At 74.1% G+C, this 54,831-nt stretch carries 59 protein-coding genes (2 of these 59 running past the window's edge); 27 read left to right on the plus strand and 32 right to left on the minus strand.

Translation table 11 applies throughout. From position 1 onward, the window contains the following. Positions 1-680, minus strand: the 5' portion of a protein-coding gene (locus ABT006_RS03570) for a deoxyribonuclease IV (protein WP_350702489.1). 112 nt of this gene lie to the left of the window's left edge; only the first 680 of its 792 coding nucleotides appear in the window; the start codon lies at positions 678-680; the stop codon falls past the left edge of the window. A 636-nt stretch (positions 681-1,316) separates the two neighbouring features. On the opposite strand from ABT006_RS03570, the gene rpsF reads away from it, so the two are divergent. From rpsF to dnaB, 5 genes are all read left to right on the plus strand, one after another. Then, on the plus strand, positions 1,317-1,607 hold the full coding sequence (gene rpsF / locus ABT006_RS03575) for a 30S ribosomal protein S6 (protein WP_076468436.1): 291 nt from the start codon (positions 1,317-1,319) through the stop codon (positions 1,605-1,607). A gap of 79 nt (positions 1,608-1,686) precedes the next feature. Continuing rightward, positions 1,687-2,214 (plus strand): single-stranded DNA-binding protein, encoded by a 528-nt coding sequence (locus tag ABT006_RS03580; RefSeq protein WP_176731587.1) that lies wholly within the window; start codon positions 1,687-1,689, stop codon positions 2,212-2,214. 41 nt (positions 2,215-2,255) lie between these two features. Next, positions 2,256-2,495 carry a 30S ribosomal protein S18 gene (gene rpsR, locus ABT006_RS03585; protein ID WP_007073789.1) on the plus strand — a complete coding sequence of 80 codons (240 nt, stop codon included), beginning with the start codon at positions 2,256-2,258 and terminating at the stop codon, positions 2,493-2,495. A gap of 14 nt (positions 2,496-2,509) precedes the next feature. Next, complete coding sequence (rplI, locus tag ABT006_RS03590; protein ID WP_350702491.1) at positions 2,510-2,956, plus strand: 50S ribosomal protein L9; 447 nt, start codon at positions 2,510-2,512, stop codon at positions 2,954-2,956. A 1,111-nt stretch (positions 2,957-4,067) separates the two neighbouring features. Next, entirely contained in the window at positions 4,068-6,908 is a 2,841-nt protein-coding gene (dnaB, locus tag ABT006_RS03595) for a replicative DNA helicase (RefSeq protein ID WP_350702493.1), read from the plus strand. A 15-nt stretch (positions 6,909-6,923) separates the two neighbouring features. On the opposite strand, the gene ABT006_RS03600 is transcribed toward dnaB, so the two are convergent. The 5 genes from ABT006_RS03600 to ABT006_RS03620 form a co-directional block, all read right to left on the minus strand. Then, positions 6,924-7,604 carry a maleylpyruvate isomerase N-terminal domain-containing protein gene (locus tag ABT006_RS03600; protein ID WP_350702495.1) on the minus strand — a complete coding sequence of 227 codons (681 nt, stop codon included), beginning with the start codon at positions 7,602-7,604 and terminating at the stop codon, positions 6,924-6,926. Positions 7,605-7,713: 109 nt separating this feature from the next. Further along, entirely contained in the window at positions 7,714-8,136 is a 423-nt protein-coding gene (locus tag ABT006_RS03605; RefSeq protein WP_350702497.1) for a TFIIB-type zinc ribbon-containing protein, read from the minus strand. A gap of 22 nt (positions 8,137-8,158) precedes the next feature. Continuing rightward, positions 8,159-8,794: a phosphoribosyltransferase gene (locus ABT006_RS03610; protein ID WP_350702499.1), complete on the minus strand. Its 636-nt coding sequence runs from the start codon at positions 8,792-8,794 to the stop codon at positions 8,159-8,161. Positions 8,795-8,803: 9 nt separating this feature from the next. Then, positions 8,804-10,105: a glycosyltransferase family 87 protein gene (locus tag ABT006_RS03615; protein ID WP_350702501.1), complete on the minus strand. Its 1,302-nt coding sequence runs from the start codon at positions 10,103-10,105 to the stop codon at positions 8,804-8,806. 71 nt (positions 10,106-10,176) lie between these two features. Next, on the minus strand, positions 10,177-12,693 hold the full coding sequence (locus ABT006_RS03620) for a putative bifunctional diguanylate cyclase/phosphodiesterase (protein ID WP_350702503.1): 2,517 nt from the start codon (positions 12,691-12,693) through the stop codon (positions 10,177-10,179). Positions 12,694-13,555: 862 nt separating this feature from the next. Here ABT006_RS03620 and moaC point away from each other — a divergent pair. From moaC to ABT006_RS03640, 4 genes are all read left to right on the plus strand, one after another. Next, positions 13,556-14,047, plus strand: coding sequence for a cyclic pyranopterin monophosphate synthase MoaC (moaC, locus tag ABT006_RS03625; RefSeq protein ID WP_350702505.1), 492 nt, complete (start codon positions 13,556-13,558; stop codon positions 14,045-14,047). Continuing rightward, a complete protein-coding gene (locus tag ABT006_RS03630; protein ID WP_350702506.1) occupies positions 14,044-14,514 on the plus strand; it encodes a MogA/MoaB family molybdenum cofactor biosynthesis protein in 471 nt (156 codons plus the stop codon). The genes moaC and ABT006_RS03630 overlap by 4 nt, the downstream gene beginning before the upstream one ends. Positions 14,515-14,612: 98 nt before the next feature. Then, entirely contained in the window at positions 14,613-15,872 is a 1,260-nt protein-coding gene (locus ABT006_RS03635; protein ID WP_350702508.1) for a molybdopterin molybdotransferase MoeA, read from the plus strand. Beyond that, a complete protein-coding gene (locus ABT006_RS03640; protein ID WP_350702509.1) occupies positions 15,869-16,333 on the plus strand; it encodes a molybdenum cofactor biosynthesis protein MoaE in 465 nt (154 codons plus the stop codon). Before ABT006_RS03635 ends, ABT006_RS03640 begins: the two co-directional genes overlap by 4 nt. A gap of 15 nt (positions 16,334-16,348) precedes the next feature. Here ABT006_RS03640 and ABT006_RS03645 read toward each other — a convergent pair whose 3' ends face one another. Then, on the minus strand, positions 16,349-17,791 hold the full coding sequence (locus tag ABT006_RS03645; RefSeq protein ID WP_350702510.1) for a glycosyltransferase 87 family protein: 1,443 nt from the start codon (positions 17,789-17,791) through the stop codon (positions 16,349-16,351). A gap of 215 nt (positions 17,792-18,006) precedes the next feature. Continuing rightward, positions 18,007-18,552 carry a DoxX family protein gene (locus ABT006_RS03650; RefSeq protein WP_350702512.1) on the minus strand — a complete coding sequence of 182 codons (546 nt, stop codon included), beginning with the start codon at positions 18,550-18,552 and terminating at the stop codon, positions 18,007-18,009. 168 nt (positions 18,553-18,720) lie between these two features. On the opposite strand from ABT006_RS03650, the gene ABT006_RS03655 reads away from it, so the two are divergent. Continuing rightward, positions 18,721-19,266: a GNAT family N-acetyltransferase gene (locus ABT006_RS03655; RefSeq protein WP_350702514.1), complete on the plus strand. Its 546-nt coding sequence runs from the start codon at positions 18,721-18,723 to the stop codon at positions 19,264-19,266. A gap of 20 nt (positions 19,267-19,286) precedes the next feature. On the opposite strand, the gene ABT006_RS03660 is transcribed toward ABT006_RS03655, so the two are convergent. The 3 genes from ABT006_RS03660 to ABT006_RS03670 all read right to left on the minus strand — a co-directional run bounded on the left by ABT006_RS03660 (position 19,287) and on the right by ABT006_RS03670 (position 22,234). Beyond that, positions 19,287-20,528 (minus strand): ATP-binding protein, encoded by a 1,242-nt coding sequence (locus tag ABT006_RS03660; protein WP_350702516.1) that lies wholly within the window; start codon positions 20,526-20,528, stop codon positions 19,287-19,289. 150 nt (positions 20,529-20,678) lie between these two features. Then, positions 20,679-21,110 carry an LppU/SCO3897 family protein gene (locus tag ABT006_RS03665; RefSeq protein ID WP_350702723.1) on the minus strand — a complete coding sequence of 144 codons (432 nt, stop codon included), beginning with the start codon at positions 21,108-21,110 and terminating at the stop codon, positions 20,679-20,681. A 575-nt stretch (positions 21,111-21,685) separates the two neighbouring features. Next, positions 21,686-22,234, minus strand: a complete 549-nt coding sequence (locus ABT006_RS03670; protein WP_466023072.1) for an LppU/SCO3897 family protein — start codon at positions 22,232-22,234, stop codon at positions 21,686-21,688. Between the two features lie 296 nt (positions 22,235-22,530). Between ABT006_RS03670 and ABT006_RS03675 the strand changes: the two genes are divergently transcribed. Beyond that, positions 22,531-23,559, plus strand: a complete 1,029-nt coding sequence (locus tag ABT006_RS03675) for an EamA family transporter (RefSeq protein WP_350702517.1) — start codon at positions 22,531-22,533, stop codon at positions 23,557-23,559. 10 nt (positions 23,560-23,569) lie between these two features. Beyond that, on the plus strand, positions 23,570-24,205 hold the full coding sequence (locus tag ABT006_RS03680) for a prepilin peptidase (protein ID WP_350702519.1): 636 nt from the start codon (positions 23,570-23,572) through the stop codon (positions 24,203-24,205). Positions 24,206-24,218: 13 nt separating this feature from the next. Here the strand turns inward: ABT006_RS03680 and ABT006_RS03685 are convergent, their stop codons facing one another. After that, the gene (locus ABT006_RS03685; protein WP_350702521.1) at positions 24,219-27,413 is read right to left on the minus strand and encodes a UvrD-helicase domain-containing protein; all 3,195 of its coding nucleotides are present in this window, start codon (positions 27,411-27,413) and stop codon (positions 24,219-24,221) included. Between the two features lie 146 nt (positions 27,414-27,559). Between ABT006_RS03685 and ABT006_RS03690 the strand changes: the two genes are divergently transcribed. Both ABT006_RS03690 and ABT006_RS03695 read left to right on the plus strand, forming a co-directional pair. Beyond that, complete coding sequence (locus ABT006_RS03690) at positions 27,560-28,084, plus strand: SigE family RNA polymerase sigma factor (RefSeq protein WP_350702522.1); 525 nt, start codon at positions 27,560-27,562, stop codon at positions 28,082-28,084. A 23-nt stretch (positions 28,085-28,107) separates the two neighbouring features. Continuing rightward, positions 28,108-28,989 carry a hypothetical protein gene (locus tag ABT006_RS03695; RefSeq protein WP_350702524.1) on the plus strand — a complete coding sequence of 294 codons (882 nt, stop codon included), beginning with the start codon at positions 28,108-28,110 and terminating at the stop codon, positions 28,987-28,989. Between the two features lie 50 nt (positions 28,990-29,039). Here the strand turns inward: ABT006_RS03695 and ABT006_RS03700 are convergent, their stop codons facing one another. From ABT006_RS03700 to ABT006_RS03715, 4 genes are read right to left on the minus strand one after another with little or no spacing between them, the layout of a single operon-like run. After that, positions 29,040-30,284 (minus strand): metallophosphoesterase, encoded by a 1,245-nt coding sequence (locus ABT006_RS03700; RefSeq protein ID WP_350702526.1) that lies wholly within the window; start codon positions 30,282-30,284, stop codon positions 29,040-29,042. Positions 30,285-30,297: 13 nt separating this feature from the next. After that, positions 30,298-30,612 (minus strand): MoaD/ThiS family protein, encoded by a 315-nt coding sequence (locus tag ABT006_RS03705; RefSeq protein ID WP_350702528.1) that lies wholly within the window; start codon positions 30,610-30,612, stop codon positions 30,298-30,300. Positions 30,613-30,614: 2 nt separating this feature from the next. Continuing rightward, positions 30,615-31,628 carry a GTP 3',8-cyclase MoaA gene (moaA, locus tag ABT006_RS03710; RefSeq protein ID WP_350702530.1) on the minus strand — a complete coding sequence of 338 codons (1,014 nt, stop codon included), beginning with the start codon at positions 31,626-31,628 and terminating at the stop codon, positions 30,615-30,617. Beyond that, on the minus strand, positions 31,625-32,539 hold the full coding sequence (locus ABT006_RS03715) for a fructosamine kinase family protein (protein ID WP_350702531.1): 915 nt from the start codon (positions 32,537-32,539) through the stop codon (positions 31,625-31,627). The genes moaA and ABT006_RS03715 overlap by 4 nt, the downstream gene beginning before the upstream one ends. A gap of 150 nt (positions 32,540-32,689) precedes the next feature. On the opposite strand from ABT006_RS03715, the gene ABT006_RS03720 reads away from it, so the two are divergent. Next, on the plus strand, positions 32,690-33,730 hold the full coding sequence (locus ABT006_RS03720; RefSeq protein ID WP_350702533.1) for a DUF4192 domain-containing protein: 1,041 nt from the start codon (positions 32,690-32,692) through the stop codon (positions 33,728-33,730). Between the two features lie 35 nt (positions 33,731-33,765). On the opposite strand, the gene ABT006_RS03725 is transcribed toward ABT006_RS03720, so the two are convergent. The 3 genes from ABT006_RS03725 to ABT006_RS03735 form a co-directional block, all read right to left on the minus strand. Next, on the minus strand, positions 33,766-34,641 hold the full coding sequence (locus tag ABT006_RS03725) for an alpha/beta hydrolase family protein (RefSeq protein ID WP_350702534.1): 876 nt from the start codon (positions 34,639-34,641) through the stop codon (positions 33,766-33,768). Between the two features lie 194 nt (positions 34,642-34,835). Further along, positions 34,836-35,030, minus strand: a complete 195-nt coding sequence (locus ABT006_RS03730) for a DUF397 domain-containing protein (protein WP_350702536.1) — start codon at positions 35,028-35,030, stop codon at positions 34,836-34,838. Beyond that, complete coding sequence (locus ABT006_RS03735) at positions 35,018-35,764, minus strand: Scr1 family TA system antitoxin-like transcriptional regulator (protein ID WP_350702538.1); 747 nt, start codon at positions 35,762-35,764, stop codon at positions 35,018-35,020. The genes ABT006_RS03730 and ABT006_RS03735 overlap by 13 nt, the downstream gene beginning before the upstream one ends. 208 nt (positions 35,765-35,972) lie before the next feature. Here ABT006_RS03735 and ABT006_RS03740 point away from each other — a divergent pair, with 208 nt between their 5' ends. The 3 genes from ABT006_RS03740 (at position 35,973) to ABT006_RS03750 (ending at position 37,382) form a co-directional block, all read left to right on the plus strand. Further along, positions 35,973-36,245, plus strand: a complete 273-nt coding sequence (locus ABT006_RS03740; protein WP_350702540.1) for a hypothetical protein — start codon at positions 35,973-35,975, stop codon at positions 36,243-36,245. 4 nt (positions 36,246-36,249) lie between these two features. Further along, entirely contained in the window at positions 36,250-36,501 is a 252-nt protein-coding gene (locus ABT006_RS03745) for a flavin reductase (protein ID WP_350702541.1), read from the plus strand. A gap of 170 nt (positions 36,502-36,671) precedes the next feature. After that, positions 36,672-37,382: a GAP family protein gene (locus ABT006_RS03750; protein ID WP_350702543.1), complete on the plus strand. Its 711-nt coding sequence runs from the start codon at positions 36,672-36,674 to the stop codon at positions 37,380-37,382. Here ABT006_RS03750 and fdhD read toward each other — a convergent pair. Beyond that, positions 37,372-38,226, minus strand: coding sequence for a formate dehydrogenase accessory sulfurtransferase FdhD (gene fdhD / locus ABT006_RS03755; RefSeq protein WP_350702545.1), 855 nt, complete (start codon positions 38,224-38,226; stop codon positions 37,372-37,374). The genes ABT006_RS03750 and fdhD overlap by 11 nt on opposite strands. Positions 38,227-38,277: 51 nt before the next feature. Between fdhD and mobA the strand changes: the two genes are divergently transcribed. From mobA to ABT006_RS03770, 3 genes are all read left to right on the plus strand, one after another. Beyond that, on the plus strand, positions 38,278-38,931 hold the full coding sequence (mobA, locus tag ABT006_RS03760; RefSeq protein WP_350702547.1) for a molybdenum cofactor guanylyltransferase: 654 nt from the start codon (positions 38,278-38,280) through the stop codon (positions 38,929-38,931). Beyond that, a complete protein-coding gene (locus tag ABT006_RS03765; protein WP_350702548.1) occupies positions 38,928-39,194 on the plus strand; it encodes a DUF6457 domain-containing protein in 267 nt (88 codons plus the stop codon). Before mobA ends, ABT006_RS03765 begins: the two co-directional genes overlap by 4 nt. A gap of 79 nt (positions 39,195-39,273) precedes the next feature. Next, complete coding sequence (locus ABT006_RS03770) at positions 39,274-40,380, plus strand: T3SS (YopN, CesT) and YbjN peptide-binding chaperone 1 (protein WP_350702550.1); 1,107 nt, start codon at positions 39,274-39,276, stop codon at positions 40,378-40,380. 76 nt (positions 40,381-40,456) lie between these two features. On the opposite strand, the gene ABT006_RS03775 is transcribed toward ABT006_RS03770, so the two are convergent. Continuing rightward, positions 40,457-42,316, minus strand: a complete 1,860-nt coding sequence (locus tag ABT006_RS03775) for a beta-propeller domain-containing protein (RefSeq protein ID WP_350702551.1) — start codon at positions 42,314-42,316, stop codon at positions 40,457-40,459. A 93-nt stretch (positions 42,317-42,409) separates the two neighbouring features. Continuing rightward, positions 42,410-42,868 carry an Lrp/AsnC family transcriptional regulator gene (locus ABT006_RS03780; protein WP_350702553.1) on the minus strand — a complete coding sequence of 153 codons (459 nt, stop codon included), beginning with the start codon at positions 42,866-42,868 and terminating at the stop codon, positions 42,410-42,412. Between the two features lie 59 nt (positions 42,869-42,927). Between ABT006_RS03780 and ddaH the strand changes: the two genes are divergently transcribed. Continuing rightward, positions 42,928-43,761 carry a dimethylargininase gene (gene ddaH / locus ABT006_RS03785; RefSeq protein WP_350702555.1) on the plus strand — a complete coding sequence of 278 codons (834 nt, stop codon included), beginning with the start codon at positions 42,928-42,930 and terminating at the stop codon, positions 43,759-43,761. Between the two features lie 90 nt (positions 43,762-43,851). Here the strand turns inward: ddaH and ABT006_RS03790 are convergent, their stop codons facing one another. Together ABT006_RS03790 and ABT006_RS03795 are read right to left on the minus strand one after the other, a co-directional pair. After that, complete coding sequence (locus ABT006_RS03790) at positions 43,852-45,048, minus strand: ABC transporter substrate-binding protein (RefSeq protein ID WP_350702557.1); 1,197 nt, start codon at positions 45,046-45,048, stop codon at positions 43,852-43,854. A gap of 79 nt (positions 45,049-45,127) precedes the next feature. Then, the gene (locus ABT006_RS03795) at positions 45,128-45,925 is read right to left on the minus strand and encodes an alpha/beta hydrolase family protein (RefSeq protein WP_350702559.1); all 798 of its coding nucleotides are present in this window, start codon (positions 45,923-45,925) and stop codon (positions 45,128-45,130) included. An 83-nt stretch (positions 45,926-46,008) separates the two neighbouring features. On the opposite strand from ABT006_RS03795, the gene ABT006_RS03800 reads away from it, so the two are divergent. Continuing rightward, positions 46,009-46,611, plus strand: coding sequence for a bacterial proteasome activator family protein (locus tag ABT006_RS03800; protein ID WP_350702561.1), 603 nt, complete (start codon positions 46,009-46,011; stop codon positions 46,609-46,611). Positions 46,612-46,644: 33 nt separating this feature from the next. Here the strand turns inward: ABT006_RS03800 and ABT006_RS03805 are convergent, their stop codons facing one another. Both ABT006_RS03805 and ABT006_RS03810 read right to left on the minus strand, forming a co-directional pair. Then, positions 46,645-47,457, minus strand: coding sequence for an HAD family hydrolase (locus ABT006_RS03805; RefSeq protein ID WP_350702563.1), 813 nt, complete (start codon positions 47,455-47,457; stop codon positions 46,645-46,647). Continuing rightward, positions 47,457-48,278, minus strand: coding sequence for an HAD family hydrolase (locus tag ABT006_RS03810; protein ID WP_350678411.1), 822 nt, complete (start codon positions 48,276-48,278; stop codon positions 47,457-47,459). Before ABT006_RS03810 ends, ABT006_RS03805 begins: the two co-directional genes overlap by 1 nt. Positions 48,279-48,472: 194 nt before the next feature. Between ABT006_RS03810 and ABT006_RS03815 the strand changes: the two genes are divergently transcribed. Continuing rightward, positions 48,473-48,994, plus strand: a complete 522-nt coding sequence (locus ABT006_RS03815; RefSeq protein ID WP_350702565.1) for a GNAT family N-acetyltransferase — start codon at positions 48,473-48,475, stop codon at positions 48,992-48,994. A 133-nt stretch (positions 48,995-49,127) separates the two neighbouring features. On the opposite strand, the gene ABT006_RS03820 is transcribed toward ABT006_RS03815, so the two are convergent. Beyond that, positions 49,128-49,874 (minus strand): hypothetical protein, encoded by a 747-nt coding sequence (locus ABT006_RS03820; RefSeq protein WP_350702567.1) that lies wholly within the window; start codon positions 49,872-49,874, stop codon positions 49,128-49,130. 112 nt (positions 49,875-49,986) lie between these two features. Between ABT006_RS03820 and ABT006_RS03825 the strand changes: the two genes are divergently transcribed. The 3 genes from ABT006_RS03825 to ABT006_RS03835 all read left to right on the plus strand — a co-directional run bounded on the left by ABT006_RS03825 (position 49,987) and on the right by ABT006_RS03835 (position 51,741). Continuing rightward, a complete protein-coding gene (locus ABT006_RS03825; RefSeq protein WP_350702569.1) occupies positions 49,987-50,418 on the plus strand; it encodes an OsmC family protein in 432 nt (143 codons plus the stop codon). A 112-nt stretch (positions 50,419-50,530) separates the two neighbouring features. Next, the gene (locus ABT006_RS03830) at positions 50,531-50,875 is read left to right on the plus strand and encodes a metallopeptidase family protein (RefSeq protein ID WP_350702725.1); all 345 of its coding nucleotides are present in this window, start codon (positions 50,531-50,533) and stop codon (positions 50,873-50,875) included. A gap of 143 nt (positions 50,876-51,018) precedes the next feature. Further along, on the plus strand, positions 51,019-51,741 hold the full coding sequence (locus ABT006_RS03835; RefSeq protein WP_350678421.1) for an AIM24 family protein: 723 nt from the start codon (positions 51,019-51,021) through the stop codon (positions 51,739-51,741). Between the two features lie 68 nt (positions 51,742-51,809). Here the strand turns inward: ABT006_RS03835 and pheA are convergent, their stop codons facing one another. The 5 genes from pheA to ABT006_RS03860 all read right to left on the minus strand — a co-directional run. Beyond that, positions 51,810-52,766: a prephenate dehydratase gene (pheA, locus tag ABT006_RS03840; protein WP_350702570.1), complete on the minus strand. Its 957-nt coding sequence runs from the start codon at positions 52,764-52,766 to the stop codon at positions 51,810-51,812. Between the two features lie 9 nt (positions 52,767-52,775). After that, on the minus strand, positions 52,776-53,282 hold the full coding sequence (locus tag ABT006_RS03845; RefSeq protein ID WP_502890846.1) for a hypothetical protein: 507 nt from the start codon (positions 53,280-53,282) through the stop codon (positions 52,776-52,778). Positions 53,283-53,438: 156 nt separating this feature from the next. Next, positions 53,439-53,828: an ACT domain-containing protein gene (locus ABT006_RS03850; protein ID WP_350702572.1), complete on the minus strand. Its 390-nt coding sequence runs from the start codon at positions 53,826-53,828 to the stop codon at positions 53,439-53,441. A gap of 75 nt (positions 53,829-53,903) precedes the next feature. Further along, positions 53,904-54,362, minus strand: coding sequence for a hypothetical protein (locus tag ABT006_RS03855; RefSeq protein ID WP_350702574.1), 459 nt, complete (start codon positions 54,360-54,362; stop codon positions 53,904-53,906). Between the two features lie 172 nt (positions 54,363-54,534). Continuing rightward, positions 54,535-54,831, minus strand: the 3' portion of a protein-coding gene (locus ABT006_RS03860) for a hypothetical protein (RefSeq protein WP_350702576.1). It continues 444 nt past the right edge of the window; only the last 297 of its 741 coding nucleotides appear in the window; its start codon lies off the right edge, out of view — the gene reads right to left on this strand; its stop codon occupies positions 54,535-54,537.

The following is a 54,831-nucleotide window of genomic DNA, read 5'->3' on the forward strand; positions in this document are numbered from 1 at the left end:
ATCACCGCCACCAGTAGTTCGGGGTCGATCGTCCCGCCGTCGAGGTTGTCGTGCCGGTCCTGCCCGGAGTTGAACGCTCCCTTGGAGTTGTTGGCGTGCACCAGGTCGATCCGTCCGGTGATCGCCTTGACCCGGTCGACCAGACCGAGCAGCTCCTCGCCGCCGGCGTGCGCGTGGCAGGTGTCCAGGCAGAAGCCCACCTCGTAGTCGCCCACGGCGTCCCAGAGCCGGGCCAGCGCGTCGAGCCGCCGGGCGCACGCGTTGTCGCCACCGGCGGTGTTCTCGATCAGGACCGGCAGCTCGAAGCCGCCCGAGTCCGCCGCGTACGCGAAGGTCTTGCGCCAGTTGTCGAACCCGACGGCGAGGTCGTCCCCCGCGTTGACGTGCCCGCCGTGCACGATCAGCCCCTTCGCGCCGATGGCGGCGGCCGCCTGGGCGTGCCCGAGCAGCAGCTTCCGGCTGGGAATCCGGATCCGGTTGTTCAGGGTCGCGACGTTGATGACGTACGGCGCGTGGACGTAGAGGTCGACGTCCGCCGCCCGCAGCCGCTCCGCGTCCTCCCGGGGCTTCGGGGCTTTCCACCCCTGCGGGTCGGAGAGGAAGAACTGTACGGCCCCGGCCTCTCGGGCCGTCGCCTCCGCCAGCGGGTCGGTCGAATCGACGTGGGCTCCGATACGCATGCACGGGAGCCTACGTCGCCGCGCCGACAGCCGGGGCGACGGCGGTGGGGAGTGGGAAAGCGTGCCCGCGTCACCTCCCGGCGTCGGCGGTCGTTGATGCGAGTGGGATCCACGGTTGGTGCTCCCGGGCGAGGTGGCCGCAGGTCGCCCGCCGGGTGGCCGAGCCGCCCGGGAAGCGGGGGCACCCCCGTCGCGCGGCCCGGCGTGACGGGGGCCGGTCCCGGAACCGGTACCCGGGCCGGCCGAAAAATTTCGGAGAAATCCGCCATTTACGCCAACAAGGGTCAAGAGCCGTTGTAACGTCAGGTAACAACACGATAAAGCTCCGCGGGGCGTCCCCGGTCCAACCTCATCGGTGTGGTCGTTCCTCCCCAGGTCCCACCCAAGGAATGCGGACGGGACGCCCCGCGGCCTCGTACACGGGGGCTCGCATCGACAGTGACGTCGAGGCGGGCCCCCGTCGCCCCTGCCCGGCGCGGGTGGACCGACCACCCCGGGCATGATCGTCCGGACCGGGTATCCTGGTCCGGTTGTCCGCGTCCGGCCGGGTCCCCCCGGGACCGGCGTGGGCCACGACGCACGACCTCCTGCCACGGAAGGACCGTGGCCGCTTAGCCCACAGGAGGTGAGCACGTCTTGCGTCATTACGAGATCATGGTGATCCTCGACCCCAGCCTCGAGGAGCGCACCGTCGCACCGTCGCTCGACACGTACCTGAACGTGATCCGGACCGCGGGTGGCTCAGTGGAGAAGACCGACGTGTGGGGCCGCCGGCGCCTCGCGTACGAGATCAACAAGAAGGCCGAGGGCATCTACGCCGTCATCGACCTGCAGGCGACGCCTGCGGCGGTGGCCGAGCTGGACCGTCAGCTGCGGCTCAACGAGTCCGTGCTGCGCACCAAGGTCATCCGGCCGGAGATGCGCTAAGCATTCAACCCGGTTCACCCGGACCAGCCTCACCGGTGCTGTCAGAGGGCTCTGAGAGCCTGTACGGCAGAACTGATGAGTGCGCGAGGAGATGGTCATGGCAGGAGACACCACCATCACGGTCATCGGCAACCTGACCGATGACCCCGAGTTGCGGTTCACCCCTTCCGGTGCTGCGGTCGCCAAGTTCCGGGTCGCCTCGACGCCCCGGTTCATGGACAAGGCGTCCGGCGAGTGGAAGGACGGCGAGCCGTTGTTCCTCTCGTGCACCGTCTGGCGGCAGGCCGCCGAGCACGTCGCGGAGTCGCTTCAGCGCGGCGCCCGCGTGATCGTGTCCGGCCGGCTGCGTCAGCGGTCCTACGAGACCCGTGAGGGCGAGAAGCGCACCGTCATCGAGCTCGAGGTCGACGAGATCGGCCCGTCGCTGCGCTACGCCACGGCGAAGGTGCAGAAGATGTCCCGCTCCGGCGGCGGTGGCGGCGGCTTCGGTGGCGGTGGTGGCCAGGGCGGCGGAGGCAACTTCGACGACCCCTGGGCCTCGGCCGCTCCGGCACCCTCGCGCGGTGGTTCGGGTGGCGGAAACTTCGACGAGGAGCCCCCGTTCTAATGGCGCCGAGCGCCCGCGATCGCAAACCAGGAGCACGAGCAATGGCCAAGGCCGCTGCACTTCGCAAGCCGAAGAAGAAGGTGAACCCGCTCGACAAGGACGGGATCACCTACATCGATTACAAGGACACCGCGCTGCTGCGCAAGTTCATCTCCGACCGCGGCAAGATCCGCGCTCGGCGGGTGACCGGCGTGACCTCGCAGCAGCAGCGGCAGATCGCCCGTGCGGTCAAGAACGCCCGCGAGATGGCGCTCCTGCCGTACACCGCCACGGCCCGCTGAGAGGAGGCACCGATATGAAGATCATCCTGACTCAGGAGGTGTCCGGCCTCGGTGCCCCGGGCGACATCGTCGAGGTCAAGAACGGCTACGGCCGTAACTACCTGCTGCCGCAGGGCTTCGCGATCGCCTGGACCAAGGGTGCGGAGAAGCAGGTCACGGTCATCAAGCGGGCCCGCTCGGCCCGAGAGATCCGCGACCTCGGCCACGCCAACGAGGTCAAGGACCAGCTCGAGGGCCTCAAGGTCAACCTGAAGGCCCGTGCCGGTGACGGTGGTCGGCTCTTCGGGTCGGTCACCCCGGCCGAGATCGTCGACGCCGTCAAGGCCGCTGGCGGCCCGGCCCTCGACCGTCGTCGGCTGGAGCTGCCCGGTCACATCAAGTCGACCGGCTCCTACCCGGTGCGGATCAAGCTGCACCCCGAGGTGACCGCCAAGTTCGACCTCAACGTCGTCCAGGGCTGACGCCTCACCACAGCACCACGACAGGGCCCGCACCGACCGGTGCGGGCCCTGTTCGCGTTCGACAGGCCGGCCCGGCCGGGTGGTGGCGCGTCAGCCGATCGGCTGCCCGGTGACCGCGCTGATCATGACCGTCGAGAGGCCACCGCAGCGCCGCCGGCACCACGTAGCAGGCGGCGGTGTAGAACACCGGCCGCCACGCCCCCACCCGGATCGGTATCGAGCAGGTCGTCCTCGATGCGGCGGCTCCGGGCTTCCGCCCCGGCGGCTCCGGGCTTCCGCCCCGGCGGCCTCGACCCGACGGCTTGCGGCTGCCGGGGTCGACGCCCGCGACGGGGCGACCCGGCTCGGACGCCCGCCGTCGCGGCGCCATGGGCGGTCGGGCGTAGGAGGCCGTCGCCGATCCGCGTGCCTCCCGGTCGTCGGCCCGGCGGCGCCCCCGAGTAGCCCCGCTCCTGCGGTCGGTCGAACGTCCACAGCGGCTCCACCGCCCTGGGCCTGACCTCCGGCGGCAGCGGCAACTGCACTCCCCGGTGTGGTCCGACTCCGGGACCGCGCCGCTCGCCGGGGCCTCCCGCCAGGTCGTCTCGCTGACCCGGCGTCAACTGCTCGTGCTCTCCGTGGTCCGCCAGCCGCCACCAGACCGGCGGCGGTCGAGGTCGTCCTCGTCGTCTGGGGCGGCGTGCCGTCGCTCGCGCGGATCATCCTCTCCGCGTCCCCGGTCCCGGTAACTCACGGCCGGAGCGTCACCCTTCCCCACCGATGGCGCACTCCGCTGTCCAGGTGTAGCCGTTCGCTCGAAGGGGCCCGGGACGTTCGACCGGGCAGTTCGACCGAAAACTTCTCCTCCACAGGGTGGGGATTGAGTTTTCCCAGCTCAGCGGCTTGTCTGGGGGAATTCCCCAACCGTTTTCCACAGCCTGTGCACACCCTGCGCACATGGTCGTCCACCGGCATCCACAGGTTGTCCCGAGGCTCGTCCACTGCCATGGTTGAGGGGCTGACCTCGGGTTCCGTAAGGTGGGCCCCCGACCGGCCGTGCGATGACCCCCGATCGACCGGCAGGTCGAGGTTGTCGTACCCCGGCGGTAGAGCTGGCCTTGGATCCGACGCAGTGGAGGGGGGACCCGTGTCGGTCACCGACGACATGCGGGCGGACCAGCGCACCGGCGGCGGCCAGGCGTCCCCGCCGCCCCAGCGCGACGGTCAGTTCGACAAGACCCCGCCGCAGGACGTCGCTGCCGAGCAGTGCGTCCTCGGCGGCATGCTGCTCTCCAAGGACGCCATCGCCGACGTCGTCGAGATCCTCAAGACCAACGACTTCTACCGGCCGGTGCACGCCACCATCTTCGACACCATCCTGGAGATCTACGGTCGGGGCGAGCCGGCCGACTCGATCACCGTGGCGGCGGCGCTGGCCGACTCCGGCGACCTCGTCCGGATCGGCGGCGCCCCCTACCTGCACACGCTGATCGCCAGCGTGCCGACCGCCGCGAACGCCGCCTACTACGCGCGGATCGTCAGCGAGCGGGCGGTCCTGCGGCGGCTGGTGGAGGCCGGCACCAAGATCGTGCAACTGGGCTACGGCACGGGTCAGGGCGGCAGCCGCGACGTCGACGACATCGTCGACCTCGCCCAGCAGGCGGTCTACGACGTCACCGAGCGCCGCGTCAGCGAGGACTTCGCGGTGCTCGCCGACATGCTCCAGCCGACGCTCGACGAGATCGAGGCGGTGGGTGCCCAGGGTGGCGTGATGACCGGCGTCCCCACCGGCTTCACCGACCTGGACCGGCTGCTCAACGGCCTGCACGCCGGGCAGCTCATCATCGTCGCCGGGCGGCCGGGTCTGGGTAAGGCGCTCGCCCTCGACACGCCGCTGCCAACCCCGGACGGATGGACCACGATGGGCGAGGTCGCCGTGGGCGACCGCCTGCTGGCCGCCGATGGCAGCCCGACCACCGTTACCGCCGCCTTCGAGGTGATGTACGACCGGCCGTGCTACGAGGTTGAATTTTCCGACGGCACGGTGATCGTCGCGGACGCGGAGCACCTGTGGAAGACCACGACCCGGGCGAGCCGAAGCCAGCCTGAGCAGCGAACGCGTCAGTACTGGCCGGAGTCGTCGTTGTCCAGGGTGCGGGCCGCCCAGGCGACGGTCGGTGCCGAATCCCGACGCCTCGTCACCGTGGCGCAGGCCCTGGAACAGGTCGGCCCTGAGTTCCGCAACGTCCTGCACACCATCGCGCGGGAGGTCGGCGTCGAGGGGCGGGTGAGCCGGCTGGTGACGCGCGCGGGGAAGGCGCGGAACTGGAGCGCACCGGGGTATCCGGCAGGGCCACTGCTGACTGGGCTGCGCGAGCGGGCCGAGCGGCACGTCAATGCCGGTGCCCGGGTGCGGCACGGCGGCGTGGTGACCACTGCCCAGATCGCGGCGACGTTGCGTACCGACACGGCCGACCGGCGGTTGAACCACGCCGTCGAGAACTGCGGTCCCCTGCGACTGCCGGAGCGAGACCTGCTGATCCCGCCCTACACCCTGGGCGCGTGGCTCGGTGACGGGCACACCGGCGCCAGCCGGTTCACCACCGCTGACGACGAGATGGTGGGCCTTGTCGAGCAGGACGGATTCGTGGTGCGGCCCAGCGGCCCGATGCTCTACAGCATCTCTCTGCCGGCGGCGACGCCATCGACCGAGCGGACGTGTGTCAACTGCGGCCGGTCCACCCGGGCACTTCGGGAGAACCCTGCCGTCAATCGCTGCGCGGACTGCAGGGTCGTGCACGGTTCGTTTCTGGCACTGCTCCGCCGGCTGGGGGTGGCGACGGACAAGCACATCCCGCAGGAGTACCTTCGGGCCTCCGAGCCCCAGCGTCGCGCGTTGCTGGCCGGCCTGATGGACACCGACGGCACGGTCGCTCCCGCCGGTAACCTCCAGTACACCTCCACCTCCAAGCGGCTCGCCGAGGACGTGTGGGAGCTCGTGGTGAGTCTGGGCTACCGCTGCACTGTCACGGAAAAGGCGGTGCCCGGGCGCAGCCCCGATTCGTCGATCGCGTACACGCTGAACTTCTCCACCCCGGATCCGATCTTCCGGTTGGAGCGGAAGCGCTCGGCTCACGCTGCGAGGCGTCGTACCAGTTCGGACGTGCGGACGAATTCCCGCTTCATCGTGGACGTCCGACCGGTGCCGAGCGTCCCGGTCCGGTGCGTGACGGTGGACAACCCCGAGCACCTCTACCTCGCGGGTCGGGCGATGATCCCGACGCACAACAGCACCGCGAGCATGGACTTTGCCCGAAACGCGGCTATCCGCGCCAACCAGGCATCGGCGATCTTCTCGCTGGAAATGAGCAAGGTCGAGATCGTCATGCGGCTGCTCTCGGCCGAGGCGCGGGTGCCGCTGCACGTCCTGCGCAGCGGTCAGCTCTCCGACGACGACTGGACCAAGCTCGCCCGGTGCATGGGCGAGATCAGTGAGGCGCCGCTCTTCGTCGACGACACGCCGAGCATGAACCTGATGGAGATCCGGGCCAAGGCGCGGCGGCTCAAGCAGCGGCACGACCTCAAGCTGATCGTCGTCGACTACCTCCAGCTGATGACCTCGCCGAAGCGCACCGAGAGCCGGCAGCAGGAGGTCGCGGACCTGTCTCGTGGCCTGAAGCTGCTGGCCAAGGAGGTGGAGTGCCCGGTGATCGCGGTGAGCCAGCTGAACCGTGGCCCGGAGCAGCGCACCGACAAGCGACCCCAGTTGTCTGATTTGCGCGAAAGTGGATCAATTGAGCAAGATGCCGACGTTGTCATCCTGCTGCACCGCGACGACTACTACGACAAGGAGTCGCCCCGGGCCGGGGAGGCGGATTTCATCGTCGCCAAGCACCGGAATGGCCCGACCGACACCGTGACGGTGGCCGCCCAGCTGCACCTGTCGCGCTTCGTCGACATGGCGATCGTCTGAGAGCAGCGGCGCGGGTCAGCCCAGAAGTGGGAACCAGCCGGCGACCTCGCCGAGTTCGAGCTGGTCGCGGTCGGTGAGTGGCACCCGGCCGGTCGCCTTGAGCAGGTATTCCGCGTCGCTCCATCCGGCCGGGCGGACGGCGTCGTCGCTGAGCAGGCCGTCCATCGTGGCCACGGCGACCCGCGTGGCGAGCACCCCGGGCAGGGGCGCGTCGGGCAGGTCGAGGACCAGGTCCAGGTGGTGCACGACGGCCTCGGTGGTCAGGGTGGCCAGCAGGTCCGGCACGCGCAGCACGTGCCCCTGCGTGGTGACGCAGGCGTCGGGGTCGGCCGCGCCAGCAGCGCGTACGGCGGCGGGGGCCGTGTCGGTCCAGAGCCGGACGATCCCGCTCGGACGGTCGAAGGCGGCGGCGGAGCGGCGAACCCACCAGGCATGTCGGGCACCGGCTCCGTCCCCGTCGGCCGGGAAGGCGCGCCAGTAGCTCACGTCGTCCACGTCGGGCGGACCCTCGGCGGGGCTGGCGAGCGCGACCAGCGCCCGCTGGGCGTCGCAGAGCACGTGGAACAGCAGGTCCGCGACGAGCCAGCCCCGGCACCGGGTGGGCCGTTGCAGGTCGGCGTCGTCGAGGTCGGCGACGACCCGGCTGATCCCGTCGTACGCCTGCGCCAGCGCGAAGTGCTGCCCCTGGTGCGTCATGGGGTGCAGCGTCGCACGCCCACCGCGGGCCGGCACGGCGAGCGGCGGGTGCGGGCGTGGCCACGGGTGACCGGGCCGGTCTAGGCACCGGCCCGGTCGACGGAGTGGCTCAGCCGAACATCTCGTCCAGGAAGCTCTTGTGCTTCTTGCGCTTGTAGTGCCCGTGGTAGCCGTGGTGCTGGTGGCCGTGCCCGTACGCGGGGGCTGGCGGGTAGCCGTGGGCCGGCGGGGGCGGCGGGACGGCGCCGTAGCCCGGCTGGTGCGGGGCGGGGGCGGGCGGCGGGGGCGGCGGAGGCGCGTAACCGCCCTGCTGGTGGGCGGGCTGGCCGGGGTAGCCGCCCTGCTGGTGGGCGGGCTGCGGCGCGGTCGGCGCGCCCTGCTGGCGGTTCCAGTTGGCCTCCGCCTCGAACAGCTTCTCCAGCTCGCCGCGGTCGAGGAAGATCCCCCGGCACTCGCCGCACTGGTCGATGACGACGCCGCTGCGCTCGTACTGGCGCATTTCTCCGTGGCACTTGGGACAGGTCAGGCTCATTCTCCGACCGTACCCGGTCCGGTCACGCGGTTGCTGTCAGCGTTTCCGTGACTTCGGAATCGGGGACCTCGTGGAAGTCCTCGTAGTAGGCGCTCACCGCCATGAACTCCGGCGGGTGCTGCGCGCAGATGACCTGGTCGGCCTCGGCGGCCAGCATCTCGTACGCCTCCTGCGAGCCGACCGGGACGGCGACCACGACCCGGCGGGCGCCGAGGTGGCGGGCGACCTGGACGGCGGCGCGGGCGGTGGCCCCGGTGGCCAGGCCGTCGTCGACGATGACGGCGGTGCGCCCGGACAGGTCGAGCGGCGGCCGGCCAGCGCGGTAGAGCTGTTCCCGCCGCTCCAGCTCGGCCTGCTCGCGCCGGCGCACCTCGGCGATGTCGTCGGCGCCGAGCCGGCTGGCCACGACGTCGTTGAGCACCTGCACGCCGCCGGGGCCGAGCGCGCCGAAGGCGACCTCGGGTGCCCACGGCATGCCGAGCTTCCGGACGACCAGCACGTCCAGCGGCGCGCCGAGGCGCTCGGCGACCACCCGGGCCACCGGCACGCCGCCGCGCACCAGCCCGAGCACGATGACGTCCGGTTCGCCGATCAGGGCGGTGAGCCGGTCGGCGAGCATCCGGCCCGCCTCTTCGCGGTCGCGGTAGGTGGTGGTCATGCCTCAGGTCTACGCCGTGTCGCCGCCCTTCGCCTGCCAGTTCGGCGAACCGGGGTGCCGCAGCGCGGCGGCCCAGACCAGGAGGGCGAGCGGGTAGAGCAGGTAGCCGAAGCGGGTCGACGGCATCAGCAGGATCGCGGCCAGCAGCCCGTACCCGCAGGTCAGCGCGGCGGCGACGGCGGTGCGGGGCGGGCGGCGGGCGAGCCGGACGGCGATCGCCAGCCCGGCCGCGAGCAGGAGGGCGGCGGCGACCGCGCGGCCGGCGGGCAGCGCGGTGGCGATCAGGTGGCCGGGTAACGGCGACTGTGCCGGGCTGGTCACCAGGCCGTGGCCGAGCGGGAAGCGGAGCACGTTCTCGACCAGCGCGTCGCGGTCGACGAGCAGGGCGGGGAGCAGCGCGGCGACGGGCAGGCCGACCGCTCCCGCCGCGACCCGCAGGCCGGCCCGCCGGGTCATCCCCCAGATGATCAGCACGAGGGCGACCGGCCAGGCGAAGAGCTTCAACGCCCCGGCCAGGCCGACGGCGATGCCGGCCCGGCCGGGTCGTCCGGCGGCGGCGAGGGCCAGCGCGAGCAGGCAGAGCGCGAGTACGGGCAGGTCGTCGCCGCCGGTGGCGAGGGTGAGCGCGCAGACCGGCAGCACGGTGGCGGCCTGTACGCCCCGGAGCACGGCGGCGCCGGCCGCGTGGTGGCCGGCGGGGCGGTCGACGCGCGTCAGGGTGCGGACCGCCAGGGCCAGCGCCAGTGCGGTGCCGACCGCGAACCAGACGCGGGCGTCGGTCCACCAGGCGTCGAGGGCCGCCCTGGGCAGCCCGAACAGGGCCATCCCGGGCTGGTACGGGGTGTAGCCGAGCAACTGCTCGCCGGGCGGCAGGGCGGCGATCGCGTCGTGCCCGAGGTACGGCGTGCCGGTGTCGACCAGTCGCCTGCCGGACTCCTCGACGACCAGCACCTCCTCCTGCGCCCGGTCGCCGCGCCCGCCGGCCCGTTCGACGCTCTGCCAGGCCAGCGGCAGCAGGGCGGTGGTGATCCAGGCGAAACCGGTGACCGCCCAGCGGGCCGGCAGGCCGGCCAGCGGCGACTGCGGGTCGCGTCGGCGCAGCACGAGTTGGGCGGTCGCCGCGAGGGCGGCGACGAGGTACCCGACGGCGGCGACGCCGCCCCAGGCCCGGTGCGGGACGAGTGTGGACGTGGCGGCGGTGGTCGCGGCGAACGCCGCCGACACGGCGTACAGGCCGAGGTCGAGGGCGAGGCCACCGGCGGCGGAGTCGAGGGCCCGCCAGCCGCGGCGGTTGGTCGGGGCGGCGGTCACGCGCGCCAGTCTGGCAGACCGGGCCCACGCCACCGCCACGCGTCGACGGTGGGCTGGCGGCCGGTCCCGGTTCAGGCCGGCAGGTGGCGGTCGGCGCGCCCGCGCCCGCCCTGCCGGCGGCCGGGGGCGAGACGGATGACCGCGCCGGCGTCGTGCAGCGGCGGCGCGAGAGCGCCCGGACTGCCCCCGGAGCCCCGCCGGAACGCGGCGAGGAGCGTGCCCGCGGGCATCGGCCGGGCGAAGAGGTGGCCCTGCCCGGCGGTGCAGCCCAACTCCCAGAGCGCCCGGCGCTGCGGCTCGCTCTCCACCCCCTCCGCCACCACGTCGAGGCCGAGGCTGCGGCCCAGGTCGAGGGTGGAGCGGATGACGGCGGCGGCCTCGGCGGAGCCCTCCATGGCGGTCACGAAGCTGCGGTCGATCTTCAGCTCGTGCACCGGGATCCGGGAGAGCAGGGAGAGGGAGGAGTAACCGGTGCCGAAGTCGTCCAGCGCCAGCCGCACCCCCTCGTCCCGCAGCCGGCTGAGCACCCGGTCCACCACGTCGAGCTGGCTGAGCGTGAGCGTCTCCGTCAACTCCAGCACCAGCCGGTCGGGGGGCAGGTCGTGGGCCCGCAGCCGGGCCAGCACCGAGCCGGGGAAGCGGGCGTCGAGCAGGCTGCGCGGCGACACGTTGACCGCGACCGGCACGTCGAAGCCGGCCTCCCGCCAGGCGCTCGCCGCGAGCAGCGCCTCGTCGAGGATCGCCTCGGCGAAGGCCGGCAACAGCCCGGACCGTTCCACCGCCTCCAGGAAACGCAGCGGGTCGATCACCCCGTGGACGGGGTGGCGCCAGCGGGCCAGCGCCTCCGCGCCGGTGACCAGGCCGGAGCCCAGGTCGACGATGGGCTGGAAGTTGACGGTGAACTCGTGGTCGGCGACGGCGCGGGGCAGCTCCCCGCCGAGGGTCAGCCGGCCGAGGTCGGCGGTGTCCCGGGTCGGGGCGTACGTCGAGGTGCGCTGCCCGGCCCGCTTCGCCTGGTACATCGCCACGTCCGCGCGGCGCAGCAGCTCCGGCATGCCGCCGGTGGCGGGCGCGGCGGCGATCCCGCCGCTCGCCTCGACGCTGATCCGCATGCCGTCCAGGTCGAACGGCTCGTGCAGCGCGGCGAGCAGGGTCTCCGCGCGGTGCGCAGCCACCGCCGGGGCCGGCAGACCCCGCAGGAGTACGGCGAACTCGTCGCCGCCCAGCCGGGCCACCAGGTCGCCCTCCTGAGCGGCGGTGCCCAGCCGCTCGGCGACCTGCACGAGGACCTGGTCCCCGGCGGCGTGCCCGAGGGTGTCGTTGACTTCCTTGAAGTGGTTGAGGTCGATCAGCACCAGCGCGGTCACCCCGTCGGCGTGCCGGGTGTTGAGGTGCTCGGTGCCCTGGTCGAGCAGGTGGCGGCGGTTGGCCAGCCCGGTCAGCGCGTCGTGTGTGGCGGCGTACGCGTGCTCGTCGGCGACCCGGGCCAGCTCGGCGTACGCCTGGGCGTTGCGGACCGCGGTGCAGAGCGCCGAGGCGAAGGTGCGCAGCGTGTACTGCTCCCGTTCGGAGAGCTGCACGGGGCCGCGGAAACGCAGTCGCAGCACGCCCACGTCGGCTGTCCGGTCGTGCCCCTCCAGCGCGGCCGGGACCACGGTGCCGGCGGTGGAGGTCGGCTCGCCGGCCGGCCCGTCGTACGTGATGGCGCCCGCTCCGCCGCGCACGGTCCGGCCGCCGTCGCGCAGCTCGACCTCCACCTCGTCGGCGGAGAACAGCTCGGCGGCCTGGGTGACCGCCGTGGTGAGGACCTTGTCCAGGTCGACCACGTTGAGCGCGTCGGTGGTGCGGGCGAGCCGCTGCCACGCCTGCTGCTCGGCGCGCCCCCGCACCCGGGTCGAGTAGGCGAGGTGCAGGCTGAGGACGAGGGGCGGGACGGCGAGCAGCAGCCGAGGATCCGCTCTGAGGATGAGCAGCGTGCAGACCGCGACGACGAAGCGTACGCCGAAGCCGGCCAGGCGCAGGTCCAGGTTGTTGAGGAACTGGCGACCGACCCGGCTGTTCGACGCCAGTGCGATCACCGGAATCGCCAGGAGGTCGTCCAGCAGTGCCGCCACGAGATAGATCGCGCCGAGTGACGTGATGAGCTCGACCACGTCCGTCGGCGGCCACCGCCACTGCAGCGCCAGCGCGACCGCGCCGGCCCCGGCGGCGACCAGGATGTTCTTGCCGACGCCGAATGCGGTCTTGATGGCCGGGAGGCCCATGGTGACGGACGCGATGCCGACGCCCGCCCCGGTCGAGAGCACGACCCACGCCGGCGGGGCGACGGCGAGCCCGATCACGATCGCCGTTTCGATCCACGTGATGGCGTGGGTCGTCGACCGAATGCGTATCGGAGCCTTCACCCTCGTCCCGAGGGCCGTCATGCAGGTCAGGGCGACGATCGTTGCCACATCGCCGATGGAGTGGGGTGGACCGTCGACCAGCGACACGAGTGCGACGAGGGTGGGTGCGACCGCCAACGCGACCACCAGGCCGACGAGCGACAGCAGTTGCCGATCTGTTCTGCTCGCGTTTCCTGGCGTCATCCCGGCCATGAGGCTCCTGTCGTCGCCGACAGTTACATGCTGACGACGGGAGCCTACCGCTCTGTGTCATCAAAAGTCAGTGCCAGTCGCTGCCGCGCATGACGCGCTCCTTTCGCTCCGTCCCGGCTTGCGGCCGCATCCCTGGGGGATCAGCCGTCGTGACGGGAGCGTAGGAGAAATGACGAATGGTTTGCAGCAATAAATGTCGGTATGCGCAACATTAGCCAAGCCTGGGACCCCTTGTCACGGTCTGTCCATCGTTCCTGAGCGGAGCGCGTAGGCGTCGCGTATGAGGGCCGGTGCCGTTGACTTCTGATGATGACAGCAGGGAAAGGAGTCTCTCCCGGCAAGTGTGGAACCGCGGGATCGCCGGCATCATCCGCGCTTCGGTTGGACCGCAACTGTCAATCACCTCGTGGACCATGCGTTGCGGTCGCGTCACCCTGGCGTGCGGTGGCGGTGAATCGCCGAACGTGCGGAGACCTTGTCCGCCCGGCTCCGGGTGATCATTTCAATCCGCGCCGGTGCGGAAATAGCGCACGGTTCTCACCTTGGTGGCCGCGCACCCGGACGGTTCGTCACCACCGAAGAACTGGTCAACGAGTTGTGTGCGGTACGCACGCACCGGCTGCCGCCGTGGCGATGCCGAGACGCGAACGCCCTCGGCATCGCCTATCGGATCTGCTGGACGAGGTGCGTCGGCAACACGCATTGGTGCTCGAATTGACGGCCGAATCGGGGAGGCGCGCGGAATGTGGCGTGCTGAACGCGGCGAGTGGTGGACGCCGGCGCGAGGTCGGGTGACGGGCGCGCTCGGGGTGCACCCCGGCGATGGCGTCGTACGACGGATAGGCTCGCGGCCGTGACCGATCCCGCGCAGCTCACCCACGTCGATCCGGCCGGCGCGGCCCGCATGGTCGACGTCTCCGCCAAGGCGGTCACCGGCCGCCAGGCCGTCGCCGCCGGCCGGCTCCGCACCACCGCGGAGGTGGTCGAGCTGCTGCGCCGCGACGGGCTGCCCAAGGGCGACGCGCTGGCGGTCGGCCGGCTCGCCGGCATCATGGGCGCGAAGCGGACCCCGGACCTGATCCCGCTCTGCCACCCCATCGCCCTGCACGGCGTCACGGTCGACCTGGCGCTGACCAGCGACACCGTCGAGATCACCGCCACGGCGCGGACGGCGGACCGCACCGGGGTGGAGATGGAGGCCCTGACCGCGGTGGCCGTCGCCGGGCTGGCGCTGGTCGACATGGTCAAGGCGGTCGACCCGGCGGCCAGCGTCGACGCCGTCCGGGTGCTGCGCAAGGAGGGCGGCAAGACCGGCGAGTGGGTCCGTCCGGAGGACCGGCCGTGATCCGGGCGCGGGTGGTCGTGGCGTCCAACCGGGCCGCCGCGGGGGTGTACGCCGACACCAGCGGGCCGCTGCTCGTGGCCGGGCTGCGCGAGCTGGGTTGCGAGGTGGACGACCCGGTGGTGGTGCCCGACGGCGAGCCGGTGGGCGAGGCGCTGCGCGCCGCCCTGGCCGACGGGGTCGACGTCGTGCTGACCAGCGGCGGCACCGGGATCAACCCGACCGACCGCACCCCCGACGTGACCCGGGCGCTGCTCGACTACGAGATCCCCGGCATCGCCGAGGCGATCCGGGCGCACAGCCGCGACAAGGTGCCCGCCGCCGCGCTCTCCCGCGGGCTCGCCGGCGTGGCCGGGCGGATGCTGGTGGTCAACCTGCCCGGCTCCACCGGCGGGGCCCGGGACGGTCTGGCCGTGCTCGGGCCGATCCTCGCCCACGCCGTCGACCAGCTCCGCGGCGGCGACCACTGACGCCCCGCCACGTCCATCCCGGCCGCCCGCTCGGCCGCGCACCGGGGTGGTGCAGGTGACGGGGCGACCGGCACCCCGCACCGACTAGGCTCGGCCGGGTGAGCACGGAAACCGCACCGGCCGCCGATCCAGTCGCCGCGCCCCCGCCGGCCGACTGGGAGGAGGCCCGATCCCGGGTGTACGCGGTCGGCCTGGCCGCCGCGCTTCCCGCCGTGAGCCGGCCGCTCGCCGAGATCGACGGGCACACCCTCGCCGAGCCGTTGACCACGCGTACGGACCTGCCCGCCTTCCCGACCTCCAGCGTCGACGGCTGGGCGGTGCGCGGGGCGGGCCCGTGGCGCCCGGTCGGGCGGGTGCTGGCCGGCAGCACTCCGGCGCCGCTGACCGACGACGGGACGACCGTCGAGATCGCCACCGGCGCGATGGTGCCCGTGGGCGCCACCGCCGTGCTGCGGGTGGAGGAGTCCCGCCGTACGCCGGAGGGCCTGGTCGACGGCACGCCGCGGCCCGCGCCGGAGTGGCGCGAGCCCGGCGAGGAGGCGTACGCCGGGGAGGAACTCGTCCCCGCCGGCACGCCGGTGGACCCGGCGCTGGTCGGTCTGGCCGCCTCCTGCGGGCACGACAGCCTGCGGGTGCGGCGGCAGCCGCGCGCCGCGCTGCTGGTCTTCGGCGACGAGTTGCTGACCGCCGGTCCGCCCGCCGCCGGCCGGGTCCGGGACGCGCTCGGGCCGGCGGTGCCGGCGTGGCTGCGCCGGTACGGCTGCGTGGTGCGTCCGTCGGACGTGGTGGGACCGGTGGCGGACACCCTGGCCGCGCACGTGGCGGCCCTGCGCGCCGCGCTGGCCACCGCCGATCTGGTCTGCACCACCGGCGGCACGATGCACGGCCCGGTCGACCACCTGCACCCCGCGCTGGAGGCGCTCGGCGCCGACTACGTGGTCAACACGGTCGCGGTGCGGCCCGGCTTCCCGATGCTGCTGGCCCGGCTGACCGACGCCGACGGGCGGGTCCGGTTCGTCGCCGGGCTGCCCGGCAACCCACAGTCCGCCATCGTCGCCCTGGTCTCGCTGGTCGCCCCGCTCCTGGCTGGCCTGTCGGGCCGACCGGTGCCGGTGCTGCCGCACGCCACGCTCGCCGAGCCGGTGCCCGGCCGGGGGCGGTACACCCACCTGGCGCTGGTCCGGCTGGACCGCACCGCCGGCACCGCCCACCCGGTCCGGCACGTCGGCTCGGCGATGCTGCGCGGGCTGGCCGGCGCGGACGGGTTCGCCGTCATCCGCCCCGACACCTCCGGCGAGCCCGGTGACCGGGTGCCCGTCGTGCCGCTGCCGCTGCTGCCCGGGGAGCGTGCGTGGTGACCGCGCCGACCGCCGACGCGTCAGGCCGACTCGCGGACCACCGGCCCACGACGTTCGGCGAGGTCACCGACCGGCCGCTCGACCTGGCCGCGCACGAGGCGGCGGTCGCGGACCGCCGGGCCGGCGCGGTGGTGTCGTTCCAGGGCGTGGTCCGCGACCACGACCACGGCCGCGCGGTGACCAGCCTGGAGTACGAGGGCCACCCGAGCGCCGAGCGGGTGCTGCGCGAGGTGGCGGCCGAGATCGCCGCCGAACCGGACGTGTACGCGGTCGCGGTGTCGCACCGGATCGGCCCGCTCGCCATCGGTGACGTGGCCCTGGTCGCGGCGGTCAGCACCGCCCACCGGGCCGCCGCGTTCGCGGCCTGTGCCCGGCTGGTCGACGAGGTCAAGGCGCGGCTGCCGATCTGGAAGCGGCAGGTGTTCGCCGACGGCACCGAGGAGTGGGTGAACTGCCCCTGACGGGCGGCCCACCCCTCAGCGGCGGACGCCGAGCGCGGCCTGGCGGCCCATCCGGTCGCCGTAGAAGGCCGGCTCGGCGCCGGGGCGCCACGGCAGCGCGGCGACGAGCACGATCAGGGCCAGCGCCAGCGAGTTCTCCATCAGGGCGCCGAAGAGGCCGTCCTGGTAGTGCGACACCTCGGGGAGCTGGTGTTCGTACGGCCAGATCGGGGAGACCAGGAAGAGCAGGTAGAGCCCGATCGCCGCGACGCCGTGCCGGAGCCCGGTCAGCGTCGGGTACCAGATCGGCGGGCGCAGCCCGTTGACCCCCGGCAGCCCGCCGTACGCGCCCTGGCCGGCCCGCTGGGCCAGCCCGCGGCTGGCGTCCCGGCGGCGTACGGCGGCGTCGGCCAGCACGATGATCGCGGGGATCACCCAGACCAGGTGGTGCGTCCAGGAGATCGGGCTGATCACGTTGGCGGTGAGGCCGACCAGCGTGAACGCGGTCAGCTCGTCGCCGTCGGCGCGCGCGTTGGCGGCGCGGGACAGGCCGAGCGCCAGCATCAGCACCGCGAACGACAGCCAGAGCAGGCCGGGCGTCTCGATCGAGTCGTAGAGCCGGGCCAGCAGCCCGGCCAGCGACTGGTTGGGCGTCATGTCGGCGGCGCCAACCCGCTCGGTCTGCCAGAGCACGCCGCCGAAGTACGCCCGGGACTCGTTGCCGACGACGGCGAAGGAGCCGAGGGTCACGGCGATCACCGTGCCGACCGCGGTGGCCGCCGCCCGCCACTGTCGGGTGATCATCAGGTAGGCGATGAACAGGGCCGGGGTCAGCTTGACCGCGGTGGCCAGACCGATGCCGACGCCGGCCCACGCGCCGCTGTAGACGAAGCGCAGCAGCGGGCCGTCGGTCTCGGCGACGTGGGTGCCCCGGCGGGACCGCCAGCGCAGGCCGATCAGGTCGGCCATGATCAGTGCGAAGAGGAGCAGGTTCACCTGGCCGTAGCCGAGGGTCTCCCGGGCCGGCTCGATGGCGACCGCCAGCGGCGTCGCGATCGCCACGGTGAACGGGAGCGGCCAGCCGAGCCGGTCGACGATGGGGCGGAGCAGACCGGCGAGCACGACCGCCAGGGCGGCGATGCTGGCGAGCGCGTTGGCCATCCCGGCCAGCTCCACCGGCAGGTGCGCCATCGGCAGCATGACCAGGCCGCCGAACGGCGGGTAGGTGAAACCCAGGGTGGTGCCGGGTGCGATGAACTCGTAGAGCTCGTGACCGCTCGCCCACCACACCACCGCGCCGTGGTAGATCTTCATGTCGAAGAAGTTGTACGGCCGCCCGAAAGCGCCGATGGCGAGCCATGCGGCATAGGCGACGGCGGCCACGATGCCGGTCCGTACGACTGTCCTGCGATCGATCCCACGCGTTACGCGGCGGACTGGGGCGAGGCGGTCCGCCCGTCTACCGACAGTCGCCGGCATGGCGTGGCCACCCCCGTACCAAGGTCGTCCTACCCGTCCAGGTCCGGTACGGAGCCTAGAACGGCGCCTCACGTTAATGCCTCCCGCGTTATGCGACCGTGTCCGATCCCACACATGTTTTTGACATTTCCACCGCGTTAACGCCTAGCGGGTGGTTCAGGTGATTCGTGGCGTTGGCGGGTGGCGGGCCGGCGGAGGGGAGGTATCGACGCAGGTCAGCCGGGGAGTCGTCGGGCCGTCGCTGCCGATCGTACGGCGATCCGGGCCTCTCTGCGGGCGGTACGGACGGCTCGCTGCACCGAACGTCGGGAGTGGCCGATCCGGTGGCCGGTCCGCCACCGCAGGCCGGGCTTGCCGCCGGTGTCCGCGGCGGCGAGCAGCAGCCCGCCGAAGAGGCCGATGTTCTTCAGGAAGTGGATCTGGTTGTTGTTCCGCGCCGCCGGGTCGTCGTTGTTCCAGAAGGGATGCCCGGCGAGGGTCACCGGGACCAGCGTGCCGGCGAGGACCAGCGCGGCCGGCCGGGCGAACCTGCCGGTGGCGAGCATCAGCCCGGCGCCGACCTGCACCACCGCGTTGACCCGGATCAGCGTCTCCGTGTCGGTGGGGATGCGTGGGCTGGCCTTCTCCAGCAGCGGGGTCACCCGGTCGGTCACGGGCTTCGCGGCCGGGGCCAGCCGCCCCGGGTTCTGGAAGTTGTGCAACCCGCTGACCACGAAGATGCCGCTCAACATGGCGCGGGCGAGGGAGCGTACGGGTTTCATGGGTCAGTCATACCCCGTCACCAGCCCGGTTACCCCCGCAACCGCCGATCCGGATCGGCCGACGTGGACCTCCCCGGGCTGGTTGCCACGCCGACCCGGCGAGGTCGCGCCACGCCGATTCGAGCGACCGTCGCTGATGGACCGGCGACGAGGGGTAACGTCCCCCGCGTGACGACGCTGCGGCTGCGACCCGAGGACCCGGCCGACACCGGCGCGGTCCGGCGCGTGCTGGCCGCCGCCTTCGCCAGGCCCGACGTGGCCACGCCGCCCGAGGTGGGGCTGGTCGACGAGTTGCGCGGCAGCGACGCCTGGCTGCCGGAGCTGGCGATGGTCGCGGAGTACGGCGGCGAGGTCGTGGGGTACGCCCTGCTCACCCGGGTCCGGGTGCGATCCGACGACGCCACCGCCCCGGCACTTGCTCTCGGCCCGGTGGCGGTCGCGCCGCACCGGCGGCGGATCGGGCTCGGCGCGGCGGTGGTCCAGGCCGGCCTCGACGCTGCCACCGAGCTGGGCGAGCGGTTGGTGGTGGTGCTCGGCGACCCGTCCTACTACCACCGCTTCGGCTTCGGCCGGGCCGACCGGATGGGGCTGACCAGCCCCTGGTCCGGCCTCGGTGACCCCTGGCAGGCGCTGGTGCTCCCGCCGACCACCGGCGGCGAAGGGCCGCCGCCGCGCGGCGAGGTCCTCTTTCCCCCGCCCTGGTCGAAGGTCTGACCCCGCGCCCACCCCGCCCGTCAGGCCGGCTGGGTGCGCAGGTAGCGGCCGAAGTGGGGGACGGTGAAGGCCACCGTGCCGCGCTCGCCGGAGTAGATGAGGCCCTTCTTGATCAGCGCGTCCCGGGCCGGGGACAGGCTGGCCGGCTTGCGCCCGAGGGTGCGGGCGATCTCCGCCGTCGGCACGGCGGCGTCCATGTCGTCCCGCCCGCCGCCGTCGACCTCGCCCTCCACCAGGGACAGGGTGGCCATCGCCCGCATGTACTCGCGCTCGGCCGGGGTGGCCCGCTCGAACCGGGAGCCGAAGAAGCCGACCGCCAGCTCGGCCTCGGCCTCAGGCGCGGCGACCCGCACGTCGGCGGCGGTGATCGGCGAGCGCGGCGCGTGGTCCCAGGTCGCCTTCCCGTACGCCTGGACGAAGTACGGGTAGCCGCCGGACTTCTCGTAGAGCAGGTCGAGCGCCTTCTGCTCGTACTCGACCTCCTCGCGTTCGGCGGGCGCGCAGAGCGCCTGGTCGGCGGCGATCCGGTCGAGCCGGTCGATGCGCTGGTAGCGGAAGAGCCGCTCGGAGTACGACTTGGCGGCGCTGAGCACGGCCGGCAGGTGCGGCAGCCCGGCGCCGACCACGATCAGCGGCGCGCCCAGCTGGGACAGCTCGTGGCAGGCGGCGCAGAGCGCGGAGACGTCCTCCGCGCCGAGGTCCTGCATCTCGTCGATGAAGACGGCGATGCCGGTGCCGACGTCGGCGGCCACCGCGGCGGCGTCGGTGAGCAGCTCGACGAGGTCGATCTCGATGTCGCCGGAGTCGGCCCGGCCGCTGGCGGCGGGCACGTCGATGCCGGGCTGCCACCGGTCGCGCAGCTTCGGGGCGGCGCCGCCGCGACCGGTCGGCGCGGACCGTTGGGCGAACGCCTTCAGCACGCCGAGGAAGGCGTCGATCCGGTCCGGCGCGCGGTGCCGGGGCGCGAGTTCCCGGACGGCCATGTGCAGCGCGGCGGCGACGGGGCGGCGCAGTGACTGGTCCGGCCGCGCCTCGATCTTTCCGCTGCCCCAGAGGTGGTTGATCGCCTGGGACCGGAGGGTGTTGAGCAGCACCGTCTTGCCGACCCCGCGCAGGCCGGTGAGCATCAGGCTGCGTTCCGGCCGCCCGCGGGCGATGCGCTCCAGCACGACGTCGAAGACGTCCAGCTCGCGCCCCCGCCCGGCCAGCTCGGGCGGACGCTGGCCGGCGCCCGGTGCGTACGGGTTGCGGACCGGATCCACGCATCGCACAGTATCGGGCCGTCTAGCTGCGGGGCTAGACATCCGTAGATGGGGCTACCGGCGTGTCGGAGCGAGGCGTAAGCCGGATCCGGCGTCGAGACAAAACTAGGGCTGTCTAGCGTCCATGCTAGACAGCCCTAGTTTTGGTAATCAGCGCTTCTTCAGGCAGAGCACGTAGTCGAGGAAGTCCACCGAGTTGTCGTGCACGTAGTTCGCCGTCGACTTCGGCGCCCGGGTCTTGCACTGGTCACCGTCGCTCGAGCCCGGGATCCGCAGCAGCACCTCGTACGTGTTGGGGCCGCAGGGCACCTTCCGCAGCTCGGCGTCGGTGGACGTGCCGTCGTTGACCACGCAGTCGCCCTTGGCGAAATCGTCGTCGTCGTCCTCCTCGCTCGGGCTCGGCTCCGCCGAACTCGGCGCCGCGCTCGGCTCGTCGGTCGGCTTGCCCGTCGGATCCGCGGGGGCACTCGTCGCCGGGGCCGAGATCGACGGGTCGTCGTCCTCGCCGGCCTGCCAGACCGCCCAGCCGGCGATCCCGAGGCACGGGCAGAGCACGAGCACCACCACCAGGCCGATGATCAGGGCGATCTTCCCGCCGCCCTTCTTCGCCGGCGGAGCGGGCGGCGGCGTCCCGTACCCGCCGGGGGCCGGCGGCGGGGCGCTCCACTGGGCGCCGGGCGCCGCCGCGGGCGTCGGGCCGGCCGGCGGGAACGGCCCGGCCGGCGGATAGCCACCCTGCTCCGCCGACGGCTGGCCACCCGCCGGGGGCGGATACCCGGCCCCGGAGGTGGGCGGCGGCGGGTAGCCCGACCCGGAGGTCGGGGGCTGCGGGGGGTAGGCCGGTCCGGGGGCCGGAGGCTGGCTCCACATCGGCGTGGTCGGCGGCTCGGCGGCCGGGCCGGGCTGGCCCCACTGCGGTTCGCCACCCGGCTGCGGCTGGCCCCACTGCGGGGCGGCGGGCGGTTCGCCACCCGGCTGCGGCTGGCCCCACTGCGGGGCGGGCGGCTCCGCGGCGGCCGACGGCGGCTGCCCCCACTGGGGCAGCGTCGGGTCGATGGGCGGCAGGCCCCCGGGATTGTCGGCCGGGCGCTGGTAGGGGTCGTCCGGCTGGCCGGGTGATCCGTAGGTTGTCATCTCTTCCCCAGGGGTGCGGTGGTTCAGCGCTGCTTCAGGCACAGCACGAAGTCGAGGGTGTCCAGCTCGCTGTCGAAGAAATACCAGTTGGTGTAGCCGTCGACCTTGGCGCACTTGGCCGCGGCGTCCTTCTCGCCGCTGGTCGCGCCGTCGATCCGGCGTAGCACCTCGTACGTCCGCGGGCCGCAGTCACTGATCAGCAGTTTGGGCTTGCCGCCGGCCGGACCGTCGTTGCGTACGCACTGCCCCGCCTCGACGAAGCGGGGGTCGGCGGAGGAGTCGGGTGCCGCGGCACTGGGCGCCGGGGCGCTTGCCGTTGCCTCCGGCACCCCGGACCCGGCCGCGGGCGCCGGCCCGCTCGGCGTGGCCACCGGGGCCTCGTCGTCCTGGCCGAGCAGGTAGAACACCGCCGCGCCGCCGACGAGGACCAGCACCGCCACCGCCGCCAGCACCGCGGCCACCGGCCCCCGGCCACGCCGGCGTTCCGGCGGCGCGGACGGGGAGGGGGTCGCGGAGCCGGGCCAGGAGGCGTACGGCGGCGCGGCGGGACCGTGGTCGTAGGCGGGAGGCAGGGCCCCCTGCTGGTACGGCCCCGGTCCGTGACCCGGGTCGTCCCGCCGGTACGGCTGACCGCCGTACCGGGGCTCCGGCGGTGGGTACGTGGCGTGCGGATCGTCCCACCCGCCGCGCCCGGGCGACGCCGCCGACGGGCCGTACGCCTCGTCCGGCTGCCGCCCACGCCACGGCGCCGGGTCTCCCCGACCCGGTGGTGGTCCGTAGTTCGCCATGCACGTCTCCCGCGTGAGTGGTGAGAGGCCGGCCACCAACGAGGGACGCCGACGCCCACGTCACCGTAGCGTGTCCACCGATGAGACCACGCCCACCGATTCCGTCACCGGCCGCCGAGCCGCCCACCGGGACCGACCCGGGCACCGGGGCGCGTCGGGCGGCCGTTGCCACGCCGGCCCTGGTCTGGACCGCCCTGCTGCTGGTCTACGTCCTCTGGGGTTCCACCTACCTCGGCATCAGGATCGCCGTGGAGTCGATGCCGCCGCTCGGCTCGGCGGCCACCCGGTTCGCCGCCGCCGGTCTGGTGCTGGCGATCGTGCTGCGGCTGCGCCGGGGCCCGGGCGCGCTGCGGGTCGACCGGCGGCAGCTCGGCTCGGCCGCGCTGGTCGGGGTGCTGCTGCTGGCCGGCGGCAACGGGCTGGTGGTGCTCGCCGAGTCCGGCCCGCCGGGCGTCGCGGTGCCCTCCGGGATCGCCGCGCTGCTCGTGGCCACCGTCCCGCTGCTGGTGGTGCTGCTGCGTACGGTCACGGGCGACCGGCCCCGGTTCTGGACGCTGGCCGGGGTGACGCTGGGCTTCGTCGGCCTTGTGCTGCTCGTGCTGCCGACCGGCGGGGCGGACGCCGTACCGCTCGCCGGGGCGCTGACCATCGTCGCAGGCGCCGCCAGCTGGTCGATCGGCTCGTTTCTCTCCGGACGGATCCGGATGCCCGCCGACCCGTTCGTCGCCACCGTCTACGAGATGTTCGCCGGGGCGGCGGCACTCGCCGTCCTCGCCGTGGGGCGCGGCGAGCTGCACGGCTTCGACCCGGGCCAGGTGACCGGCCGGTCGTGGCTCGCGCTCGCGTACCTGATGGTGGCCGGCTCGCTGGTCGCCTTCACCGCGTACGTCTGGCTGCTGCACCATGCCCCGATCTCGCTGGTCGCGACGTACGCCTATGTCAACCCGGCGGTCGCGGTGGCGCTCGGCGCGCTGTTCGCCGCGGAGTCGATCACGGTGCAGGTGCTGCTCGGCGGCGCGGTCATCGTCGCCGGGGTCGCCCTCGTCGTGAGCACCGAGAGACCCCGACGTGCTGCTCAGGGGACCGCGCCGGAGCCGTCCCGCCGGTAGCGTCCGGCCCGTGTCGGGCGGGCTGGTGGCGTGCGCGGCGCTGCTCGGCGGCGTCGCCGGCCTCGCCGCGCTCCGGGTCGCCCGCCGCTGGACGGGCCGACCGGCGTCGACCCGGCCCGGGCCGCGCGCCGCGTCCGGGGCGGTGGTGGGCGCGGTCGTGTTCGCCGGGCTCGCGGCGGCCCTCGGCGGCGACCCCGTCCTGCCGGCCTTCCTCGGGCTGGCGGCGGTGGGGCTGGCGCTGGCCGTGGTCGACCTGGCCTGCCTGCGGCTGCCCGACCCGCTGGTGGGCGCGGCCGCGCTGGTCGTCGCCGTCGGCCTGACCGGCGCGGCGCTGCTGACCGGGGCCCCGGAGCGGCTGCTCGGCGCGGTGGCGGGGGCCGCGCTCTGCTTCGCCGGGCACGCGCTGCTGGCCCTGCTGCCCGGCTCGCGGCTGGGCTTCGGCGACGTGAAGCTCGCCGCCGTGCTGGGCCTGCCGCTCGGCTGGCTGGGCTGGTCGCCGCTGGCGCTCGGGCTGCTCCTGCCGCACCTGCTCAACGGCGTGGTGGTGCTCGCCCTGCTGGCCGCCGGCAGGGTGCGCCGGGACACCCCTCTCCCACTCGGGCCGGCCCTCCTCACCGGCGCCTGGCTGGCCACCCTCATCCCCTGACCCGCGCGTTCCCTCAGATGAGGCGGAGTTGGCGGTCCCGGGGGCGACGGGGTTCGGTTTCGCCGAAGCGTTCGAAGAGGCCCGGGTCGATGGCGTCGAGGAACGGCGACGGGGAGCAGTCGCGCTCGTTGCCGTGCCGGCTGCGGCGGGCGGCGTGGGTGACGTACAGGCGGTCCTGGGCCCGGGTCAGCCCCACGAAGAAGAGCCGCCGCTCCTCGGCGATCGCGTCGTCGTCGGGTGTGCTGCCGGGCCAGCGCAGCGGGAGCAGCCCGTCCTCGGCGCCGACCAGGAAGACGACCGGGAACTCCAGCCCCTTCGCGGCGTGCAGGGTGAGCAGGGTGACCGCCTCGGCGCGCGGGTCGAGGGCGTCCACCTCCGCGCCGGTGGCGAGCTGGGACAGGAACAGCGGCAGGTCGTCGCCGCAGCGGCGGGCCAGCGGGGTGAGCAGGTCGACCGCCGCCCGGACGTCCTCCGGGCGTACCGAGCCGGCGCCGTCCAGCGTCGGCACGGCGAAGCGCTCCGCCAGCACCTGACCGGCCAGCCGGACGCGGGCGGCCAGCGAGCCGTCGAGCCCGTCGGCGTGCCGCAGCTCGCGGGCGATGGCCGCCACCCCCGGCCGGTCCCGCAGCCGGTCGTGCGAGCGCTTCTGCACCGGGATGTTGGCCCGCGTCAGCGCGTCCACGATCGGTGCGGCCTGCGCGTCCGTGCGGTAGAGCACCGCGATGTCGGAGAAGGAGAGCGAGGTCGACCGGCCGTCGATCCGCCCCGAGTCGAGCGACCGGTGGGAGAGCCCGCCGACCAGCTCGTCGATGGTGCGTACGACGAAGTCGGCCTCGTCGGCGACGGAGGCCGCGGGGTAGCGGCCGACCAGCGGGGCCTCCGGGTCGAGCCGGGCCGGGTCGAGCCGGCGGCCCCGGACCAGCGACGACGGCGCGATCGCCTGCACCGCGGCGGCCAGGATGGGGGCGGAGGAGCGGTAGTTGCGGTTCAGCCGCACCAGCCGGGCGTCGGTGAAGTCCTGCGAGAAGCGCAGGAAGTAGCCGACGTCGGCGCCCCGGAAGGAGTAGATGGCCTGGTCCGGGTCGCCGATCGCGCAGAGGTTGCCGTCGGCGGGGCTGAGCAGGCGCAGCAGCTCGTACTGCACCTCGTCGACGTCCTGGTACTCGTCGACGAAGATCCACCGCCAGCGCTCCCGGTAGCGCTGCACCAGCTTCCGGTCGGCCCGCAGCAGCGCGACCGGCAGGGTGAGCAGCTCGTCCAGGTCGACCAGGTCCTGCTTGCGCAGCAGCGCCGCGTAGCCGGCGTCGTCGGCGCCGGCCTCGGCACGGGCCTCCGCCCGCTGGGCGTCGTCGGCGATCCGGAAGTCCGCCGGCAGGCCGACGGCGTCGGCGTTCTCCCGCAGGATGGTCAGCCCCAGCGAGTGGAAGGTGCCGACCGTGACGTCCTCGGCGACCGGCCCGAGCAGGCCGTCGAGGCGGTGCCGCAGCTCCTCGGCGGCGCGCCGGGTGAACGTGATCGCCAGGCACTGCTCCGGGAAGACGTTCAGCTCGGCGCAGAGGTAGGCGATCCGGTGGGTCAGCGTCCGGGTCTTGCCGGTGCCGGGCCCGGCGACGATGAGCAGCGGCCCGCCGGGCGCGGAGGCGGCCACCCGCTGCATGGCGTCCAGCCGGTCCAGCAGGCCGGTGCCGACCTCCTCCATGCCCGCGAGCATCGGCTCGAACGGCTCGTGCGGTGAGGGTGCCGGCGCGATCGGGGGCGGCGGCGTGGGCGGCGCGGCCTTGCGCTTCGGCTCGACCTTGGCCACCGCCGGGCGCTTGGCCCGCGGCTTCGGCGCCGGCTCCGCGGGGGTGCGCTGCGCCGGCACCGGTACGTCGAAGAGCGTCTCCTGCGCCGTGCCGGTGCGCGCGCCCAGCTCGGCCGGGTCGAACAGGGTGATGACGCCGTACTCGCCGTCGTAGCCGGGGACCCGGCGGACGTCGCCCCGGCGCAGCCGGCCGATGCCCTCGGCGAGCAGTTCCCCGCCGACCCGGGCGATCTCGGCGAGCGGGGTGGTGGTGAGGATCTCCAGCTCCGGGCCGAGCGCGGCGAGCAGGTCGTTGAGCTTCCCCTCGACCTTCTTCGAGCGGGCGCCCACCTTGTTGATCTCGCCGAGGACCTCGGCCAGCGGCACGAGGTGGGTGACGTCCCTGGCGTGCGGGGGCCGGTGCCCCGCCGGGCGGTCGGCCAGTTCCTCCACCCGGCTCAGCACGCCCACGGTCAGCGGCTTGCCGCACTCCGGGCAGCGACCGCCGGCGGCCCGGGTCCGCTCCGGGGACCAGTTGACCCCGCAGAGCCGGTGCCCGTCCGCGTGGTACTTGCCCTCCTCGGGGAAGAACTCGATGGTCCCGGCCAGCCCGTCGCCGGTGCGCAGCGCGTCCCGGATCGCGAAGTAGTCCCGCCCGGTGGCGAAGACGGTGGCCTCCCGGGCCAGGGCGGGGGGCGAGTGGGCGTCCGAGTTCGACACGAGCTGGTAGCGGTCCAGGCTGCCGACCCGCCAGTTCATCTCGGGGTCGGAGGAGAGGCCGGTCTCCACCGCGAAGACGTGGTCGGCGAGGTCGGCGTAGCAGTCGGCGATCGCGTCGAAGCCGGACTTCGAGCCCAGCGCGGAGAACCACGGCGTCCAGATGTGCGCGGGCACCAGGTAGCCGTCGGCGCTGGCCTCCAGGGTGATCTCCAGCAGGTCCCGCGAGTCCAGGCCGAGGATCGGCCGGCCGTCCGAGCCGAGGTTGCCGATCCGCCCGAGCGCGGTGTTGAACCGGGCCACCGCGTCCAGGTCGGGCAGGTAGATCAGGTGGTGCACCTTGCGGGTGCGGTCGTCCCGCTTGTAGATCGTGGAGATCTCCACGCTGAGCATGAAGCGGACCGGGTCCGTCTCCGCCTCGCTGGCCAGCCGGGGCGGCAGCCGGCGGGCGACGTCCCGCTCCGCCTCCGGGCTGAGCCGGTGCAGGCCGGGCTCGGCGGGGTGCAGGGTCTCGCGCAGGTGGTCGTACCAGGCGGGGTGGGTGAAGTCGCCGGTGCCGAGCACGCCGATGCCCTTGCGCCGTGCCCACCAGCCCAGGTTGGGCAGGGTGAGGTCGCGGCTGCACGCGCGCGAGTACTTCGAGTGGATGTGCAGATCCGCGACGAACGGCGGGAGGCCACCGGAGGGTGCGGCGCTGAACGGAGGCACGCCGCATCCTGTCACGAGCCCGTTGGTGCCCGTCATCCGCCACGCGCGGAGGTGAGGTGCGCAATCGGCGAGGGGCGGTGGGCGCGGCCGGAAACAGATCGAGCGGTGGTGTCGACCGTACCGACGGGCCTGAGCGTGTGAGGGGCATGACCAAGGAAGTCACCGATCCGGCGCCGAGCGACGCCAGCTACGCCGGTTTCGTCGAGGAGGCATGGCCCCGGCACCTGCGGTACGCCACGCTGCTCGTCGGTGATCGGCAACGGGCCGAGGAACTGCTGCAGGACTGTCTGGTCAAGCTGTACGTCCGGTGGCGCAAGGTGGGCCGCGGCGACCCGCACGCCTACCTGCGCCGGATGCTGGTCAACGGCAGGGTGAGCTGGTGGCGGCGGGCCCGCCGGGAGACGCTGACCGCCCAGACGCCGGACCGGGCCGACCCGCACGCCGGCCCAGACGGGGCGCGCCGCGACCTGCGTGACGCGCTGATGACCCTGTCGCACCGGCAGCGGACCGTGATCGTGCTGCGGTACTACCTCGACCTGACCGAGCGGCAGGTCGCCGATGAGCTCGGTTGTTCGGTCAGCACCGTCAAGAGCCAGCACAGCCGCGCCATGGCGAAGCTGCGCGCGCTGATCCCCCATCCCCGTGAGTCGACCTTGGAGGCAGTGAGATGAGCATCGACGAAAGGGAGCTGTCCATGGCACTCCATGATCTGGTCGACCACCAGCCGCCGACCGAGGCGCCGACCGACCGGCTGGTGGGCCGGGGCCGCCGGGCGCGCCGAGGCCGGGCGGTGGCGCTGACCAGTGGCGCGTTGGCCGTCGTCGGGATGGTGGCCGTCGCCGCCGTGGGTCTGAGCAGCCCGGGCGGCGCCGGTGGGACCTCGGACCAGCCGGGCTCCGGCACCGTCGCCGCCACCCCGGAACTCAGGCTGGTCGCGGCGGCGCAGGCGACGGCGAGGACCAGCTTCCGATTCCGTCTCTCCACCACGTCGGAGGTGGTGGAGAAGGGCCGGAAGTGGACCGACACCGATTCGTACGAGGGGGTCTTCGACCCGAACGGGCCGACGGGCGAGGTCCGGCAACGCAGGGAGAACGCCCAGATGGAACCCGCCGAGGAGCGGATCGTCGACGGCATCCTCTACATGAAGAAGGGCGACAGGTGGAGCAATTTCGGCAAGGAGTCGACCTTCCGGGCCCCCAACGCGTACTACATCCCGTTCGCCGACCCGGCGTCGACGGTCACCCCGGCGTCCCAACTGGAGGCGCTGAAGGACGTCGGCACGGTCACGGCGCTCGGCACGTCGGGTAGCGGCGCGTCGGCCGTCGAGCGCTACTCGTTCACCTACGTCGCCAAGCCGAAGGATGCCGACCGGCCGAAGCAGGTTCCGGGCGAGGGCATCATCGAGATCGGCGTGCAGTCCCAGAAGATCAGCAAAATCACCCTCAGGACGACGTCCGACTACGGCATCGGGCCGGACTTCCTGGATCAGGGCACGCTGACCTGGGAGTACTCGGACTACGGTCTCGACGTCGACGTGCAGGCGCCCGAGGTGAACCCGCGCCCGCGGGTCAGGTGAGGTCAGGGTGCTCCGCCGGGCCAGGCGCCCGGCGGAGCGTCCCGCCCGGTTCAGGCGCTGCGCAACTCCACCAGGGTGACCTGCGGTTCGGCGCCGACGCGCACCGGCGGGCCCCAGAAGCCGGCGCCGTTGGTGACGTACACCTTGGTGCCGTCGACCTCGCCGAGGCCGGAGACCACCGGCTGCTGGAGCTTCACCAGGAGGTTGAACGGGACGATCTGGCCGCCGTGGGTGTGCCCCGAGAGCTGGAGGTCGACGCCGAACTTCGCCGCCTCCACCGCGGCCACCGGCTGGTGGGCGAGCAGCACCACGGGGCGGCTCGGGTCGCGGTCGCCGAGCGCCGCCGCGTAGTCCGCCGGGGCGGCCAGCCCGGTGCCGGCGGCGGTGACGTCGTTGACCCCGGCCAGGTCGAGCACGCCGCCCCGGGCCTGGATCTCCGTCCGCTCGTTCTGCATCACCCGCAGCCCGAGCCGGTTCACCTCCTGGACCCACTCCTCGACGCCCGAGTAGTACTCGTGGTTGCCGGTGACGAAGTAGCTGCCGTGCCGGGAGCGCAGGCCGCGCAGCGGCTCGGCCGCCTCGCCCAGTTCGGCCACCGAGCCGTCGACCAGGTCGCCGACGACCGCGACGATGTCGGCGTCCAGGCGGTTGATCGCGGCGACGATCCGCTCGGTGTGGGCCCGGCCGCGCAGCGGGCCGAGGTGGATGTCGGAAACCGTGGCGATCCGCAGGCCGTCCATGCTCCGGGGGAGCTTGGCGAGCGGGATCTGCACCCGGTCGAGCCGCGGCGGGCCGAGCGCGGTGCGGATGCCGGACCCGGTGAGGCCCGTCGCGGTGAGCCCGGCGAAGATCGCCGCCCCGCGGGCGAGCAGCAACCGGCGGGCCGGGTCGTGGTCCGGCTGCGCGACCGCGCCGGCGGCCGGCGGATCGGCCGGCCCCGCCGCGCCGACCAGGGCGGGCTCGGGCGCGGCGGCGGTGGGCTCCGCGGCGACGGCCCGGCGGCGCAGCACCAGCCGGGCCACCAGCATCGGCACCTCCAGCGCCACGAGCAGCACCAGCAGGTAGAACATGACGGCGAGCCAGAGGTAGCCCGGCCACGCGAGCCAGTAGAGGCCCGCCTGGGTGCCGGCCATGGTCGCCGGTACGAGCAGCGCCAGCACCAGGGCCGTGATCCCGCCGATCCGCCGCCAACGCCCCGGGGTGGTGGTGTCGCGCACCAGCCGCTTCCAGAGATAGAGGTGGATCAGGCCGGTGATCAGCGCCATGGTGGCCACGAAGGCCAGTGCCGCCAGCATGTGTGCGCCTCCCTCAGCCGCCCGCGAAGGGGGGCAGGACGTCGATCGTGGCCCCGGCCGGTAGCGGTGCCCGACGATCATGGCAGGCCACGCCGTCGACGAGGAAACTCGCCACCCGCAGCACGGCGGCGAGCCGCTCGCCGTGCCGCCCGGCCAGCTCCCCGACGAGTTCGTCGAGCGACCGGCTGGCGGAGGCGGCCTCCTCGGTCCGGCCGGCGGCGGCCCGCGCCCCGGCGAAGTACCGGACGGTGAGCGGCGGTCCGGCCTCAGCCGGCGGCCCAGCGTGGGCTGGCGGTCCGGCGTGGGCCGGCCGCGTCGGTTCCGTCATGCTCAACCCCCGATCGCGGACATCGGCCGGGCCGGCTGGAGGAAGGCCGGGTCGTCGATGTCGTGCCCGGCCCGCTTGCCCCACATCGCCGTGCGCCAGCGCCGGGCCAGCTCGTCGTCGTCCGCCCCGGCCCGCAGCGCGCCGCGCAGGTCGGCCTCCTCCGTGGCGAAGAGGCAGGTGCGGACCTGCCCGTCGGCGGTGAGCCGGGTGCGGTCGCAGTCGCCGCAGAACGGCCGGGTGACGCTGGCGATCACGCCGACCCGCGCGGGGCCGCCGTCGACCAGCCAGGTCTCGGCCGGCGCCGCGCCGCGTTCCGTGGGGTCGGGGGCCAGGGCGAACTCCCGGCGTAGCGAGGCGAGGATCTCGTCGGCGGTGACCATGGTGGCGCGGTCCCAGCCGTGCTGGGCGTCCAGCGGCATCTGCTCGATGAACCGCAGCTCGTAGCCGTGGGCCAGGGCGAAGCGGAGCAGCGCGGGCGCCTCGTCGTCGTTGACGCCGCGCATCAGCACCGTGTTGATCTTGACCGGGGCGAGCCCGGCGGCGGTGGCTCCGGCGAGCCCGGCCAGCACGTCGGGGAGGCGCGGGCGCCGGGTGAGCCGGGCGAACCGTTCCGGGTCCAGGGTGTCCAGCGACACGTTCACCCGGTCCAGCCCGGCGGCGCGCAGCGCGGGGGCACGCCGGTCCAGGCCGATGCCGTTGGTGGTCAGGGAGATCCGGGGACGCGGCTCCAGCGCCGCCACGGCGGCCACGATGCCGACCAGTCCGGGCCGGATCAGCGGCTCCCCGCCGGTGAACCGCACCTCGGTCACCCCGAGCCGCCGCACCGCGACCCCGACCAGCCGGACGATCTCGTCGTCGTCGAGCAGTTGCGGGCCCGCCAGCCAGGGCAGCCCGTCGGCCGGCATGCAGTAGGTGCAGCGCAGGTTGCACTTGTCGGTCAGCGACACGCGCAGGTCCCGGGCGACGCGGCCGTACCGGTCGACGAGGACGCCGTCGGTCGGCGGGGCGGCGTTCACCCGTCGACGGTAGCGCGCACCAGCCCGGCCAGCGCCGACCGGGCGGTGCGGACGACCGCATCGCGGTACGCCCCGCCGAACAGGGCGGTGTGCACCAGCATCAGGTGGAGCTGGTGCAGCGGCACCCGCTCCCGCCACCCGTCGGCCGGCGGCCACGCCTCCGCGTACGCGGCGAGGATCCGGTCCAGGTGGGGCGCGCCGCCGAAGAGCGCCAACTGCGCCAGGTCCGTCTCCCGGTGCCCGCCGTGCGCCGCCGGGTCCACCAGCCATGCCCGGTCGTCGGCCCCCCAGAGCACGTTGCCCGGCCAGAGGTCGCCGTGGACGCGGGCCGGCGGCTCGTCCCCGCCGAACTCGCCGATCCGGTCGACGACCTCCTCGACCAGCCCGGCGTCCGCGCCGGTCAGCGCGCCGCCGTCCACCGAGCGGCGCAGGTAGGGGACCAGCCGGCGCTCGGCGAACCAGCGCGACCACGGGCCGTCGTCCGGCGTGTTGTCCTGCGGGAGGGCCCCGATGAACCCGGCCCACTCGGCCCCGAAGGCCGGCGCGCCGGCCCGGTGCAGCCCCGCCAGCCCCCGGCCGAACCGTTCGGCCGCCTCGGGCGTCGGCTCGCCGGGCTCGACCCAGTCGAGTGCCAGCAGTTCCGGCAGCGCCACGACCACCTCCGGCACCCCGACCGCGCCCGCCTCGCGCAGCCAGCGCAGGCCGGCCGCCTCGGCGGCGAAGAAGCCCTCCGGCAGCGACCGGCCGGACCCCTCCGGCCAGGTCTTGGCGAAGACGGAGTGGCCGTCGTCCAGGGTCAGCCGGGAGGCGGCGCAGATGTCGCCGCCGGAGACGGGCGTCTCCCGGATCCGCTGGTGGGTCAGGAAGGTCGGCAGGTGCTCCGGGTGCGCCCGCAGGTACGCCAGATCCATGACGGCAACGTAGCCGCTTCACCCCCACCGCGCGTCGTCCGCGCCGCAGGTTCCCCGGTGAGCTGCGGCGATACTCTCCGTGTCTGTGGATAACCCGTGTGTCGTCCACAGGGTCAGCCAGCCGGTGCGCCCGCGCCGCAGGCTGCGGGCATGACCTCGACCGACCGCCCCCGGCTCGCCGTCCGTTCCCCCGCCGACCTCATCGCCGCCGTGCCGTACCTGCTCGGCTTCCACCCGGCCGACAGCGTGGTCGTGGTCGCCATGCGGGGCCGCCGGATCACCTTCGCCGCCCGCGCCGACCTGCCCGACCTGGCAGACCCGCAAGATCCCGCCCGGCACCTCGCCGACGTCATCGCCCGGCAGGGCGTCGAGACCGCCACGGTCCTGGGTTACGGCCCGGCCGCCCGGGTCACGCCGGCCGTCGACGCCGTACGCGCCGCGCTGGCCGTGGTCGGGCTGCCCGTGCTCGACGCCCTCCGCGTCACCGAGGGCCGCTACTGGTCGTACGTCTGCGCGGAGCCGGAGTGCTGCCCGCCGGAGGGCACCCGCTTCGACGCCGGGGCCAGCGAGGTCAGCGCGGCGGCCGTCTTCGCCGGCCAGGTCGCCCTGCCCGACCGGGCCGCCCTCGTCGCGCAGGTCGTGCCGGTCGACGGCCCGGGCCGGGTGGCGATGCGCCGGGCCGCCGTCCGCGCCCAGCGGCGCCTGGCGGCCCTGCTCGACAAGACGCCCCCGGCGGAGCTGCGCGACGGGCGGGCCGTCCGGGCCGCCGGGGTGGCGGCGGTACGCGGCGCGTTGCGCCGGCACCGGCGGGGGCAGCGGCTCGGCGACGACGAGGTGGCCTGGCTGAGCCTGCTGTTGACCCACGTCACCGTCCGGGACCACGCGTGGGAGCGCACGGACGGGCGGGACGAGGACATCGCGCTCTGGACCGACGTGCTGCGCCGGGCCGAGCCGGAGCTGATCGCCGCGCCGGCCGCGCTGCTGGCGTTCGCGGCCTGGCGGGCGGGGCAGGGGGCACTGGCGGCGGTGGCCCTGGAGCGGGCACTGGCCGAGCACCCCGACCACTCGCTGGCGCTGCTCCTCGACGACCTGCTCCGCCGGGGCGTGCCGCCGTCCGCGTTGGACGGCTGGCCGGCGGTCGCAGTGCCCGGCGTGCTACGCCGAAGGCGCACCCGTCGGGGCCCCCGCTGATCCGCCGGTGCCGGGTCGACGCATGCCGGCCCGGGTCATCCCCCGGCGGGAAGCCGCCGGTCCAGCCAGGAGAGCAGGACCTGCTCGTACTGCGGGCTGACTCCGGCCACGTCGTCAGCCTCGTCCACGGTGGGCGCGTGGTCGCAGCCGGTCAGCCGGGCGACAGTCAGCTCGGCGGCCTGGGCGGCCCGGCGCCACACCGCCAGACTCTCCTCGATCGGCGTCCAGGCGTCGGTCTCGCCGTAGCAGAGCAGCACCGGGCAGGACAGCTTCGCGAAGACCGGCTCCGGGTCGAAGTCCATGTCGGCCCAGGCACCCGGCTCCGGCACTTCACGCGGCAGGAACACCAGCGGAAACCAGGGCCGCTCGACGGCCGCGTCCAGCTCCGCCTGGGCGACCGAGCGGGGCAGCTCGCCGCGCAGGTACGTCTCTGCGACCCGACGCAGCCGGCTCAGGTGGGCGAGGTCGGTGTCGCCGTACCCGTGGCGGCGAAGCTGCTCGGCGGTGGCGTACTGCATCTGCCGGGCGGGGCTGACGCCGCTGCACCCGACGAGCACGAGGAAGTCGACCCGGTGCCGGCTGGCGGTCAACGCGGCTGCCCAAGCCCCCTGGCTGAATCCCCACAGCCCGACGGGGACGTCGCCGACCTGCCGGCGCAGCACGTCGAGGGCTGCCGCCGCGTCGTCGGCCTGGGCGGTCAGCGGCACGTCGTGACCGTCGACCCGGGGGCGCCGGTCGTAGCGCAGCACCGCGATGCCGGCCGGCGGCAGCAGCCGGGCCAGGTGCTCGTAGAGAAAGTGGGACCGCGTGCCGGCGTGGGAGCCGTGCAGCACGGCGAGGGCTCCCCGGGCCGGCCCGACCGGAAGGTCCAGGATGGCCGGAAGGTGCTGCTCGCCGACGCCCAGCTCCATGCCGGGCAGTCAACCACGGACCGGCCGCGTCCGTCTCGCCCGTCGTGCCCGCTGTTCCGGGCGGGGTGGACGGCGGCGGGCCCCGGAGCGGCAGCATGCCGGCAGGACGTCGTGCGGCCCGCCGGCACACCGTTTCGTCCCGGCGACGACGGTCTCGGTTCCCGCCGTGCGGAGACGTTGCGTGCCGGGGGCGGTCAGGCCCGTTCGGCGACCCGAGCGACGAATGCGCGCCACGCCGCTGGCCCGAAGGTAAGAGCCGGGCCGGCAGGGTCCTTGGAGTCGCGTACGGCGACGACGCCGGGAAGGTTGTCGGCGACCTCGACGCAGTTGCCGCCGTTCGAGCTGCTGCGGGTGGCCTTGCGCCACCGCGCGCCGGTCAGGTCAGCCATGATCTTGCCTCTAGGAAGTCGATGGATTGGTTTCGCGGGAGCGCGACCGATCTCACGGTATCCCACACGGCCCACAGCGGAGCAACGTCATTGGTGATGCGTCCAGCGGCCTGATCATCCAGGTAGCCGACATCCTCGCCGTCCTTCGTCGTGGCAATCACGAACGGTCCTGCCTGGCCTGGGTGGAGGCCCGCGTCCAGCGGAAGGACATGCACCATGACGTTAGGCCGTTCGGCCATCGCCGCCAGGTGGTCGAGCTGCGGCACCATGACTGCTGGCGCACCTCGGCGCAACGCTGCCTCATCGATCACGAAGACCGCCAGGGGCGGGCGGGGCCGCTCAAACACCGCAGCCTGCCGCCGTAGCCGTGTCTCGACGTAGCCGTCTGCGTCAGCTATCAGGGGGCCACTAGCGAGCACCGCGCGGGCATATGCCTCGGTCTGAAGTAGTCCAGGGACAACGGTCGACTCGTAACACCGCAGTCCAGCCGCTTCGCGCTCAATCTCCGTCCACGGCTGGAACCAGGCCGGTTCGCGGCGCTTCAGTGCGTCCGGCCACAGCTCCTCTATGTCTTTGTTCAGGATTTCGGCGACCCGGGCACGGTGACGGGTCTGCGGAATTCGTCCCTGGCTCACCCACCGCGCCGCCGTCTTCGGGTCAACGCCGACTTGAGCTGCAAGGCTCTCGGCAGTCTCACCGGCCTTCGCCATCGCTACCTGTACCGCCCGGTTCATCCCGATCCCTCACTCGAACGTCCCGAATGATTCCGGTACGGACTGCTACGCGGTGTCACTGTCTGGCAACCCTGGGCAAGGTGCTTCGTAGACGGCGCGAGCCGGTGGAGGCATCCGAAGCCCGCCGGTCGTGCCGGCGAGGGGGCCGCCGCCGGGGCGAGCATCCGTGGCGGCCCCCTCCTCCAGCCGACGGACGAAGGGAAAGACGGTGAGCCCGCGAGAGATCACCGCCGGGGACGTCCTGTGCCTGACCCGATCCGCGAGCCCGCAGTTCGTCCGCCCGGTCACCGTGCGTGTGATCCGCGTCCTGACCGACTGGCACACGTACCACGGATGGTGCTGGATCGACGTCTACGAGCTGAACGCGCGCGGCGATGCCGTGGACCGGCGCTCGCTGTACGTGCGGTGCGAGGGGTGCGTTGGCGTACGACGCCGCCGGCCGCTGCCCCGGCCCGCCGCCCGATCTCCCGCGTGCAGGTGACGGCGTGAGTCGGCGGCGCCCCGAGCACCTGCCCACCCGGCCCACCTGGCGCTGCGCGGCCTGTGGGATCGCCTGGCCGTGTTCCGCCGCGAAGTTGCGGCTGCTCGCCGAGTACCGGACGGACCGGGCGGCCCTGCTGGTTCACCTGGCGACCCTCCAGGCGGAGGCGGGCGAACAGCTCGCGGCGTCGGAGCGCGCCCCGGCACCGGGCGACCTGACCGAGCGCTTCACCGGGTGGGCGCGGGCCCGTGGTTAGCCGGCACGCGGGTGGTCTCATGGACGGGGCAGCTCGACAGCGTTCCACCACCCACCCCCGACACGGGCATCCGTCGAAGGATGTAGCGGACGTTCGTCCCGCGGGGCGACTCGACCGGCCCCGGGCCGCCCGAGAATCGATCACATGCCGCTACCCCTCGACCGTCCGGCATGAGCGTCGGACTGCTGCTCTCGCTCGCCGGCCTGGCCCTGGTCGACAGCACCAGCATCGGCACGCTCTTCATCCCGGTGTGGCTGCTGCTCGCCCCCGGCAAGGTCAGCGTGCGGCGGATCCTGACCTACCTCGGCACGATCGCCACCTTCTACTTCGCGGTCGGGCTGCTGCTGGTCTGGGGCGGCAGCCGGCTGGCCGACGCGCTCGGTGGCGCGCTGGACAACCGGCCCGTGCTCTGGGCGCAGCTCGCCCTCGGGATCGGCCTGTTCGCGCTCAGCTTCCGCTACGACGGCAAGCGGCCCCGGCGCAGCGGCGGGGTGCTGCGCTGGCGGGACCGGGCCACGGCCGGCGACTCCTCGCCGCGCTGGCTGGTCGGCCTGGCGCTGCTCGCGGCGCTCGCCGAGGTGGCGACGATGCTGCCGTACCTCGGCGCGGTCGGCCTGCTGACCACCTCGGGGCTCGGCGCGGGGGCCGTGGTGGGGCTGCTCGCCGCCTACTGCCTGGTGATGGTGCTGCCGGCGGTGCTGCTGCTGGCGTCCCGGGTGGCCTGGCCGAGGCTGGTCGAGCCGCTGCTGGCCCGCCTCAACGCCTGGATCGTGCGGACCTCCGGCAGCGTGCTGGGCTGGGTCCTCGGCATCGCCGGCTTCCTGCTGGCCCGGGACGCCGCCGCCCGGTTGGAGCTGCTCGGCACGTGGATCAGGCGGTGACCCGGCGGGGGTGGGCGTAGACGTTCATGGTCCGGTCGCGCAGGAAGCCCACCAGGGTCAGCCCCGCCTCCTCGGCCAGGTCCGCCGCCAGGCTGCTCGGCGCGGAGACCGCCGCGAGCAGCGGCACGCCGGCCATCCACGCCTTCTGGGTCAGCTCGAAGCTCGCCCGCCCGGAGACCAGCAGCACGTGCCCGGCCAGCGGCAGCCGCCGTTCGCGGACCGCCCAACCGATCACCTTGTCGACCGCGTTGTGCCGGCCGACGTCCTCGCGCAGCACGACCAGCTCGCCGTCCGCCGTGAACAGCGCCGCCGCGTGCAGCCCGCCGGTGCGGTCGAACCCGCGCTGCGCCGCCCGCAGCCGGTCCGGCAGCTCGGCCAGGACCGCCGCCGGCACGGTCAGCGGGTCGTCACCCACCGCGAAGACGGATCGGGTACGCACGGCGTCGATGCTCGCCTTGCCGCACACCCCGCAGGAGCTGGTGGTGTAGAAGTTCCGGGCCGGGTCGGTGGCGGGCTCGGGCACGCCCGGCGCGAGCACCACGTCCACCACGTTGTACGTGTTGGGCGTCTCCGCGCCGGCGCAGAGCTGCGCGGTGTGCACGTCGTCGGCGGCACGGATCAGCCCCTCGGTGAGCAGGAAGCCGATCGCCAGGTCCAGATCCTCGCCGGGCGTACGCATCGTCACCGCGAGCGGCCGTCGCCGGCCGGGGCCCGCCGCACCGACCCGGATCTCCAGCGGCTCCTCCACGGCGAGCGCGTCCTGCCGGCGTAGCGAGGTGCGGCCGGTGTCCGCCGCGTCGAGGTCGATGCGGAGCACGCCGCGTCGGTCAGTCGCCCGTCCCATCCCGCCATCCTGCACCCCCGCCCCGCGTCGCCGCGCGGCTACCGTGGCGGGGTGGACGCGTACGCGGCGGTGGTGCTGGCCGGCGGGGCTGCCCGCCGGATGGGCGGCGTGGACAAGCCCGCCCGGGTGGTCGGCGACCGGACCATGCGGGACAGGGTGCTGGCCGCCGTCGCCGACGCCGCCCCGCGCATCGTGGTCGGCCCGCCCGGGCCGGTGACCGCCGGGGTGCGGGTGACCCGGGAGGAGCCGCCGGGCGGGGGCCCCGTCGCCGCCGCGGCAGCCGGGCTGGCCCTGCTCGACCCCGGTACGCCGGTGGTCGCCCTGCTCGCCGCCGACCTGCCCCTGCTCACCCGTGCCGCCGTCGGCGGGCTGCTCGACCGGCTCGACGCAGATCACGACGGCGCCTGCTACGTCGACCAGGACGGGCGGCGGCAGACGCTCTGCGGGGTGTGGCGGGTGGCCCCGCTGCGCGCCGCCCTGGACCGCCTCGCCGCCGAGCGGGCCGCCCCCGAGCCGGCCACCGCCCCCGAGCCGGCCACCCGTGGCGGGCGGGGCGGTGCCGCGCCGCTGGTCGGGGCGCCGATCCGGGCCCTGCTGGCCGGGCTGCGGGTCCGCGAGGTGCCGTGGACCGGTGCCGGCCCGCCGCCCTGGTTCGACTGCGACACTGACGAGGACGTACGCCGGGCGGAGGAGTGGGTGCGATGACGGTGATGGACGACTGGGTGACCGCGGCCTGTGCCGAGCTGGGTCTCGACCCCGCCCAGGTGCCGGTGCCGGCCGTGCTCGACCTGGCCAAGGACGTGGCGCACCAGGTGCTGCGGCCGGGCGCGCCCGTCACCGCGTACCTCCTCGGGCTGGCGGTCGGCCGGGGCGCGGACCCGGCGGGCGCCGCGGCCCGGCTCAGCGCGCTGGCCGCCTCGTGGCCGGTCGAACTGGGCGCCGAACGCGCCGGCGAGGGCCCCGCCTGAGGTCGTTGTCCGATCGCTGTCGGGCTGATTCGTCCCCCAGGATCCGTGGGTAGGGTGACCTGGACGGACGGAGGCGATCATGACGGCAGACCACCCCTCGGTGCCGAACGGTGACACGCCCGGCACCCTGCCGGCACACCACGAGCCGATCCTGCTCGACGAGCCCACCACGGCCGACCTGCGGGCGAAGGTGACCCAGGCGTGGCGGGAGTTCGCGCGGGCGTTGGCCGAGCGGCTGGCGGCGCTGCCGACGGGCACGCACGTCGAGTTGACGCTCGACCCCACCGCCTCCGGCACCGGCGACGCGGTCTATTCCGTCAGCGTCGAGGTCGGCGAGGAGGGCCGGCTGGCGGCCCGCGCGGTCGGCAACGCCACCCTGCCGCAGGGCTACCGGCTGGACCGGGCCGCGGTGGCGGACATGATCGCCCTCGGCTGGTCGCCGCCCGGCGTGGTGGCGGGCTCCGGCGAGCACTTCGGGCTGGACGGCAGCACCGCCGACGCCACCCGGCTGGCGGCCCTGATCACCCGGACGCTGCGCGACGTCTACGGCGCCCCGCACCCCGCCTTCCTCGTCTACCTGATCCACGACGCCGAGGGGGAGCCGCTGCCGGTGGAGCCGCTGGGCACCGCGCGCAGCGAGTTCGGCCCGGACCGCGACGTGGAGGCCGACCTGGACGAGGCGCTCGCCGCGGCGACCGCCGCCCAGGCCCCGGAGGGCGACGTGGCCGCGCTCGCCGAGCGGGTCCGCACTGTCGTCTCGACCATGCTCAAGTCGGACTCGGACCGGTTGCAGGTCGACTCCGACGGCGACATCAACATCCGCGCCGGCTCGGCGATGGTCTTCGTCCGGGTCCGCGACAACCCGCCGCTGGTGGACGTCTTCTCCCCGGTGCTCACCGAGGTCGAGCCCACCGAGCGGCTCTACGTGAAGCTCTCCGAGCTGACCAACCGGATGCCCATCGGCCGGCTCTACTGCGCCGACGACACCGTGTGGGCGTCCATCCCGGTCTTCGGCCGCAACTTCCAGGCCACCCACCTGATGCTCGCCGTGCAGGTGATGACGGGGCTCGCGGACGAGCTGGACGACCGGCTGCACGGCGAGTTCGGCGGCAAGCGCTTCTTCGGCGAGGGCGACAAGGCGGTCAGGCGCGACCAGGGTGAGCACCGCACCGGCATGTACCTCTGACCGGAGCATCCTCGGCTGAGACGGGTGGGGCCCGGAAACCCCGAGAAACCGGGCCCCACCCGCCGGGGAGGGAGAATCAGGTCACAGGGAGCCAGTCGAGGCTCCGGGCGGTGGTCGGATCGGTGGCGCGCAGGCCGGCGTCGGAGACGGTCCAGAGCACGTCACCCACCAGCAACGACCGGGTCACCGCGCCCGCCCCGCCGGGGTGGGACACCGTGCCGACCTCGCCGATGTCGCTCCCGGAGACCCGCAGCAGGCGCACGTCGTCGCCGACCGGGAGGGCGACCAGGCCGGTCTCCGGGCGGTGCAGGAAGGCGTGCGAGTCGTACTCCAGCGCGGAGTACTGCCCGGGCACGTGCCACTGGTCGAGCCGGGCCGGCCGGGCCGGGTCGCGGACGTCGAACAGGGAGACCTGGAGCCCCTGCGTCCGCCCCCGTCGGTCGGCCTCCTGGCCCACGCCGAGCAGCCGCCCGTCCGGCAGCGGGTGCAGGTACGCCGAGTACCCGGTGATCTTCAGCTCGCCGGTGACCCGGGGCGTGGTCGGGTCGGTCAGGTCGACCGCGTAGAGCGGGTCGGTCCGCCGGAACGTGACCACGTACGCGGAACCGCCGAGGAAGCGCACGGACCAGATCCGCTCGCCCGGGCCGAGGCCGGTGACCGCGCCGACCCGGGTCAGCGCGTCGCCGTCCCGGCGCAGCACGTGCACGCCGGACTCGGAGGTCGGGCGGGCGCCCCAGGGATGGCCGGTGGTGGTGGCGACCCGCAGATGCCCCTGCCACTCAGAGAGGGCGTACTGGTTGACGAGCGACCCCGGCACGGTGCCGGCGGCGAGGTAGCGGGGACGCCCCGGCGCGCCCGTGTCGAACTGGTAGATCTCGGTGACCTGCGCGCCCGCCGGCCGGTCCCGGCGCGGCCCGCCGGGCCGGCCCGGGAACGGGCGCTCGCCCGCGAGGTAGAGGTTCGGGCCGGTGCCGTAGACCGTGGTGGCGTCGGCGGCGACGCTGACCGGGTCGCCGTCGCCGAGCCGGTCGGCGGCCAGGTCGAAGCTCAGTACCGTCAACATCGACGTGCCGGACCAGGTGGGCGGGCGGCTCAGCCGGTCGCAGCCGACCCGGCCGGTGTGCCGCTGCGTGCCGGCCGTCCACTCGTACGCCGGCAGCCACGCCTCCACCCCGGCCCGGTCGATGACCGCCCGGTTCGCCGCCGTCCGCGTCGCGTCGGTGCCGCGCTTCGCGTGCGGGAACTCCAGCCGGGGCCGGGTGCGGACGACGACCCGCGCGGTGGACCCGGTCTGCCGGGCGTCGACCAGGCTCCCGTCCATGCGGTAGGTGCCGAGCACCCGCGGCGGGCCCGCGAGGTCGACCAGGATCAGCCGCGGTACGCCGGCGATCCGCGACCCGGCGAACTCCCTGGCCCCGCCGGCGCCCACCTGGGCCAGCACCAGTGCCCGGTCGCCGTGCAGCAGCAGGCTCTGCTGCCCCCATCCCAGCTCCGGCAGCGCCCCGGTGAGGTCGACCCGCCCGGTCTCCCGCCGGGCGGCCGGGTCCACCACCCGCAGCAGCCCCCGGCTGACCGTGACGATCCGCCGGCCGTCGGTCTTGACCAGGTCGGGCTCGTCCGCGCCGGCCTCGTGGTTGTTGGTGGTGGAGTGCTCGGGGGCGGCTGCCGTCTTCGCCCGCGCGGTGTCCGGGATGGCGCTGAGCACGGTCCCCGTGCGCCAGCCGCCGCCGAAGCCCCACGGGCCGACGGACGCGCGGGCGGCGGCCCGCAGCCCGGCCAGCGCGTCGGCGCAGGAGTCGAAGGAGACCAGCACCGGCGCGGCCGGCAGGCGCCGCGGCGGCGGGTCGCCGGGCAGCGGCGGCGGAATCGCGCTCCCGCCGAGCAGAGTGAGGGCGGCCAGCGTGCCGGCCGCCAGGATGTGTGCTCCCCGTCTCATGGCCGGTTCGACGCGGCCGCGCGGCGCGTGGTTCCGACCCGCCCAGCCCTTTCGCGCCGTTTCCCGCCGCGCCGCCCGGTCCTGGCCGTCGGGTCAGCCGCCGGAGGGCCCGACGCCGGGTGACTCGACCAGTCGGGAGAGCACGATGGTGCTGCGGGTGGAGGTCACGAAGGGCTCGGCCCGCAGCCGCTCCAGTGCCGCCTCCAGGTGCGCGATGTCGGCGGCCCGCAGGTGGACGAGCGCGTCGGCCTCGCCGGAGACCGTGTACGCGCCGACCACCTCCGGGTGCCGGCGGGTGGCGACCCCGATCTGGGCCGGGGTGGTCCGGCCCGCGCAGAACAGCTCGACGAAGGCCTCGGTGGTCCAGCCGACGGCGGCCGGGTCGACGACCGCCGTGAAGCCCCGGATCACCCCGGCGGCCCGCAGCCGGTCCACCCGTCTCTTGACCGCCGGGGCGGAGAGTGACACCCGTTGTCCGATGTCCGCGTACGAGGCGCGGGCGTCGGCGACGAGCAACGCAATGATCCGCTGGTCTACGGCATCTATCTGCAACGTTCCGCCTCTGGGAAGCAATGGTTGTGGCTGTTACCAAAGTTCAACGGTACCTACCCTTGGTCACCGTGAACCAGCAGCGAGTCCCGCGAAAGCGGACATATCTCATGTGCTCGCCCGAGCACTTCACGGTCGAGTACGCGATCAACCCGTGGATGGACGTCAGCACCCCGGTCGACCCGGAGCTGGCGGTCAAGCAGTGGGACCGGCTGCGGGAGACCCTGGTCGGCCTCGGCCACGAGGTGCACCTGCTCACGCCCGAGCGGGGCCTGCCCGACATGGTCTTCGCGGCCAACGGCGCGTTCGTGGTCGACGGCACCGTCTACGGCGCGCAGTTCAAGCACGAGCAGCGGGCCGCCGAGGCCGCCGCGCACCGGGCGTTCTACGAGTCGCAGGGCTGGCGGTTCATCGCGCCGAGCGAGACGAACGAGGGCGAGGGCGACTTCGCGTACCTGCCCGAGGCGCACGGCGGGCTGGTCCTCGCCGGGCACGGCTTCCGTACCGAGCTGCCGGCCCACGCCGAGGCGCAGGAGGCGCTCGGCCGCCCGGTGGTGTCGCTGCGCCTGGTCGACCCGCGGTTCTACCACCTGGACGTGGCGCTGGCGTCGATCGACGACGAGAACATCGTCTACTACCCGGGCGCCTTCTCGGCGGCCAGCCAGAAGGTGCTCGCCCAGCTCTTCCCCGACGCGGTGGTCGCGGACGACGAGGACGCGCTGGCCTTCGGCCTGAACCTGGTCAGCGACGGGCTCAACGTGGTGCTCAACAGCGCGGCGACCCGGCTGGCCGGGAAGCTGAAGGCGGCCGGCTACCACCCGGTCCCCGTCGAACTGGCCGAGCTGAAGAAGGGCGGCGGCAGCGTGAAGTGCTGCATCGCCGAGCTGCGCCACTGAGCCGAGCCGCGCGAGCTGAGCGAGGCGTACGACAAGGGGCCGGCCTCACGGGCGGGGAGGCCGGCCCCTTCGCGCGTCCTACGGGGCCCGTCAGCCGAGCGTGGCCAGCTCCGTGACCAGCACGTTCGACAGCACCTGGCCGTCGAGCTGCACCTCGCGCAGGTACCACTTCTGCTGCGGCGTGCGCGGCTGGTTGAACTGCCACACCCCGCGCGGGCTGTCGATCTGGCCGATCTTGCCGAGCGCCAGGTTGACCTGCTGCGGGTTGGGCGTCGCGCCGGCGATCCGGATGGCCTGGTCGAGCACCTGTGCCGCGTCGTACGAGGCCATGGCGTAGGTGGTGGGCGAGGTGCCGTGCTTCTTGCGGTACGCGGAGGCGAACCGCCGGTTGGCGTTGTTGTTCAGGTCGGCCGAGTAGTTGAGGGCGGTCTGGATGCCCGTCGCGTCCTCGGCCTTGACGGCCTCCAGCACGGTGCCCTCGGTGAGGAAGCCCGGGGCGTAGATCTTGCCGGTGAATCCCTCGATGCGGAGCTGCTTGATGAACTCGACCGCCGCCGGCCCGGCGTAGAAGCAGAACACGGCGTCGGGCTTGCGGCTCAGCGCCGTGCGGATGTCGGCCCGGTACGCGGACTTCGACGGGTTGGTGAAGACGCCCGTCCAGGTCACCGGGTCCTTGATGCGCGGGTCGGACTCGCCGAACTCCTGCTTGAAGCCCCGCACCACGTCCTGGCTGCCGGCGTTCTCGGGTGCGATGATCGCGAGCCGCGCCGAGGATCCCAACTGCTCCCGCAGGTAGCGCCCCAGCGCCCGGCCCGCCTCGTCCAGCACGTACGACGTCCGCCAGATGTAGACGACGCTCTGCAGGCTGGTCGGCGAGGCGTTGGAGCCGATCAGCGGCACCCGGGCCTGCTCGACGGTGTCCCGGATGCCGAACATGACGTTCGAGTCGACCACGCCGGTGAGGGCGAGCACGCCCTGCTTCAGCAGCCCCTCGACGGCGGCCTTGCCGGTCTTCACGCTGTCGCCCTCGTCGGCGGTGAGCAGGGTGACCGGGTGGCCGCCCAGGCCGTTTCCGTTGAGGTCGAGGAAGAGCTGGAAGCCGTTGGTGATCTCGTCGCCGATCGCCTTGAGGCCTCCACTGGTGGGCGCGATGAGGCCGATCTTGATCGGGCTTCCGTCGCCGGCCGCTTCGCCCTCGGCGGCATCGGTGCCACAGCCGGCGGCGAGACCCGCCGTGCCGAGCGCGGCCAGCAGTTGGAGTGCCCGCCTGCGGTTCATCTGCGACACCGGGTTCCTTCCAGGGAGCGTTGCAGGGCGGATCGCGCCCCTTCGGCGTTCTACCGGGTCAGCGACGCTGCGTCAATCCTTAGCGATCTTCCAGTAGAGATCGAAGAGCAGCCGTGACCTCCGGCCATGCCGTCGACTCCGGATCGATGAGCCCGAAATGTTCGCATTCTGGCAGCTCAACGAGGTGGATGCCGCCACCTGCCGCCCGGTCGGCCGCGACGAACTCGCGGCTCATCGCCACCGGCACCTGCTCGTCCAGCGCGCCGTGCACGACTACTGTCCGTGTCGGAATGGGCACCAGTGACCGTGGATCGGCGGCGGCGTACCGGTCGGGGAGGTCGGCCGGGCCGCCGCCCAGCAGCGCGGCCACCGCCCCGGAGTCCAGATCCAGCCGGTACGCCTCGGCGAGGTCCGACACCGGGGCCAGGGCCAGTACGCCCCCGACGGCGGCCGGGGCGGTCGCCGCCACGTACAACGCCAGGTGCCCGCCGGCGGAGTGCCCCACCAGGACCGGCGGCCCGGCGGCGACCCGCCCGGGCAGCGCCTCGGCCGCCAGCCGGGGCAGCTCCGTCACGCCGGTCAGCACGTCGGTCAGCGTCCCGGGCCAGCCGCCGCCCGGCTGCCCCGTCCTGCGGTACTCCACCTGGGCCACCGGGTGGCCGAGCGCGGCCAGCGCGGCGGCCAGCGGGTCGGTGTGCCGCCGGTCGTACTCGGCCCACCAGAAGCCGCCGTGCACCACCACGACCAGCGGCCGGGCCGGACCGGACCCGGCGGGTCGGCGCAGGTCGGCGACATGGTCCGGGTGGTCGCCGTAGGAGACGGTGGCGTCCGGGGCCGGGGCGGGGCGGCTGAGCACGGCGCGCGGGTCGGCGGGCATGGCGCGACCGTAGCGCGGATCACCCGCCGATCCGGCGTCGGGGATCGGTCCCCGGGCGCGGTGTGCCGTGGGGCTGGGTAAAGATGGATCCCATGACCGAAACGCACTCCGCTGGACAGAACGACGAGCCGGGCCAGGACGGCACCGGTCACTCCGGAACGGTGGTGGTGGTCGGCCCGGACGGGCGGCCGGTCGGCACCGTGCAGACCGACGAGGCCGCCGGCGAGGACCCCACCCGACTGGTCGAGCAGCCGGCCAAGGTGATGCGGATCGGCAGCATGATCAAGCAGCTGCTGGAGGAGGTCAAGGCCGCCCCGCTCGACGACGCCAGCCGGCACCGGATGCGGGAGATCCACGAGCGGTCGATCGTCGAGCTCAAGGAGGGGCTCGCCCCCGAGCTGCGGGACGAGCTGGAGCGGATCTCCCTGCCCTTCACCGAGGACAAGGCGCCCAGCGAGAGCGAGCTGCGCATCGCGCACGCCCAGCTCGTCGGCTGGCTGGAGGGCCTCTTCCACGGCATCCAGGCGGCCCTGGTCGCCCAGCAGATGGCCGCCCGGGTCCAGCTCGAACAGATGCGTTCGGGCCGGCAGGCGCTGCCCAGCGGCCCCGGCGGCGTGATGCCGGGCATGCCGGGCATGGGCCAGCCGCAGGGCGGCGAGGGGCACGGCACCGGCCAGTACCTCTGAGCGTGACGGCCGGCCGGGCTCCCCGGCCGGCCGTCAGCCCACCCCGAAGACCTTCTCCAGGTACGCCGCCACGCCGTCCGCCGAGTTCGCCGAGGTCACCTCGTCGGCGACCGCCAGGACGGCGCGGTGCGCGTTCGCCACCGCCACCCCCCGCCCGGCCCAGGTCAGCATCGGCACGTCGTTGGGCATGTCGCCGAAGGCGAGCACGTCCCGGGCGTCGATCCCGAGCCGGGCGCAGTACCACGCCAGCCCGGCCGCCTTGGTCACACCCGCGGCGGAGATCTCCACCAGCCCCGAGTACGACGAGTGGGTCGCCTCGGCCAGCCCCTCCAGCGCCCCGGCGACCAGCGCGACGAAGGCGTCCGGGTCCTGGTCGGCGGCCCGGGCCAGCAGCTTCACCGCCGGCGCCGACAGCAGCTCCTCCGGGGTCTCGACCGCCCGGATCGCCTCGTGGTCGGCGTCCCAGCGCAGCGGGTAGTGCGCCTCGTGCCGCATCTGCCGGCTGTCGACGATCTCCACCGCGAAGCTGATGTCGGGCACCTCGGCGCGCAGCCGCCGGGCCACCTCGGCGAGCAGTTCCGGCGCGAGCGGGTCGGCCCGGAGCACCTCGTCGGCGGCCGGGTCGTAGACCACCGCGCCGTTGGCGCAGATCGCCGGCAGCGGCTCGGCGAGCTGGTCGTACACGAGCTTCAGCCAGCGGATCGGACGGCCGGTGACCAGCACGACCGGCGTGCCCCGCGCGGCGATCCGCGCCAGCACGTCGGCGGTGTGCGGGCTGAGCGTGCGGTCGTCCCGTAGCAGGGTGCCGTCGATGTCGGTGGCGATCAGCCGAGGTGCTTCTCCCATCAGCGGGACAGTAGCCGATCGAGGTACACCGCCACCCCGTCGTCGTCGTTCCGCAGCGTCACCTCGTCGGCGGCGGCGCGGACCGTCGGGTGGGCGTTGGAGACCGCCACCCGGGCCCAGCCGGCCCACGCGAACATCGGCAGGTCGTTGGGCATGTCGCCGAAGACCAGCACCTCGGCCGGGTCGACGCCGAGCCGCTGCGCCACGACGGCCAGCCCGGTGGACTTGTCCACCCCCGGCGGGCAGATCTCCACGAAGCCCAGCCCCGCCTGGGTGAGCGTGGCGACCTCCGGCGGGACGACCTCCCGGGCGACGGCGAGCAACTCGTCGACGTGGTGGTCGGCGGTCCGGACGAACGCCTTGATCACGTCGCAGGAGAGGCACTCGGCGCGGCTGCGCGCCTCGAACGCGTCCTGGTAGGGCCAGCTCGGGTGGTAGTCGCCCCAGAGCGGCGCGTCGTGCTCGTCCGACGCCTCGACCATCACCGTCAGCGGCCCGACCGCCACCTCCAGGTCGGCGAGCAGCGTGGCCAGCACCTCGGCGGGGAGGCGCTCGTCGCGCAGCACCACCGGCCCGGCCGGGTCGCTCTGGTCGACCACGCGACCGCCGCCCGCCATCACCAGGAAGTCGGCGGCGCGGATGTCGTTGCGGGTGAGCTCGGCCAGTCGGGGACCGCGGCCGGTCGCGCCGACCACCGGGATCCCGGCGGCGCGCACCCGGTCCAGCACCCCGTGGGTGTACGCGGAGACGGTCTCGTCGCTGCGGACGAGCGTCCCGTCGAGATCGGTGGCGATCAGCTTGGGCAGGCCCGGGCGGGTCATCGTTCCTCCTTTGCCCGCCGCCGCCGCAACCAGCCGTTTCGGTCGTCGGTGCCTCGACCCTGAGTGACGGCGGGCAGCAACCGTACCTCGCGCGGCAGGTACCGACCATTGCCTTTGGGCGAAGTCGGTGCCAACGGACGACGGCCCGTCGGTGTCCCCGTCCAGGCCCGGCGGGGCGGCCGTACGGTGGGCGGATGGGAGAGCGGGACTGGCCGGTGGCGGAGATCATCGGCACGGAGCGGCTGCTGCTGGAGCCCCTCCGTGTCGACCACGCCGAGGAACTCGCCCCGCTCCTCGACGACCCGGCCCTGCACGAGTACACGGGCGGCAGCCCGGCGGCCCCCGAGCAGCTACGGGAGCGCTACCGCCGGCAGGCGGTCGGGCGGTCCCCGGACGGCGGGGAGGGCTGGCTCAACTGGGTCGTGCGGCACCGGGACACCGGCGACGCGGTCGGGACCGTGCAGGCCACCGTGCGGCTCGACGGCGACCGGCCGGTCGCCGAGCTGGCCTGGGTGGTCGTGGCACCGCAGCAGGGCCGCGGCTACGCCGGCGAGGCCGCGGCCGGCATGGTCGGCTGGCTGGCGGAGCAGGGCATCGCGGCACTCGTCGCGCACGTGCACCCCGACCACCGGGCCTCCGCCCGGGTGGCCGAGCGGCTCGGCCTGCGCGCCACCGACGAACTGGTCGACGGCGAGGTGCGCTGGGCCGCCCCCTGAGCGGGCCGGGTGCCGGAGCGGGCCGGGTGCGGCCGCGGACCGGGTGGGACCGGCACGGCCCGGTCCGACCGGTTCCGTGGCGGCCGGCGACGGGAGCGGGTCGGGCCCGGCGAGGGCGCGGCGGACGGCCGGGTCAGTCCCGGGGCTCGGGGCGGGCGAAGGGGATGGCCGGCCCGACCGTGAGGTCGGCCGGTGGGGGCAGCGCGTCGTCCTCCAGGTCGCGGGCCCTGAGACTCCGGCGGCGCCGGTCGACCGGCTCCCCCTCGTCGGCGCCCGCTGCCTCGTCGGCGGCCTCCTCGCCCGGCGTGGCCGCCCCGACCGGGGCCAGCTTCAGCGCCGCCGCGAAGAGCGCGCACGCGACGAACGCCGCCACCAGGCCCCGGCCGTACTCGACCCGGAACCCGTCGTCCGTCGAGTAGAAGAAGACGCGCTGGCCCGCCTCGTCCAGCGAGGCGGCGGTCGCGGCCAGCAGCGCCAGCAGCGCCCCGGCCAGGGTCAGGCCGGCGAGCCGGACGTTGCGCCGCACCGCAGCGGTGCCGCGCAGCGCGAGCGCCACCGCGCAGACCAGCGCCAGCATCCCGACCAGGTAGCCGACCCCGAAGCCGCCGATGTCGGACACCCCGCCCGGCACCCGCACCGGCGTGTTGCCCTGCGGGCCGGCGTTGGGGATCGTCATCACCTGCCACTCGCCGAGCAGCGAGGCGACGGCGGCCACCGCGCCCAGCGCCGCCAGCAGCGGCGGCAGCCGGCGGTCCCGGCCCAGGCCGGAGAGCGTACGCCCGAGCCGGCCCGGCGGGGCCGCCTCCGCCCCGCCCCACTCCACGACGGCGGTGCCGTCGGACCGGTGGTCCTGGCGGGGAATGGGGAGATCCTGGGACATCGGCCACCCTTCCGCGTTCGCGGGCCTGAGCCGAATCATGACACAGTACGCACCCGAGGACGCGGAGCGTGAACGGTCGCCGGTGGGTGCCCTTTCCGATAGCGTCGGGGGCATGCCTATCCGTACCGCTTCCGCACGTTGGCAGGGCAACCTCACCGAGGGGTCCGGCACGGTCCGCACCGGCAAGGGCGGGCTGGAGGGGAACTACTCCTTCAAGTCGCGTTTCGAGGAGGGTGAGGGCACCAACCCGGAGGAGCTGGTCGGCGCCGCGCACGCCGGCTGCTTCTCCATGGCGTTCTCCAAGGCCCTCGCCGAGGCCGGCTCGCCGCCCTCCTCGGTGGAGACCACCGCCAAGGTCCACCTGGACAAGACCGACGCCGGGTTCACCGTCACCCGGATCGAGCTCGACACGGTCGGCGACGTGCCGGGCATCGACGAGGCGCAGTTCACCAAGCTCGCCGAGACCGCCAAGGAGAACTGCCCGATCTCCCGGCTGCTCTCCCCGGGCGCGCAGATCACCCTGACCGCCCGCCTCGCCTCCTGAGCGCCTCCGCCGTCGGCGTACGCCTCCACGGGGAGCCACCCTTCCCGTGGAGGCGCGCCGATCTTGGCCGGGCCGCGCGGGCCACGCCGTCGGGCAGAATGGGCGCGTGCCGGTGGAGATGAGCCGCGAGCGCTTCGAGGAGCTGGTCGGCGACGCGCTCGACGAGGTGCCCGAGGAGCTGCTCGCCCTGATGAGCAACGTCGTGATCCTGGTGGAGGACGATCCGCCCCCCGGCGAGGACCTGCTCGGCCTCTACGAGGGCCACGCCCTCACCGAGCGGGGCTGGGACTACTCCGGCGTGCTGCCGGACCGCATCCTCATCTACCGCAACCCGATCCTGCGCCTCTGCGACGACGACGAGGACGTGGTGGACGAGGTCGCGGTGACGGTGGTGCACGAGATCGCCCACCACTTCGGCATCGACGACGAGCGCCTGCACGAGCTGGGCTGGGGCTAGCGGGCGCGCGACCGGTGCCGCCACCGGCGGGTGGGCCGGGGGCCGCGCCGACCGGCGGGTGGGCCGGGCCGGTCGGCCGGTGACGACGGTTGCGGCGTACGCCTACCGTCGGTCCAGGCATCGCGAAATCAGGAGGCACTTCCATGCGCAGCGAGCTCTTCTCCGCGGAGAACCTGGAGAAGGAGTCCGCGCAGCCCGGCATGCGGCTGCAGAACTCCAAGATGTTGAAGATCGAACTCAACGGCGAGGCGATGGCCCGCGTCGGGTCGATGGTCGCCTACCAGGGGCAGGTGCAGTTCCAGGCGCTCGGCTCCGGGGGGCTCGGCAAGTTCCTCAAGCAGAAGCTGACCGGCGAGGGCGTCCCGCTGATGAAGGTCACCGGCCGGGGTGACGTCTTCCTCGCCGACTTCGCCAAGGACGTGCACGTCATCGACCTGGAGCCGGGCGACGCGCTCTCCATCAACGGCTCCAGCGTGCTGGCGTTCGACTCCACGCTCCAGTACGACATCCGGATGGTCGGCGGGGCCGGCATGGCCTCCTCGTCGGGCCTGTTCAACTGCGTCTTCACCGGCCACGGCCGGATCGCCATCACCACCAAGGGCACGCCGGTCGTGCTCAACGTCGACGCTCCCACCTACGTCGACCCGCAGGCGGCGGTCTGCTGGTCGGCCAACCTCCAGACCGGCTACCACCGGGCGGAGCAGCTCGGCCTCGGCACGCTGCTCGGCCGGCGCACCGGCGAGGCGTTCACGATGAGCTTCGCCGGCCAGGGCTTCGTCGTCGTGCAGCCCTCCGAGGAACCGCCGATCATGGGCAGCGGCGCCCAGGAGCAGCAGGGCGGCCTGCTCGGCGGCCTGCTGAGCTGACCCGCGTACCGCCCCCGCCCGCGTCTCGCCCGGCCCCGCCGGGTCCGCCGTGATCGGGGGCGGTGTCGTCAGGTGAGGTCGCCGGCGCGCAGGCGGGCCAGCCAGGCGGCGGCGTCGGCGTAGTCGGCGTCCGAGAGGCCGGGCGGCGCGGGGACCGGCCGGTCGCCCGCCGCCGCGGTCCAGCGGTGCCGGGGGTACGAGCCCAGGAAGCGTACGTCGGCGCAGACCCGGCGCAGCCCCTGCAACGCCTCGCCGAGCCGGACGTCCGCCACGTGCCCGCTGCAGTCGAGGAAGAAGACGTACCGGCCGAGCGCCTCGCCGGTCGGGCGGGACTCGATCCGGGTCATGTTGATGCCCCGGACCGCCAGCTCCATCAGCACCGCCAGCAGCGCGCCCACCCGGTCGTGGGCGATGTAGACCGCCAGTGAGGTCACGTCGTCGCCGGTGGGCGGCGGGGGCGGGCCGGGGCGGGACACCAGCGCGAAGCGGGTCACCGCGTCCGGATGGTCGGCGATCTTGTCGGCGAGCACGTCGAGCCGGTGCCGGGTGGCCCCGATCGGGGCGCAGATCGCCGCGTCGTACTCGCCGGCGGCGGCGCCGGCCGCGGCCGCGCCGTTGGAGAGCACGTCGACCACGACCGCGTCCGGCAGGTGGGCGCGCAGCCAGCCCCGGCACTGGGTGGACGCCTGCGGATGGGCGGCGACGCTGCGGACGTCCGCGAGCGCCGTGCCGGGCCGGGCGGCGACCACGAACTCGACCGGCAGGATCACCTCACGGGTGATCACCAGAGGTTCCCCCTCGGCCAGCTCGTCCAGGGTCACCCCGACCGCGCCGCCGATCGAGTTCTCCAGCGGCACCAGGGCGGCGTCCGCCTCCCCGGCCCGTACGCCGTCCAGCGCCTCCGGCACGCTGCGAGCCGGTGCGCGGCTGCCCCGTTCGGCGGCGGGGATGGTGTTCAGCGCCTGCTCGGCGAAGGTGCCCTCGGGTCCGAGGTAGACGAAGCGCGTCGGCGGTGTTCCCGGCATGGCGACAGCCTACGCACCCGGTACGCCGCCCGACCCGCCGTCGCAGACCAGGGTTCGGATGCCGGGCGGCCCGGCGGCCCGGACCTCGACCGTGCAGACGTCGGTCCCGGCGGTGACCAGCCGCGGAGCGCTCGCCCGGCCCTCGGTGACCACCTGGAGGTTTTCGTGCCCGGTCACGTCGAGCACCGTGTAGTGCCACCCGCCGGCGCAGAGCGGGCCGGTCCGCACCCGCACCCGGGCGCCGCCCGGCAGCACCCCGCCCCGGCCGCGCACCAGGTCGACGACCCGCTTCCCGGAGGGGCCGTCGGTGCACGGCACCGCGACCAGGCCGGAGTCGGCGGTCGGGGTGGCCGCCCCGGGCAGGCCGGTGGCGGGGGGCGTGGTCGGTGCGAAGGTGGGGGTGCCGGCCGGGCTCGGGGCGGCGCGGGTCGGGGCGGCGGTGGGGGCGGTGTTCCGCAGCTCGGGCGGCGTGCCGCAGCCGGCCAGCGGCACCGCGGCCAGCAGCACGGCGGCCAGGAGCCGGCCGCGCCGGGCGGGGTGGCCGGTCGGGTGGTCGGGGGCGGCGGGGCGCGAGGGGGTGGGCGGCACGGGCCGATCCTCGGGACATCGGGGAGCGTCGCTGCGGCCGGGAGGCCGAGCCCATCCTAGGAGGAACCGGCGGCCGGGTGAAGGTCAGGCGAGGACCCGGTGGCCGGCCCGCTCCAGCGCGGCGGTCGCCTCGCCGAGGCGTACCGAGGGAACCAGCAGGTAGTCGGTGTCGTACGTCGAGAAGGCGACCACGCTGACCCGGGCGGCGGCGAGCGGGTCCACCAGCGCGGCGAGGGTGCCGCTCACGGCCAGGTCGAGCGGCCCGGTGACCCGCAGGCAGCGCCAGGCCGTCTCCGTGGCGGCCTGCTCCGGCACCCGGTCGGCGGGGCAGATCAGCGAGATCCCGTCGGCGGTCCAGCTCACCGTGACGACGTCGCCGCCGCTCAGCCCGCCCGTCAGCTCGGGCGGCAGGGCGGAGCCGGCGGCCATCCGGCACACGGCGTACTCCCCCGGCAGCAGAGCGATATCGAGCATGAGGGCACCTTACGGCCTCGGAGAGCGCCCGCCCCAGATTCGCCGCGTGCGGCGAACACCACATCCCGCCGCAGGTCAGACCTCGGAGAAGAACGTGAGGGAACCGGCGACCAAACCGTCGGTGAGCACCGGGGTGGAGATCGCGTCCACGGTCGAGTCCGGCCGGTCGGCCGACGCGGCCTGGACCCGGAGCAGCCCTCGGGCCAGGCGCCCGGAGGACAGGGCCAGCAGCGGCGGGATCTTGTCGATCTCGGGCTCGGTCAGCTCGCCCCGGTTGGCGGTGAAGTCGAGCAGCCGGAGCCCGCCGTCGAGCAGCGGCAGCCCGATCACGTCCTCCGGGGTGCCCAGGCAGAGCAGCTCGCAGCCCGAGGCGGAGACGGCGATCACCCTCGTCTCGGCGTCGATCAGCAGGCACGGCTCGTCGGCGTGGGAGACGGTCGACGACCACTGCCCGAAGTTGTCGGACCCCAGCTCTGTCGATGTCCCCGCCGCCGGCACGAACACTTCAGAGAGCGAGAGTTCGACGTGGGCCACCGCGCCTCCTATGTCACCGACGGTCTGTCCACGCTAGCCGGTCGCTGCGGATGTCGCCGACCGCGCTGCGGTCGCCGGGCCGCCGGTGGTGACGGGGCGCCCCGGGTGGCCGGCGACGGCGCGACCGACGGGTGCCGACCGGCACCCGGGCCGCGTGGCGTCGCCGGTGACGTTACCGCCGGCCGGCCGGCTTGTCAGCGGCCGTTCGGCCGTCCTCGTACCACCGGTAGTCGGCGGCCGGCCGGTAGGCGCCGTTCATCCAGGTGCCCGGGTGCTGGGCGACCCGGGACAGCTTCTCGGCGGTGGCCGGGCTGATCCGGCTGCCCCCGGCGACGAGCAGGCGGTCCAGCTCGCGGTGGGTGGCCATGAGGCAGTCCTTCGGCAGGCCGTAGACGCTGATGACGCCGGAGCCGACGAATGTCAGCACCGGCGTCACCGGGATCGGCAGCCCCACCGCGTCGGAGAGCGC

The sequence above is a fragment of the Micromonospora sp. NPDC002717 genome (assembly GCF_040295705.1).
In the GTDB taxonomy this organism is placed as follows: domain Bacteria; phylum Actinomycetota; class Actinomycetes; order Mycobacteriales; family Micromonosporaceae; genus Micromonospora.

Excerpts from the sequence above, each read along its gene's own strand:
- rpsR (WP_007073789.1), top strand. The coding sequence starts at position 2,256 with ATGGCCAAGGCCGCTGCACTTCGCAAGCCGAAGAAGAAGGTGAACCCG.
- rplI (WP_350702491.1), top strand. The coding sequence starts at position 2,510 with ATGAAGATCATCCTGACTCAGGAGGTGTCCGGCCTCGGTGCCCCGGGC.
- ABT006_RS03600 (WP_350702495.1), bottom strand. The coding sequence starts at position 7,604 with ATGACGCACCAGGGGCAGCACTTCGCGCTGGCGCAGGCGTACGACGGG.
- ABT006_RS03605 (WP_350702497.1), bottom strand. The coding sequence starts at position 8,136 with ATGAGCCTGACCTGTCCCAAGTGCCACGGAGAAATGCGCCAGTACGAG.
- ABT006_RS03610 (WP_350702499.1), bottom strand. The coding sequence starts at position 8,794 with ATGACCACCACCTACCGCGACCGCGAAGAGGCGGGCCGGATGCTCGCC.
- ABT006_RS03620 (WP_350702503.1), bottom strand. The coding sequence starts at position 12,693 with ATGACGCCAGGAAACGCGAGCAGAACAGATCGGCAACTGCTGTCGCTC.
- ABT006_RS03645 (WP_350702510.1), bottom strand. The coding sequence starts at position 17,791 with ATGCCGGCGACTGTCGGTAGACGGGCGGACCGCCTCGCCCCAGTCCGC.
- ABT006_RS03650 (WP_350702512.1), bottom strand. The coding sequence starts at position 18,552 with ATGAAACCCGTACGCTCCCTCGCCCGCGCCATGTTGAGCGGCATCTTC.
- ABT006_RS03675 (WP_350702517.1), top strand. The coding sequence starts at position 22,531 with ATGAGACCACGCCCACCGATTCCGTCACCGGCCGCCGAGCCGCCCACC.
- ABT006_RS03690 (WP_350702522.1), top strand. The coding sequence starts at position 27,560 with ATGACCAAGGAAGTCACCGATCCGGCGCCGAGCGACGCCAGCTACGCC.
- ABT006_RS03695 (WP_350702524.1), top strand. The coding sequence starts at position 28,108 with ATGGCACTCCATGATCTGGTCGACCACCAGCCGCCGACCGAGGCGCCG.
- ABT006_RS03700 (WP_350702526.1), bottom strand. The coding sequence starts at position 30,284 with ATGCTGGCGGCACTGGCCTTCGTGGCCACCATGGCGCTGATCACCGGC.
- ABT006_RS03705 (WP_350702528.1), bottom strand. The coding sequence starts at position 30,612 with ATGACGGAACCGACGCGGCCGGCCCACGCCGGACCGCCAGCCCACGCT.
- ABT006_RS03715 (WP_350702531.1), bottom strand. The coding sequence starts at position 32,539 with ATGGATCTGGCGTACCTGCGGGCGCACCCGGAGCACCTGCCGACCTTC.
- ABT006_RS03720 (WP_350702533.1), top strand. The coding sequence starts at position 32,690 with ATGACCTCGACCGACCGCCCCCGGCTCGCCGTCCGTTCCCCCGCCGAC.
- ABT006_RS03725 (WP_350702534.1), bottom strand. The coding sequence starts at position 34,641 with ATGGAGCTGGGCGTCGGCGAGCAGCACCTTCCGGCCATCCTGGACCTT.
- ABT006_RS03730 (WP_350702536.1), bottom strand. The coding sequence starts at position 35,030 with ATGGCTGACCTGACCGGCGCGCGGTGGCGCAAGGCCACCCGCAGCAGC.
- ABT006_RS03735 (WP_350702538.1), bottom strand. The coding sequence starts at position 35,764 with ATGAACCGGGCGGTACAGGTAGCGATGGCGAAGGCCGGTGAGACTGCC.
- ABT006_RS03750 (WP_350702543.1), top strand. The coding sequence starts at position 36,672 with ATGAGCGTCGGACTGCTGCTCTCGCTCGCCGGCCTGGCCCTGGTCGAC.
- fdhD (WP_350702545.1), bottom strand. The coding sequence starts at position 38,226 with ATGGGACGGGCGACTGACCGACGCGGCGTGCTCCGCATCGACCTCGAC.
- ABT006_RS03765 (WP_350702548.1), top strand. The coding sequence starts at position 38,928 with ATGACGGTGATGGACGACTGGGTGACCGCGGCCTGTGCCGAGCTGGGT.
- ABT006_RS03770 (WP_350702550.1), top strand. The coding sequence starts at position 39,274 with ATGACGGCAGACCACCCCTCGGTGCCGAACGGTGACACGCCCGGCACC.
- ABT006_RS03775 (WP_350702551.1), bottom strand. The coding sequence starts at position 42,316 with ATGAGACGGGGAGCACACATCCTGGCGGCCGGCACGCTGGCCGCCCTC.
- ABT006_RS03795 (WP_350702559.1), bottom strand. The coding sequence starts at position 45,925 with ATGCCCGCCGACCCGCGCGCCGTGCTCAGCCGCCCCGCCCCGGCCCCG.
- ABT006_RS03800 (WP_350702561.1), top strand. The coding sequence starts at position 46,009 with ATGGATCCCATGACCGAAACGCACTCCGCTGGACAGAACGACGAGCCG.
- ABT006_RS03805 (WP_350702563.1), bottom strand. The coding sequence starts at position 47,457 with ATGGGAGAAGCACCTCGGCTGATCGCCACCGACATCGACGGCACCCTG.
- ABT006_RS03810 (WP_350678411.1), bottom strand. The coding sequence starts at position 48,278 with ATGACCCGCCCGGGCCTGCCCAAGCTGATCGCCACCGATCTCGACGGG.
- ABT006_RS03815 (WP_350702565.1), top strand. The coding sequence starts at position 48,473 with ATGGGAGAGCGGGACTGGCCGGTGGCGGAGATCATCGGCACGGAGCGG.
- ABT006_RS03820 (WP_350702567.1), bottom strand. The coding sequence starts at position 49,874 with ATGTCCCAGGATCTCCCCATTCCCCGCCAGGACCACCGGTCCGACGGC.
- ABT006_RS03825 (WP_350702569.1), top strand. The coding sequence starts at position 49,987 with ATGCCTATCCGTACCGCTTCCGCACGTTGGCAGGGCAACCTCACCGAG.
- ABT006_RS03835 (WP_350678421.1), top strand. The coding sequence starts at position 51,019 with ATGCGCAGCGAGCTCTTCTCCGCGGAGAACCTGGAGAAGGAGTCCGCG.
- pheA (WP_350702570.1), bottom strand. The coding sequence starts at position 52,766 with ATGCCGGGAACACCGCCGACGCGCTTCGTCTACCTCGGACCCGAGGGC.
- ABT006_RS03850 (WP_350702572.1), bottom strand. The coding sequence starts at position 53,828 with ATGCTCGATATCGCTCTGCTGCCGGGGGAGTACGCCGTGTGCCGGATG.